At 74.4% G+C, this 57671-nt stretch carries 45 protein-coding genes and 1 pseudogene (2 of these 46 running past the window's edge); 14 read left to right on the top strand and 32 right to left on the bottom strand.

Annotated features, from left to right (window positions below; translation table 11 throughout):
• Positions 1-1412, top strand: partial view of a type VII secretion protein EccCa gene (eccCa, locus tag ACIRBY_RS28245; protein ID WP_403905551.1) — the end only. The gene continues 2536 nt to the left of window position 1, outside the view; the window shows 1412 of its 3948 coding nt (coding positions 2537-3948); the start codon falls outside the window, past its left edge; it ends in the stop codon at positions 1410-1412.
• Between the two features lie 134 nt (positions 1413-1546).
• Positions 1547-1780 (top strand): DUF397 domain-containing protein, encoded by a 234-nt coding sequence (locus ACIRBY_RS28240; RefSeq protein WP_030227593.1) that lies wholly within the window; start codon positions 1547-1549, stop codon positions 1778-1780.
• 84 nt (positions 1781-1864) lie between these two features.
• Here the strand turns inward: ACIRBY_RS28240 and ACIRBY_RS28235 are convergent, their stop codons facing one another.
• From ACIRBY_RS28235 to eccB, 4 genes are all read right to left on the bottom strand, one after another.
• Complete coding sequence (locus ACIRBY_RS28235) at positions 1865-2173, bottom strand: WXG100 family type VII secretion target (RefSeq protein WP_403905549.1); 309 nt, start codon at positions 2171-2173, stop codon at positions 1865-1867.
• Between the two features lie 53 nt (positions 2174-2226).
• Positions 2227-2565, bottom strand: a complete 339-nt coding sequence (locus ACIRBY_RS28230) for a hypothetical protein (RefSeq protein ID WP_403905546.1) — start codon at positions 2563-2565, stop codon at positions 2227-2229.
• Positions 2566-2665: 100 nt separating this feature from the next.
• Positions 2666-3988, bottom strand: coding sequence for a type VII secretion-associated serine protease mycosin (gene mycP, locus ACIRBY_RS28225; protein ID WP_403905543.1), 1323 nt, complete (start codon positions 3986-3988; stop codon positions 2666-2668).
• A gap of 15 nt (positions 3989-4003) precedes the next feature.
• Entirely contained in the window at positions 4004-5593 is a 1590-nt protein-coding gene (eccB, locus tag ACIRBY_RS28220; protein WP_403905541.1) for a type VII secretion protein EccB, read from the bottom strand.
• A gap of 195 nt (positions 5594-5788) precedes the next feature.
• On the opposite strand from eccB, the gene eccE reads away from it, so the two are divergent.
• The 4 genes and pseudogenes from eccE (at position 5789) to ACIRBY_RS28200 (ending at position 12036) form a co-directional block, all read left to right on the top strand.
• Positions 5789-7075 carry a type VII secretion protein EccE gene (gene eccE, locus ACIRBY_RS28215; protein WP_403905538.1) on the top strand — a complete coding sequence of 429 codons (1287 nt, stop codon included), beginning with the start codon at positions 5789-5791 and terminating at the stop codon, positions 7073-7075.
• Complete coding sequence (locus ACIRBY_RS28210) at positions 7072-7788, top strand: hypothetical protein (RefSeq protein ID WP_403905535.1); 717 nt, start codon at positions 7072-7074, stop codon at positions 7786-7788. Before eccE ends, ACIRBY_RS28210 begins: the two co-directional genes overlap by 4 nt.
• A 660-nt stretch (positions 7789-8448) precedes the next feature.
• A pseudogene (locus tag ACIRBY_RS28205) lies at positions 8449-8544 on the top strand (hypothetical protein); the annotation flags it as partial.
• Positions 8545-8550: 6 nt separating this feature from the next.
• Positions 8551-12036: an SCO5717 family growth-regulating ATPase gene (locus ACIRBY_RS28200; RefSeq protein WP_403905589.1), complete on the top strand. Its 3486-nt coding sequence runs from the start codon at positions 8551-8553 to the stop codon at positions 12034-12036.
• Between the two features lie 58 nt (positions 12037-12094).
• Here the strand turns inward: ACIRBY_RS28200 and ACIRBY_RS28195 are convergent, their stop codons facing one another.
• From ACIRBY_RS28195 to rimP, 9 genes are all read right to left on the bottom strand, one after another.
• Complete coding sequence (locus ACIRBY_RS28195) at positions 12095-13054, bottom strand: bifunctional riboflavin kinase/FAD synthetase (RefSeq protein ID WP_403905533.1); 960 nt, start codon at positions 13052-13054, stop codon at positions 12095-12097.
• A 126-nt stretch (positions 13055-13180) separates the two neighbouring features.
• Complete coding sequence (locus tag ACIRBY_RS28190) at positions 13181-16864, bottom strand: trypsin-like peptidase domain-containing protein (RefSeq protein WP_403905530.1); 3684 nt, start codon at positions 16862-16864, stop codon at positions 13181-13183.
• Positions 16865-17185: 321 nt separating this feature from the next.
• Complete coding sequence (gene truB, locus ACIRBY_RS28185) at positions 17186-18094, bottom strand: tRNA pseudouridine(55) synthase TruB (RefSeq protein WP_403905528.1); 909 nt, start codon at positions 18092-18094, stop codon at positions 17186-17188.
• Complete coding sequence (rbfA, locus tag ACIRBY_RS28180) at positions 18091-18549, bottom strand: 30S ribosome-binding factor RbfA (RefSeq protein WP_403905525.1); 459 nt, start codon at positions 18547-18549, stop codon at positions 18091-18093. The genes truB and rbfA overlap by 4 nt, the downstream gene beginning before the upstream one ends.
• Before the next feature lie 33 nt (positions 18550-18582).
• On the bottom strand, positions 18583-18876 hold the full coding sequence (locus tag ACIRBY_RS28175; protein ID WP_030227569.1) for a DUF503 domain-containing protein: 294 nt from the start codon (positions 18874-18876) through the stop codon (positions 18583-18585).
• A gap of 153 nt (positions 18877-19029) precedes the next feature.
• On the bottom strand, positions 19030-22098 hold the full coding sequence (gene infB, locus ACIRBY_RS28170; protein WP_403905521.1) for a translation initiation factor IF-2: 3069 nt from the start codon (positions 22096-22098) through the stop codon (positions 19030-19032).
• A 147-nt stretch (positions 22099-22245) separates the two neighbouring features.
• Positions 22246-22533: a YlxR family protein gene (locus ACIRBY_RS28165; protein ID WP_403905519.1), complete on the bottom strand. Its 288-nt coding sequence runs from the start codon at positions 22531-22533 to the stop codon at positions 22246-22248.
• Between the two features lie 192 nt (positions 22534-22725).
• A complete protein-coding gene (gene nusA, locus ACIRBY_RS28160) occupies positions 22726-23730 on the bottom strand; it encodes a transcription termination factor NusA (protein ID WP_403905516.1) in 1005 nt (334 codons plus the stop codon).
• A 2-nt stretch (positions 23731-23732) separates the two neighbouring features.
• A complete protein-coding gene (gene rimP / locus ACIRBY_RS28155; protein WP_403905514.1) occupies positions 23733-24230 on the bottom strand; it encodes a ribosome maturation factor RimP in 498 nt (165 codons plus the stop codon).
• Between the two features lie 202 nt (positions 24231-24432).
• Between rimP and ACIRBY_RS28150 the strand changes: the two genes are divergently transcribed.
• The 4 genes from ACIRBY_RS28150 to ACIRBY_RS28135 are packed head-to-tail and all read left to right on the top strand — an operon-like array spanning position 24433 to position 27612.
• On the top strand, positions 24433-24951 hold the full coding sequence (locus ACIRBY_RS28150) for a hypothetical protein (protein WP_403905512.1): 519 nt from the start codon (positions 24433-24435) through the stop codon (positions 24949-24951).
• Between the two features lie 20 nt (positions 24952-24971).
• On the top strand, positions 24972-25436 hold the full coding sequence (locus ACIRBY_RS28145; RefSeq protein ID WP_403905587.1) for a ferritin-like domain-containing protein: 465 nt from the start codon (positions 24972-24974) through the stop codon (positions 25434-25436).
• A 16-nt stretch (positions 25437-25452) separates the two neighbouring features.
• Complete coding sequence (locus ACIRBY_RS28140; RefSeq protein WP_403905510.1) at positions 25453-26355, top strand: aminoglycoside phosphotransferase family protein; 903 nt, start codon at positions 25453-25455, stop codon at positions 26353-26355.
• A gap of 42 nt (positions 26356-26397) precedes the next feature.
• A complete protein-coding gene (locus ACIRBY_RS28135) occupies positions 26398-27612 on the top strand; it encodes a slipin family protein (RefSeq protein ID WP_403905508.1) in 1215 nt (404 codons plus the stop codon).
• 42 nt (positions 27613-27654) lie between these two features.
• Here the strand turns inward: ACIRBY_RS28135 and ACIRBY_RS28130 are convergent, their stop codons facing one another.
• From ACIRBY_RS28130 to ACIRBY_RS28080, 11 genes are all read right to left on the bottom strand, one after another.
• Positions 27655-29352 (bottom strand): proline--tRNA ligase, encoded by a 1698-nt coding sequence (locus ACIRBY_RS28130; protein ID WP_403905505.1) that lies wholly within the window; start codon positions 29350-29352, stop codon positions 27655-27657.
• 61 nt (positions 29353-29413) lie between these two features.
• Positions 29414-29986 carry a GNAT family N-acetyltransferase gene (locus ACIRBY_RS28125; protein WP_403905502.1) on the bottom strand — a complete coding sequence of 191 codons (573 nt, stop codon included), beginning with the start codon at positions 29984-29986 and terminating at the stop codon, positions 29414-29416.
• A 132-nt stretch (positions 29987-30118) separates the two neighbouring features.
• A complete protein-coding gene (locus tag ACIRBY_RS28120; protein ID WP_403905500.1) occupies positions 30119-30964 on the bottom strand; it encodes a GNAT family N-acetyltransferase in 846 nt (281 codons plus the stop codon).
• Between the two features lie 155 nt (positions 30965-31119).
• Entirely contained in the window at positions 31120-32277 is a 1158-nt protein-coding gene (gene ispG, locus ACIRBY_RS28115) for a flavodoxin-dependent (E)-4-hydroxy-3-methylbut-2-enyl-diphosphate synthase (RefSeq protein WP_403905498.1), read from the bottom strand.
• Between the two features lie 175 nt (positions 32278-32452).
• Positions 32453-33754 (bottom strand): M50 family metallopeptidase, encoded by a 1302-nt coding sequence (locus ACIRBY_RS28110; RefSeq protein WP_403905495.1) that lies wholly within the window; start codon positions 33752-33754, stop codon positions 32453-32455.
• Positions 33751-35013 carry a 1-deoxy-D-xylulose-5-phosphate reductoisomerase gene (dxr, locus tag ACIRBY_RS28105; protein WP_403905494.1) on the bottom strand — a complete coding sequence of 421 codons (1263 nt, stop codon included), beginning with the start codon at positions 35011-35013 and terminating at the stop codon, positions 33751-33753. The genes ACIRBY_RS28110 and dxr overlap by 4 nt, the downstream gene beginning before the upstream one ends.
• A gap of 12 nt (positions 35014-35025) precedes the next feature.
• The gene (locus ACIRBY_RS28100; protein WP_403905492.1) at positions 35026-36336 is read right to left on the bottom strand and encodes a hypothetical protein; all 1311 of its coding nucleotides are present in this window, start codon (positions 36334-36336) and stop codon (positions 35026-35028) included.
• Positions 36337-36404: 68 nt separating this feature from the next.
• Complete coding sequence (locus ACIRBY_RS28095) at positions 36405-38354, bottom strand: acyl-CoA dehydrogenase family protein (protein WP_403905491.1); 1950 nt, start codon at positions 38352-38354, stop codon at positions 36405-36407.
• A gap of 157 nt (positions 38355-38511) precedes the next feature.
• Positions 38512-39957 (bottom strand): aldehyde dehydrogenase family protein, encoded by a 1446-nt coding sequence (locus ACIRBY_RS28090; RefSeq protein WP_403905488.1) that lies wholly within the window; start codon positions 39955-39957, stop codon positions 38512-38514.
• Between the two features lie 137 nt (positions 39958-40094).
• The gene (locus ACIRBY_RS28085) at positions 40095-41675 is read right to left on the bottom strand and encodes a PucR family transcriptional regulator (RefSeq protein ID WP_403905485.1); all 1581 of its coding nucleotides are present in this window, start codon (positions 41673-41675) and stop codon (positions 40095-40097) included.
• A gap of 134 nt (positions 41676-41809) precedes the next feature.
• The gene (locus tag ACIRBY_RS28080; protein ID WP_403905483.1) at positions 41810-44152 is read right to left on the bottom strand and encodes an ATP/GTP-binding protein; all 2343 of its coding nucleotides are present in this window, start codon (positions 44150-44152) and stop codon (positions 41810-41812) included.
• A gap of 238 nt (positions 44153-44390) precedes the next feature.
• Between ACIRBY_RS28080 and gabT the strand changes: the two genes are divergently transcribed.
• Positions 44391-45737 (top strand): 4-aminobutyrate--2-oxoglutarate transaminase, encoded by a 1347-nt coding sequence (gene gabT / locus ACIRBY_RS28075; protein WP_403905481.1) that lies wholly within the window; start codon positions 44391-44393, stop codon positions 45735-45737.
• Between the two features lie 445 nt (positions 45738-46182).
• Entirely contained in the window at positions 46183-46656 is a 474-nt protein-coding gene (locus ACIRBY_RS28070) for a phosphatase PAP2 family protein (RefSeq protein WP_403905479.1), read from the top strand.
• 41 nt (positions 46657-46697) lie between these two features.
• Here the strand turns inward: ACIRBY_RS28070 and ACIRBY_RS28065 are convergent, their stop codons facing one another.
• From ACIRBY_RS28065 to ACIRBY_RS28035, 7 genes are all read right to left on the bottom strand, one after another.
• Positions 46698-47168, bottom strand: coding sequence for a hypothetical protein (locus tag ACIRBY_RS28065; protein WP_403905476.1), 471 nt, complete (start codon positions 47166-47168; stop codon positions 46698-46700).
• Between the two features lie 143 nt (positions 47169-47311).
• Positions 47312-48730, bottom strand: coding sequence for an NAD(P)/FAD-dependent oxidoreductase (locus ACIRBY_RS28060; RefSeq protein ID WP_403905474.1), 1419 nt, complete (start codon positions 48728-48730; stop codon positions 47312-47314).
• A gap of 21 nt (positions 48731-48751) precedes the next feature.
• The gene (locus ACIRBY_RS28055; protein ID WP_403905472.1) at positions 48752-49546 is read right to left on the bottom strand and encodes an ABC transporter permease; all 795 of its coding nucleotides are present in this window, start codon (positions 49544-49546) and stop codon (positions 48752-48754) included.
• Positions 49546-50475 (bottom strand): ABC transporter permease, encoded by a 930-nt coding sequence (locus ACIRBY_RS28050; protein ID WP_403905469.1) that lies wholly within the window; start codon positions 50473-50475, stop codon positions 49546-49548. The genes ACIRBY_RS28055 and ACIRBY_RS28050 overlap by 1 nt, the downstream gene beginning before the upstream one ends.
• Entirely contained in the window at positions 50472-51638 is a 1167-nt protein-coding gene (locus ACIRBY_RS28045; RefSeq protein WP_403905467.1) for an ABC transporter ATP-binding protein, read from the bottom strand. The genes ACIRBY_RS28050 and ACIRBY_RS28045 overlap by 4 nt, the downstream gene beginning before the upstream one ends.
• 69 nt (positions 51639-51707) lie before the next feature.
• Positions 51708-52958 carry a spermidine/putrescine ABC transporter substrate-binding protein gene (locus tag ACIRBY_RS28040; RefSeq protein ID WP_403905465.1) on the bottom strand — a complete coding sequence of 417 codons (1251 nt, stop codon included), beginning with the start codon at positions 52956-52958 and terminating at the stop codon, positions 51708-51710.
• Between the two features lie 43 nt (positions 52959-53001).
• A complete protein-coding gene (locus ACIRBY_RS28035; RefSeq protein ID WP_403905584.1) occupies positions 53002-54522 on the bottom strand; it encodes a gamma-aminobutyraldehyde dehydrogenase in 1521 nt (506 codons plus the stop codon).
• Positions 54523-54703: 181 nt separating this feature from the next.
• Here ACIRBY_RS28035 and ACIRBY_RS28030 point away from each other — a divergent pair, with 181 nt between their 5' ends.
• The gene (locus ACIRBY_RS28030; RefSeq protein WP_403905463.1) at positions 54704-55261 is read left to right on the top strand and encodes an NADAR family protein; all 558 of its coding nucleotides are present in this window, start codon (positions 54704-54706) and stop codon (positions 55259-55261) included.
• A gap of 489 nt (positions 55262-55750) precedes the next feature.
• The gene (locus ACIRBY_RS28025; RefSeq protein WP_403905461.1) at positions 55751-57337 is read left to right on the top strand and encodes a TROVE domain-containing protein; all 1587 of its coding nucleotides are present in this window, start codon (positions 55751-55753) and stop codon (positions 57335-57337) included.
• A 131-nt stretch (positions 57338-57468) separates the two neighbouring features.
• Here the strand turns inward: ACIRBY_RS28025 and ACIRBY_RS28020 are convergent, their stop codons facing one another.
• Positions 57469-57671 carry the end of a DUF4190 domain-containing protein gene (locus tag ACIRBY_RS28020; RefSeq protein ID WP_403905458.1) on the bottom strand. It continues 388 nt past the right edge of the window, so the window shows 203 of its 591 coding nt (coding positions 389-591); its start codon lies beyond the right edge, outside the window — the gene reads right to left on this strand; it ends in the stop codon at positions 57469-57471.

The following is a 57671-nucleotide window of genomic DNA, read 5'->3' as shown; positions in this document are numbered from 1 at the left end:
CGCTCACCCACACCCCGCACGAGGTGCAGTTCTACGGGCTGGACTTCGGCGGCGGCGGTATGTCGGCGGTGGCGGAGCTGCCGCACGTCGGCGGGATCGCCTCGCGGCTGGATCCGGAGCGGGTGCGGCGCACGGTCGCGGAGGTGGCGGGGGTCCTGGACCGCCGGGAGGGGTTCTTCCGGGCGAACGGGATCGGCTCGATGGCCGACTACCGGCGCGAGCGGGCGGCGGGCGGGCTGCCGGGCGAGGCGTGGGGCGACGTGTTCCTGGTCGTGGACGGCTGGGGCCCGTTCCGCAGCGAGTACGAGGGCCTGGAGCAGGTGGTCACGGACATCGCCGCGCGCGGTCTGGGGTACGGGGTGCACGTGGTGGTGACGGCGGCCCGGTACATGGAGGTGCGGGCCGCGCTGAAGGACCAGCTGGCGGGGCGGCTGGAGCTGCGGCTGGGCGACGTCATGGACTCGGAGTTCGACCGCCGGGTCGCGGCGAACGTGCCCGCGGGGATGCCGGGCCGCGGGCAGGTGCCGGAGGGGCTGCACTTCCTGGGAGCGCTGCCCCGCACCGACGGCGGGCACGACGCGGACGGCCTCTCGCGGGCGACGGCGGAGTTGGTGGCCGGGGTACGGGCGGGGTGGTCCGGTCCCCCTGCTCCTGGCGTACGGCTGCTGCCGCGGCTGCTGCACTGCGACCGGCTGCCCAAGGGCGGGGAGTTCCCGGAGCGCGGGATCGTGATCGGCATCGACGAGACGGCGCTGGAGCCGGTGTTCGTCGACTTCGAGTCGGACCCCTTCTTCCTGGTGTTCGGCGAGGGCGAGTCGGGCAAGACGAACCTGCTGCGGCTGATCGCGCGGCGGATCGCCGAGCGCTACCCCCCGGAGCGGGCGAAGCTGGTGGTCGGGGACTACCGGCGGGGCCTGCTGGGGGCGCTGCCGGAGGAGCACCTGCTGGAGTACGCGCCGACGGCGGGCTCCCTGGGGACGCACATGGAGGCGCTGGCCGGGGTGTTCGCGCGGCGGCAGCCGCCCCCCGACGTCACCCCGCGCCAGCTGCGGGAACGCAGCTGGTGGACGGGCCCCGACGTGTTCGTCGTGATCGACGACTACGACCTGGTGGCCACGAGCCGGGGGAATCCGCTGGCGCCGCTGGTGGAGTTCCTGCCCTTCGCCCGGGACACCGGCGTCCGGTTCGTCGTCGCGCGCAGTACGGCGGGGGCCTCCCGGGCCCTGTACGAGCCGTTCCTCCAGCGGATGAGGGAGCTGGGCGCGCAGGGCGTGGTGCTGTCGGGCGATCCGTCCGAGGGCGACCTGCTCGGCCGGGTCCGCCCCCGCCCGATGCCCCCGGGCCGCGGCCACCACGTCTCCCGCCGGCGCGGCACCGCGCTGGTGCAGTTGGGCCGGATGCCGGGGCCGTAGGCGGCGCCGGGCCGGCGCGGCGGCCGGAGCCGGGGGTTCGTTTACGGCGGAAACGGCCCCGGGCGGCCGGCTTGCGCAGATAATCGGCTGCGAAGACCGAGCAGCACCGCACGACCGACGGGAAGGGCCGCATCATGGGCACCCAGCAGGAGAAGGACGAGCTGTACGCGCTCGACATCAGCGGCGTCGAGTGGCAGGGCCCGCCCGGGACCAGCCCGGACGAGGAGCGCGTCGAGATCGCCAAGCTGCCCGAGGGCGCGGTGGCGATGCGGTCCTCGCTGGACCGGGACACGGTGCTGCGCTACACGGCGGCCGAGTGGGAGGCGTTCGTCCTCGGGGCCCGGGACGGGGAGTTCGACCTCACCTGAGGCCGGTGGCCCACGTACGTCGAAAGGGGGCGCGCCCGGTGCGGGCGCGCCCCCTTCGTGCGTCGTGCGCGGGTGCGGCGCGGCTCAGAAGGCCTCGGTGAACAGCCGGGAGGCCTTGACGTCGGTGGCGCGGTAGTCGCCCTTGCCGCGCTCGATGAGCCGGGCGACGGCCTCCAGCTGCTTCTGCATGTGGTCGGCGCGGGCGTGGTACTTCTTCTGGAGGGCGACGTACTCCCGGTGGGCCTCGCCGTCCCAGGTGTCGGTGACCACCTTCACGGCCGCCTCCATCTCGTCCAGGTCCTTGAGGATGTTCCTGGAGACGACGCGGATGCGGTCCGCCATCTGCTGGACGCTCTCGTACCGGACCCGGGTGTGGCCGTCGTTGCCGGACATGCTGTCTTCTCCTTCGGCGGGGGTGCTGGGGCTGTCGTGCGCGCGAGCGGGTGTCAGAGGCGGTCGAGGCCCGAGCGGCCTCCGCCGTGGCCGGCGCCGACCGAGCCGAACGCCGCCCGTACCTCCTCGTCCTGCGCGTGGGTGAGGCTCCTGGTCCGCGAGACGGCGTGGTGCAGCACGCCGAGCAGGCGGCGGATCTCGTCGTGGTCGAGGTTGAGGTCCGACTGGGCCCGGGTGAACCCGCCGGCGCCGACGCCGGTCCAGCCCGCGCCGGCGGTGGCCAGGATGTCGGCCAGCTCGCGCGCCTGGGCGGTCACGGCGTCGGCCGTCCGGGAGATCCTGTCGGCCGCCTTGACGACCGGATCGTCGGCGAGTCCGAAGGTGTCGGTCATCCGAAGCTCCTCACTTCTCGGTTGGGGGTTCTGGTCCGCGCGTTCCGCGTGTCCTGGATGTGCGGTCCGGTTCCGTGCTCCACGGCGGCGGGCGCGGTCCTCACCGCGGACGCCGCCGGCGGCCGCGGGCCTCGCGGACGACGGCTGCGGTGACGGCGATGACCGCGACGAGCAGCCCCGCGAGGGCCAGGGCGTAGGTGGCGATCCGCTCGTCGCGCTCCCGGGCCGCGCCGGTGGGCCGCAGCGGCACGGCCTCCGGGGCGGCCGCCGGGGGCGGCCCGGGGTCCGCGGCGGGGGGTCCGGGCCTCCCGCGGTCCTCCGTGAGCGCCCGTACGGGGTCCACCACGCCCCATCCCACGTAGTCGTCCCGGCCGTTGACGGAGCGCTCGGCGGTGTTCTGGATCTGCCAGACCACCTCCTGGACGGTCCACTGCGGGTGCGCGGCGCGCAGCAGGGCGGCGACCCCGGCGACGTAGGGGGCGGAGAAGCTGGTGCCGTTGTCGAGGCACTGGCCGAAGCCGGGGACGGTGGAGACCATGTCGACGCCGGGGGCGGCGACGCCGACGAAGTCTCCGGGCTGGGAGAAGGCGGCCCGTTCGTTGTTGCGGTCGGAGGCGGCGACGGCGAGGACGCCGGGAAAGGCGGCGGGGTAGGTCCTGCGTGCGCGGCCGTCCAGTCCGTCGTTGCCGGCGGAGGCGACGACCACGGCCTCTTTCAGGGCCCGCCGGAGGGCCGCGGCGAGGGCGGAGTCGGCGGTCAGGGGGGCGGTCGTGTCCTGGGAGATGTTGATGACCCGGGCGCCCCGGTCGACGGCGTGGTGGATGGCCCGCGCGAGGACGGCCGGGTCGGCCCCGCCGCGCCCGTCGTTCTGCCGGATGGGGATGACGGTGGCCTCGGGGGCCAGGCCGACGAATCCGGTGCCCGGCCGGGGGCGGGCCGCGATCAGTCCGGCGACCTTGGTGCCGTGGCCGACGGTGTCGTGGGTGCCGTCTCCTCCGGGGTCGAGGAAGTCCCGGCCCGCGCCGGTGTCGAGGGCTCCGGTCAGCTGGGGGTTGGCGCGGTCGACTCCGCTGTCGATGACCGCGACCCGTACGCCCTTGCCCCGGGTCCGCGCCCACAGGGCGTCGAAGGTGAGCCGCTGGAGGGCCCAGGGGCGGTCGGCGATCTGCCTCCGCACGGGGAAGGTGCACTCGCCCGTTCCGGCCGGGTCGCGCGGGTGCGCGGGACGGGGCCGCGCCGGCCGGAGGCGGACCGGCGGCGCGTGCTCGGGCCGGGCGGGGAGGGACCGTACGGCTGACCGTTCGGGGGCGGACCGCTCTGGGGCGGACCGGGCGTGTGCGGGGCCGCCGGTCGCAGCGGCGAGGAGCAGGGCGAGGGCGAGGGCGGCCGCCTGCGGGGCGGCGGCGGGTAAGGGCTGGGGCACGGCCGGTCCCCTCCCTCAGGAACCCTGCGGCTGGCGGGCCGCGTTGGTGTCCAGCCGGGGTCCCTTGGAGAGGAACTCCGACCAGGCGACGGGCACCGGGGCCGGGACGATCCCGCCGTAGCCGAGCCGGGCCTGCGCCTGGCTGGGCTCGGGCCGGCCGTCGCCCGTGCCGCCCGCGTCTCGCGGGTCGCGGGCCCCGATCCCCGACCGCTCGGCGTCGCTGTCGCCGTTGGCCTGGACGGCGTACCGCAGGCCGGTGTCGGTGACCAGGAACAGGGCCCCGCCGGCGTCGGCCCGGCGGCCCTGGACCTGGGTGTAGAGCAGGCCCGTGCCGGGGGTGACGTAGGAGCCGGTGCCGCTGGCGGTGATGTCGACGGGGAAGCCCGCCCCGGCCCAGGTGCTCAGCGTCGGGGTGCCCCGGCCGTCGACGGAGCGCAGGACGTTGCAGACGGTGTCGCGCCGCTCCGCCGCCGGCGCGGCGCCGGAAGCGGCCGTGGTGCGGTTGACCTGGGCGACGCGCCTGCGGGGCCAGCGGGCCCCCGGTTCGAAGCCGGGGGTTTCGGGGCCGGTGCGCAGGGCCTGGAGGTCGACCTCGCGGGCCCTGCCGTGCATGCCGAGGGCGCCGGTCGCGGGTGCGGCGATCAGCAGCCGGGCGACGAACTCGGAGATCCAGGCGACGCGGTCGGGCAGCACGACGTAGTACTGGGTGTCCGCGCCGGTCTGGGCGCTCAGCACCATGCCGACCCGGTTCCCGGCGCTGCCGAGCTCCGGGGCGGCGGCGGTGGCGCCCGCGGTGCCGGGCAGGTGCGGGAAGCCGAGGTCGTCCCCCGTGTCGAGGGTGGCCAGCCACTCCTCGGTGACCGGCTGGGGGGTGGCTCCGGGGCCGACGAGGGCGGTGGTCAGGGTCCCGGAGTCGGGCCGCCCCTCGGGGAGCCGGTACTTGGTGCCGGTCGAGTCGACCAGGAAGCGCTCCCCCGCGCCGCCGGGGCCGCGCACGTACAGCACCTGGGTGTCGGTGGTGCGGTGGGCGTCGTCCAGCAGGGCCGCCTCGCGGTCGGCGAGGACGAAGACCGCCGTCTGCACGCCGCGCCCGTCGCCGCCGGGCCGCTGGCAGACGGCCCAGCGCTTGGGCTTGGCGGCGTCCGCCTTCGCGGGGAGGCGGTCGGGGGCGTAGGGGATGCCGATGACGGGGCCGCGCGGGGGCTTGCCCGCGTCCAGCACCTCGTCGTCGATGGGCAACACCTTCCCGGAGCTCTGCGGGTCGAGGAGGAGGCGGGCGGAGGCCAGGTTCAGCACGGGGTGCAGCCGGTTCTGCGCGGTGCCGTTCACCGTCGTGGGCAGGACCACGTACCGGGTCGTCGACTGCTTGCCGACGATGACCACGGCTCCGGCGGTGTCCCAGCCCTTGGGCGCCTGCGGCGAGAGGAGGCCCCAGGCGCCGGAGCCGGAGACCAGGAGGGCCCCGGCGACCAGCCCGGGCAGCAGGGTGCGCAGCGGGCGGGGCGCGCCCTCCTCGGTGCCGTTGGCGGAGGGCTGGAGGAAGGCGGCCACCGTGCGCCGCTTCGCAAAGGTGTACGCATTGAGCTCGTCGCGTCGGGATGCCATGAACCGCCTGCTCCTCCCCGCACGGCCCGGTCGGCGGGGCCTGGTTGTCGGACCGGGGCCCTACTATGCCTCTTGACGGAGGGTCAGCGGACATCGAGCGGGCCGAGGCGGCCGAGCGGTGCCCCGCCGGATCGCTCCGGGCTTGACGTTCAAGGGGAGTTGGGATGGAGGGGGAGGTTCCGGTGTCGGACGGCCATGGCCGGCCCTCGGCCGGACTCCGTACTCCACCCTCGGGTTCGGGGAGGTGGGGCGGTGCCGGACACCACTGCGACGCCGCGGGCGGCCGGGGTCGCGCCGCAGCTGCGGCCGGACCCCGGCCGGGTCGGCCCGTTCCGATTGCAACAGCTCGTCCTGCTCCAGCTCGCCGTCGCCGCGCTGCTCGTGGCCCGGGCGGTGGAACCGCTGCTGCTGGTGCCCGCCGCCGCTGCGGCGCTGGCCCTGGTGCTGCTCGCGCTGGTACGGCGCCGCGGTCGCTCCCTGCCCGAGTGGATCGCCGGCGCGCTCGCGCTGCGCGCCCGGCGGCGCAGGGCGGCGGCGTTCGTCCTGCCCGAGGGCACCGAGCCGGGGCTGGCACCGCTGGTCGAGGCCGAACCGGCGCTGCGGACGGCCGCCTTCGGGGGACGGGGGCGGCGGCCGGTCGGCCTGGTCGGCGACGGGACCTTCCTGACGGCGGTGGTCCGGGTGGACGCGGAGGGCACCGCGCTGCGGCCGGAGCGCACGGAGCGGCCGCTGCCGCTGTCCGAGGTGCGGGACGTCCTGGAGGTGGACGGGATCCGGCTGGAGTCTGCGCAGGTGGTGCAGCACACCCGGCCGGCCCCGGCCCCGCACCTGCCGGCGCGCTCGACGGCGGCGCTCAACTACGCCCCGCTCCAGGCCCGGACGGGGACTCCGGCGGTACGGCTGACGTGGATCGCCCTCAAGCTGGACCCCGAGCTGTGCCCCGAGGCGGTCGCCGCGCGCGGCGGCGGTCTGCCGGGCGCCCAGCGCTGTGTGGTGCGGGCGGCGGATCAGTTGGCCAGCCGGCTGACGGGAGCGGGGTTCCGTGCCGCGGTGCTCACGGAGCAGGAGCTGGCGGGCGCGCTGGCGACCTCCTCGTGCGCCGACCCGTCGGCGGGCGGCGGGCGGCGTACGGAGGAGACCCCGCGGGCCTGGCACTGCGACGACCGGAGGCACACCACGTACTGGCTGGCCCGCTGGCCGCGGCTGGGCGGTTCCGGGGCCGCGCTGCCGCAGTTCGCGGCGCTGCTGTCCTCGTTGCCCGCGCTGGCGACGAACTTCAGCCTGACGATGGCCCCTGCCGGGCGGCGGGGGGTGGCGCTGACAGGACACGTTCGGGTGACGGCGCGCAGTGACGAGGAGCTGACGGGGGCCCGGCGGGAGCTGGAACGGACGGCGCGCGGCGTGCGGGCCGGACTGGTCCGGCTGGACCGGGAGCAGGTGCCGGGCCTGCTGGCCTCGGTGCCGCTGGGAGGGGCGCGATGAGGGGCGCGGGCCCGGTACGGGGCGGGTTCGGGCTGGTCGGGCCGCGCCGGGAACGGCACGTGGTCCCGGCGGCGGACCTGGACGCGCTGGGGCTGCCCGTCAGCGACGACGGGGTCGTCATCGGCGTGGACGCCGGGGGGAGGCCGGCGGTGCTGGGCGTGAACCGGCCCGTCCCGTACGAGGTGACGCTGATCGGCGGCCTGTGGACGGCCCAGGTGCTGGCCCTGCGCACGGCGTCCACGGGCACCCGGATCGCGGTGGAGACGGGGCGCGCGCCGGTGTGGTCCGCGCTGGCCGGGGCCGTCGGCGGGGGGCAGCGGTGCGTGACCCTGCACGACGTGGGCCGGGTGCCGCCGCAGGGCGCGTCGGCGGGGAGCCCGGTGCTGGTGGTCCGGGACTGCGGGATGCGGCCGCCGCGCGGGCGGGTGGCGGCGGGGCCGTGGCAGTCGGTGCTGACCCTGCTGCCGTACCTGAGCCCGGCGGCACCCCGGCTGCTGCGGGACTCGGCGCTGGTGGGGGTGCAGCGGGTGTCCCCGGAGGAGGCGGAGCGGGTGGGCGCGCTGATGCGGCTGCCGGGCCCGGCGGTGGACTCGCTGCCGACGCTGGGGGACGGGGTGACGCTGTGGTGCACGCACCGGGACCGCACGTTCGTCCGAACGGAGGGGACGGAGACGGAGACGGGGCTGCTGGGGGCGGCACGGCGGATCGACTGACGGGGGGCGGGTGGAGTGGGTGGCGACCGGGTTCCGGGGAGGGGCCGGGCTCCGCGCCGACGGCGGCGGACGGCCCGGGTCCCGGGGGCGGCCGGGAAGCAGGCCGGGACGTGAGGCGTTGGGGGCTGTCGTCAAGGCGGCGTCTGGTACGTGCTCTCGGTGCGGCGAAGGGGGCAGCTCCCTGTTTGAGCGGAGCCGAGAGCTCGGGGGCGCGCCAGGTGTAGCGGGCCAGACGGGACGTCGGCGACAGCCCCTGGGGCCGGGGAGCGTTGCCGCTCGGTCGGAGGGCCGGGCCGGGGCTGTTCGGCGGCGGGTTGCCGGGCGCGGCCGCATCGGGAGGCGGCGGCGGTCGGTGCGCGGCAACCAACTGCCGGGCGCGTTCGTCTGGGCAAGGGGAAGGAAGTGGCGCCCTGTTCGGGGCGGTCCCGGCGGACCGTGCCGGTACGCGGGTGCGGGCGCGGCGCGGATGCGCCGTCAACGCGTCGGCGGGGGCGGACGGAGGGGCGGGGAAGCGGTGGCCGCCGGGTCGGCGGTGATGGTTGCCCAGGTCCCCGAGGGGCCTGTAGGCAGGACGTACGGGGGCGCGACCTCCGGGGCCTTCGGGCACGGAGCGCGATTAGGCTGAGCTCGGGCGCGGCGTCTCAAGTGGACGCCTGACCGGTGTTCAACAGACCAGGAGGATCAGTGACCGGCGATCGGAACGAGAGGCGCGGCGGGACGTGGGATGTCCCGACGGACGATCAGTCCGACGCGGAGCACGATGTGACGGGCGAGTTCACCATCGACTACACCCCGCCGGCCTGGTACACGCAGAGCCCGCCGCCCGCACCCGCCGCGGGAGTGCCGGGGCTGCCCGAGGGCAGCGGTTTCGAACCCCACCACCCGGCGGAGGTGGTCGCGCCGCCGACGCCGCAGATCGCTCCGCCGGCCCCGCACGCCGATGCCGGTGCGTCGGCCGGGTCGCGCCCGGGGGCCGAGCCGGACGGCGCCGCCGCGCCGACGGCGTCCCCGGCGCCCGCGCAGCCCGACGCCGCCGCGCCGTTCGCCGTGCCCACGGTGCCGCCGCTGTCTGTGTCGGCCGATGACCTGTTCCCGGCTGCCGCGCCCGCCGGGCCGTTCACGCTCCCCCAGCCGCCCGGGGCTTCCGCGCCGCAGTCGGGTGGGGCCGGGGGCCCGTTCCCGGGGGCGACGCCCGCCGGTGCGCCCGTACCGGCCGCTCCCGCCTTCCCTGCCGCCGAGCCGCCCGCGGTACCCGCGCAGGCAGGCGCACAGGCCCCGTCCGGCGACGGCACACCGGGGATCCCCGCCGACGCCGCCCCGGCCTTCCCCACCTCCCCGCCGGCCGTACCCGCACAGGTCCCGGCCGGAGACGGCGTGACGGAGTTCCCCGCGCCGCCCGCGGCCCCCGCCTTCCCCACCGCCGCCCAGCCGCCCGCGGCCCCGGCGGCGCCCGTACCGGCAGGCACCCAGGCCCCGCTCGGCGACGGCGCACCGGCAATCCCCGCCGCGCCCGCCGACGCCGCTGCTCCGGCCTTCCCCGTCTCCCCGCCACCCTCGGCCCCGGCAGTACCCGCACCGGCAAGCGCCGAGGCCCCGTCCGGCTCCGGCGGAACGGAGTTCCCCGCCACGCCCGCCGACGCCGTCCCCGCTGCCCAGCCGTCGGCGGCGCCGGTCCAGGAGGACGCGGTCTCGCTTGCCGACGCTCCGGTACCGGCAGCACAAGGCCTTCCCCCCGAGCCGGCGGCTCCCGTCCGGGAAGACCTGCCCGCGCTTCCGGAGCCCTTCGCGACGCCGGCCGACGCACCCGGTGCCGCGGCGGCCTACCCGGCCCCGGCCTACGCCCCCGCACCGCCCGCGCAGACCGACGCTCCCGGTGCTCCGGCGGCTGTTCCGGCACCGGCCGACTCCCCCGTGCCGTTCACGGCACCCGTCGGCGTGCCCGCGCAGGCCGACGCTCCCGGCGCCCCGGCGGGCTTCGGTACCCCGGCGCCCTTCGGCGCGCCGGCCGACGCCTCGGCCGCGACCCCGCCGTCGGGCTACGCCGCTGCGCCCGTCCAGGGCGGCGGGACGGCCTTCCCCGCGCCGCCCGGCGCCCCGGGGATGCCCGCGGCGTTCGGGGCACCGGTCGACGCTCCGGGTCAGGGAGCGGGCCCGGGCGGGGCGTCCGTGCAGCCCTCGCCCGCCGGCGGAGCAGGAGGCTTCGCCACCCCGGCCGAAGGCGCGCCGGCCGAAGCCCAGGCCCACGGCGGACCGGTCCCGGGAGCCGTCCAGGCCCCTGCCGCGCCCGCGCCGGTGGCGGACGCGGCGGCCCGGGCCGAGCAGACGGCCACGCCGTCGGAGGGCGTCGCGGTTCCGCCCGCGCCCTCCGCCCCGGGGCCGTACGCCCCCGCGGATACTCCGTTCGGGGGATCCGGTGGTGAACTGCCGCCGCTTCCGCCGGCGTTCGCCGCGGGCCCGCCCCAGGGCTACGGCTTCCCGCCCTCTGCCGCGGAGCAGCCCGCCGCTCCGCAGCAGCCCCAGGCGCCCGGAACCCCGCAGGGCTACGGCTTCCCGCCCGCCGCCGCGGACCAGCCCCCGGCACCCCAGGCACCGCACGGCTACGGCTTCCCGCCCACGGGTACGGAGCAGCCTCCGGCACCCGCCGCACCGCAGCCCGAGGCACCCGGAACCCCGCAGGGCTACGGCTTCCCCCCGCCCGCCGCCGCGCAGCCGCAGCCGCAGCCGCAGCCGCAGCCGCAGGCTCCCCAGGGGTACGGGTTCCCGCCCACGGGTACGGAGCAGCCCCCGGCACCCGCCGCACCGCAGCCCACGGCCGCGCAGCAGCCCGAGGCACCCGGAACCCCGCAGGGCTACGGCTTCCCGCCCGCCGCCGAGCAGCCCCCGGCCCCGCAGGGCTACGGCTTCCCGCCGGCCGGCACGGAGCAGCCCCCGGCACCCGCGGCACCGCAGCCCGCCGCTGCGCAGCAGCCCCAGGCGCCCGGAACCCCGCAGGGCTACGGCTTCCCGCCCGCCGCCGAGCAGCCGCAGGCACAGGCCCCCCAGGCCCACGAGGTTGCGCAGCAGGGGCAGGCCCAGCCGTGGGGCGCCGGGGCTTCGCAGGGGCCGTACCAGCAGCCGCCCGGGCAGGGGGCCGGTGCGCCGCTCGGGTACACCGCCGCCGTCGAGCTGTCCTCCGACCGCCTGATCCGCGCCAAGCAGAAGCCCAAGCCCACCCGCTCCGGCTTCCGCTTCGGCGGCAAGGCGGCCGAGGCCGACCGCCGGCGCAAGTTGGAGCTCATCCGGACGCCGGTGCTGTCCTGCTACCGCATCGCCGTGATCAGCCTCAAGGGCGGCGTCGGCAAGACCACGACGACCACCGCCCTCGGCGCCACCCTCGCCACCGAGCGCCAGGACAAGATCCTCGCGATCGACGCGAACCCCGACGCCGGCACCCTCGGCCGCCGCGTGCGCCGCGAGACCGGTGCGACGATCCGGGACCTGGTCCAGGCGATCCCGTACCTGCACTCGTACATGGACATCCGGCGGTTCACCTCGCAGGCCCCCTCCGGCCTGGAGATCATCGCCAACGACGTGGACCCCGCGGTCTCGACGACCTTCAACGACGAGGACTACCGCCGCGTCATCGAGACGCTCGGCCGCCAGTACCCGATCATCCTCACCGACTCGGGCACCGGGCTCCTCTACTCCGCCATGCGCGGGGTCCTGGACCTGGCGGACCAGCTGATCATCATCTCCACCCCGTCCGTGGACGGCGCGAGCAGTGCGAGCACCACGCTCGACTGGCTCTCCGCCCACGGTTACGCGGATCTCGTCTCGCGCTCCATCACCGTCATCTCGGGGGTCCGCGAGACCGCCAAGATGATCAAGGTCGAGGACATCGTGCAGCACTTCGAGACCCGCTGCCGGGGCGTCGTCGTGGTGCCGTTCGACGAGCACCTCGCGGCCGGGGCCGAGGTGGACCTCGACCTGATGCGGCCCAAGACCCGGGAGGCCTACTTCAACCTCTCCGCCCTGGTCGCGGAGGACTTCGTCCGGGCGCAGCAGCAGGCCGCGCAGGGTCAGTGGGGCGGCCCCCAGCAGCACGCCCAGCCCCAGCAGGCTCCGCAGCCCCAGCAGCCCCAAGGGCCCTACCAGCAGCCGTACGCGCAGCAGCCCCACGCGCAGCCCGGCCCGGCCTGGCAGCAGCCCCCGGCTCCCGCCCCGGCCCCGCAGCCCGGCCAGCCCCCGCGCGATCCGCGCCTCGGCTGAGAACGCCGCAGGGCCCGTACCGTCCCGGGACGGTACGGGCCCTGCGGCCTGTCGGGGTCTAGCGGCGCGCGGCGTCGAAGGCGTCGGTCAGCGCCCGGGCCCGCTTCACGTCGTCGGCGATGGCCTCCAGCAGCCCGTCGAGCGACTCGAACTTCGCCATGCCGCGCACGTACGCGAGGAACTCGACCGACACCTGCTTGCCGTACAGGTCCAGCCCGACGCGGTCGATGGCGTACGCCTCCACGGTCCGCTCGGTGGCGTCGAACTGCACGTTCGTCCCGACCGAGATGGCCGCCGGCATCCGCTCGCCGTCCGCCGTCAGCCATCCCGCGTACACCCCGTCGGCCGGGATCGCGGTGTGCGGCGCCGTCTCGACGTTGGCCGTCGGGTAGCCGAGCTCGCGGCCGCGCTGCGCACCGCGCACCACGACGCCCTCGATCCGGTGCGGGCGGCCCAGGATCTCGGCGGCGCCCTCCATGTCCCCCTCGGCGACCAGCGTCCGCGCCAGGGTGGAGGAGAACGGCACGCCGCCGCCCGCCTCGCCGCGCTCGACCAGGTCCACGACCTCGACCTCGTAGTCGTACGTGGAGCCCAGCTCGCGCAGGAAGTCGACGTTGCCGGCGGCCCGGTGGCCGAAGCGGAAGTTCGGGCCCTCGATGACCGCGCGCGCGTGCAGCTTGTCGACCAGCACCTTCACGATGAAGTCGGCCGGGGACAGCTGCGAGAACTCCGCGGTGAAGGGCAGGATCAGCAGCGCGTCGACGCCGAGGCCGGCCATCAGTTCGGCGCGGCGGTCGTACGGGGCCAGGATCGGCGGGTGGCTGCCCGGGCGCACGACCTCGCTCGGGTGGGGGCTGAAGGTGACGACGACCGAGGGCACGCCCAGCGCGCGGGCCTTCGCCACGGCCCGCCCGATGATCAGCTGGTGTCCCCGGTGGACCCCGTCGTAGGAGCCGATGGTGACGACGCTGCGTCCCCAGTCCTGGGGGATGTCCTCCAAGCCACGCCAGCGCTGCACTGTGACCGCTCCTCGCCCGAACCCGTGTAGTCCCTGTACCGAATTGCCGATTGCAGGTCTAAGACTGCCATGCCGGTGCCCCGGTCCCCGCATCGGTGTCCGGGAGCGCCACCGCCCCGCCCCGGCTCAGGTGACGTCCGGGGCGGACCGGCTGAGGGTCTCCAGCGTCCGGCGGGCACCCGGCCCGAGCAGCGCCGACGCCTCCGCCCCGGCCTCGGCGAGCCAGCGGGCCACGAGCGCCCCGAAGACCGGGTCGGCCCGCACCAGCTCCACCGTGCGCTGCTCGAACACCGCGGGCCCGCCCGGGGTCCGCAGCAGCTGGCGGCCCGTGCGCCGGAGCAGCTCGCGGGTACGGTCCTCGGGGCGCGCGCAGGTCGCGGCGGCGAGGGCCGTCAGGAAGGCGCCCAGCACCTCGGGGTCGGCCTCCTCGCGCAGCAGTGCCTCGGCCAGGTCGGCCCGCAGCGCGGACGCGGGCTCCCCGCCGGGGGCGGCCAGTACGCCGGCCAGGGCGGCCCGCACCCCCCGCGGGGCGGTCCGCAGCAGGCCCAGGACCAGGGGGCGGAGCACGGGTGCGGCGGCCGGGCCCTGCTCCAGGCGCCGGTCGACGAACGCGGCGGCGTGCGGGGCGTCCTCGGGGTGCCGCGCGAGGTGCTCCCGTACGAGCTCGCCGGCGCGGCGGGCCAGCGCCGGGGTGGTCAGCACGGCGAGGGCGCGCAGCACCTCCCCGTCCGCGCGGGCCCGCAGGGCGTCGAACACGGCGTCGGGATCGGGCAGTACGGGCAGGGCCGCGACCAGCGCGGAGGCGGGCAGCCGGGCGCCGCGCTCGGGGTCGCGGAAACAGGCGAGGGCGTCGGGCAGGTGGCGGGCGCGCACCTGCGGGTCGCGCAGCAGCATCCCGAGGGCGCTGCCGTGCAGGGGTACGTCGCCGGGGCGGGCGAGGAGCGCCTCGGCGGCGTGGCGCAGCAGCTCCCGGTCGACGGGGGTGCGGACGTGGGGGGCGGTGGCGAGCCCGTACGCGGCGGCGGCCACGCGTCGGCCTGGCCGGTCGTCGCGGGCCCAGCGGGCGACGGCGCGGGACAGGGCGGAGGGTTCCTCCTCGGCGAGGGCGGCGAGCAGTTCGTCGGCGCGCGGGTGCGCGGCGTCGACGAGGGCCTCGGCGAGGTCGTCGGGGGCCAGGCCCCGTTGGGTGTGGAGGAGGGCCTGGGCGGCGGTGGCGACGGTCGCTCCGGGGCGGCCGCGCAGCCGGCGTTCGTCGGTGAACCAGGCGCAGAGCAGGGGCAGGACGAGCCGCGGGGCGCGGGCGAGGCGGCGGCCGGCGGCTTCGAGGTAGCGGTGGTCGGAGGGCAGCAGGCGGCGCAGCAGGTCGAGCCGGTCGGGCTCGGCCAGCCGGAGCCGGTTCCAGAACCAGCCGCCGAACTCCTCCGGGCCGGCCCGGGCCACGTGCTCGGCGAGGGCGTGCAGGACGGGCAGGTGCGGGGTGGCGTCCGGGGCGCGCAGCAGGGTTCCGCGCAGCAGCCGGGCGGCCCACCAGACGCGGTCGGGGTGGACCTCCCCCGGCGGGGCCTCGGCGAAGGCGTGGAGGGCGCCGACCAGCCGGGCCAGGGTCTCCCCCCGCTCGGCGTCGGGGAGCCGGCCCAGGGCTTCGAGCACGGGGCCGATGCGGTGCCGGGGCACGGGCGGGCCGGGTGCGGAGGGGCCGGTGTGGACCAGGGAGTCGAGGGCGCCGGGGATGTCCAAGTGGCAGGCCTGGAGCCAGTCGGAGAACTCCTCGTGGGCGAAGCGGTAGCCGGGGCCGGCGGGGACGAGCAGGCCCTCGGTGAGGACGGCGGAGGCCCAGCCGGTGCGCCAGGGGAACAGCTCCTCGAAGGCGGCCCGGTCGAGCTGCCCCTGCCCCGGCCCCAGGCACCGCCGGGCGGCCTCGTGCACCCGCCCGGCCACCCGGGCGGCCAGCCGCCGCACCCCGGGCCCGTACGCCGCGGCGCCCGGGCGTCCGGCGCCCGGTCCGGCACCCCCCGCCCCACCCGCGCCGGCCGGAGTACCGGACGGCCGGCCCTCGCCCGGCCAGGCACCGGACACCCCACCCGGACCGGACCAGGCGCCGGACGCCCCACCCGGGCCGGGTCGGTCACCGCCGTCCCCCGCCCACGGCGTCGCCCCCGCCGCTGCGGACGCGACGCCGGACGGGCTCCCGCCCGGCCCGCCCTCCGGCGCCCGGGCGGCCGGGGCGGGCTCGGGGGTCCGGCGGCAGGGCGTCCGGCCCCCGGTGGCCGGGCCGGGGAAGCCGGCTGCGGCGCCCCGGCCGCGGCCGGCGGTCGGGTGGGGGGACGTGGCGATGCGCAGGGCCGTGCGGAGGGACAGGTGGTCCAGGTGGGCGGCGAAGACCTCGTCGCGGCCCGGGCGGCCCTCCGTGACCCCGGCGGCGCGGAGGCCCGCGAGCAGGGTCAAGGTGAGGGGGTGGCGCGCGTCGGGCTCCCGTACCGCGTCCGCCGGGATGCCCAGGCGGGCCCGGGCCGTCTCCGCCTCCGCGGGGCCGAGGTCCCCGACGGGCAGGGCGGGCGGCAGCCGCCGGGCGGGGCGGCCGGGGGTGTGCAGCAGCTCCGGCGGGTAGAGGGCGCCGGCCCGCTCCCAGTACTCGGGCCGGGCGGCGACGACCAGCCGGGCGCCGGTGCCGCACAGCCACGCGGCGGTGGACACGGTCCACGCCGCGAGGCGGTGCGCCAGGGCGGGCGGCATCTCCTCGGGGGTGTCCAGCACCACGAGCAGCGCCCGTCCGGCGGCACCCGCCAGCCGGGCCACCCGCTCCGCCGTCCCCTCCGCGGTCCCCCGCTCCGTCCCGGCGGCTGCCGCCCGGGCCGTGTCCGCGGGCCGGCCCGCGGTGACGATGCGGACCGCCTCCGCCAGCGCCCGCGCCACGGCGTCGGCCAACGAGGCGTCGTCGGCCCGCAGGTCCGCCCCGCGCAGCCAGAGCGTCGGCGCGGGGCGGGGGCCGCGCGCGCGGTCGGCGGCCAGCGCGGCGAGAGCGGTGGTGCGGCCGGTGCCGGGATCGCCGACGAGGCCGAGGACGAGGTCCTGACCGGCGGTGAAGGCGGCCAGCCCGGCGGCGATCGCGGGCCGCGCCACGGGGTCGGCGGCGCCGGCGGCCGGAGGGAGGGCCGGGCCCAGGGTGGTCGCGGTCAGCTCCAGCGCGCCCGCCAGGTTCAGCTCGGCCCCGTATCCGGGGACGGTGGCGCCGTTGCGCTCCAGCAGGGCCGCGAGGGGGCCGCCCGGTACGGTGGCGGCGGCCGCGCGCAGGGGGACGGCGAAGCTTCCGGAGCGCCGCCGCGCCGTGAGGGCGGTGCCCACGACCGCGAGCACCGCTCCGGTCGCCTCGTCGAGGACCGGCCCCCCGCAGGCCTCGCCGCCCAGCCGCAGCGCGTCCCGGCCGTCCGTGCCGATCGCCAGCTCGACGGTGGCGGGCAGCAGCAGCCGGCGGCCGGCGGCGGTGTAGGCGACCTCCGCGCCCGCCCCGAGGACCCGCGCCTGGCGCCAGCCCCGCGCGGGGACGCGTACGTACGTTCCCGGAGCAATGGTCCCGCGCGCGGCCACCGGCAGCGGCCGCATCCCGAGCCCGTCGCTCGGCACCAGTGCCAGCCCGAGCTCCGGCAGGGCGGTCACCTCGGCGGCCTCGGCCCGCCAGGTCCGCTCCCCCGGCGCGTGCAGCACGACCCGCTCCAGGCCTTCCACGGCCTCGTGGCTGGTCACCACCGTCCCGCGGTCGTCGGCCACGAAGCCGCTGCCGCGGGTCCGTCCGGCCGGATCGCGGATCGTCACGAGTCCCGCGGGTTCGGCGGCTCCCCAGGAAACCGCGCCGGCGCACCCCGCACCACCTGTGACCTCGTCCGACAACGCCGCACCACTCCCCCGCCACGGGACCCGTGGTCATGACGGTAGGCAAGTGAAGATCGGGACGGAAAGCACGCGGGCCGAAAGCGCCCCCTCGCGCTCCCTCCGTTCACTCCGAGCGCCCGCTCGGTCGGGTGAACCAGGGGCTCCGGGTGGACAGGGACCTACCCGAGGGGGTTGTGGAGCGGTGGGCGCCGGTCATGGCGCGCCCACCGCTCCACGTCGGGACGAGGAGCCCCGGACGGGGGATCAGACGAAGACCGCGAGGGACTTCGCCTTGCCGCCCTTGCTCTCGACGAGTCCGAGCAGCTGGCCCTGGGGGCCGTAGACGGCCACGGTCCGGCCGTCCTGGTACTCGTCCGGCATCTCGATCCGCACGCCGTTGGCGAGCAGCGAGGCCCTCCGGGCGTCCAGGTCCCAGCGCGCGAACGCGGCCGCGGCCGCCTCGCCGATCGGCATGACGGTCAGCTCCTCCTGGAGCTGGTCCAGCGTGCGCGCCTTGTCGAGCTTGTACGGGCCCACCCGCGTGCGCCGCAGCGCCGTGAGGTGGCCGCCGACGCCCAGGTCGGCGCCCAGGTCGCGGGCGAGGGCGCGGATGTACGTGCCGCTGGAGCAGACGACGGAGACGACCAGGTCGACGACCTTGGTGCCGTCCTCGGCCTCCGCCTCCCGCATGTCGTACACCTGGAACGACGAGATCGTCACCGGGCGGGCCGGGATCTCGAAGTCCTCGCCGTCGCGGGCGCGCTTGTAGGAGCGGACGCCCTTGATCTTGATGGCGCTGACCTTGGACGGGACCTGCATGATGTCGCCGGTCAGTTTGGCGATGCCCGCGTCCACGGCCTCCCGGGTGACCCCGGAGGCGTCGGTGGACTCCGTGATCTCGCCCTCGGCGTCGTCCGTCAGGGTGTACTGCCCGAGGCGGATCGTCCCGAGGTACTCCTTCTCGGTCAGCGCGAGGTGGCCGAGGAGCTTGGTGGCCTTCTCGACGCCGAGGACGAGCACGCCCGTCGCCATGGGGTCGAGGGTGCCGGCGTGGCCGACGCGGCGGGTCTTGGCGATCCCGCGCATCTTGGCGACCACGTCGTGCGAAGTGAAGCCGGACGGCTTGTCGACGATGACAAGGCCGTCCGGAGTCTTCCCTGCGTTGGTGCTCATTCCGCGGCTGCGTCCTCGGAGTCGTCGGAGTCCTCATCGGGCTTCTTGTACGGGTCGGCCTCGCCGGCGTACTGGGCGCCGGAGGAGACCTCGCGCACCTGGGCGTCGGAGGCGCGCGCCTTGTCGAGGAGGTCCTCGATGGTCTTGGCGTTCTCCGGGAGGGCGTCCGCGACGAAGGTCAGGGTGGGCGTGAACTTGGTTCCCGCCGCCCGGCCGACCGCGGAGCGCAGTACGCCCTTGGCGCTCTCCAGGCCCGCTGCCGCGCTGGCCCGGTCCTCGTCGTCGCCGTAGACCGTGTAGAAGACCGTGGCCTCCCGCAGGTCGCCGGTGACCCGGGTGTCCGTGATGGTCACGTGCGTACCGAGGCGGGGGTCCTTGACTCCACGCTGCAGCTTCTGCGCCACCACCTCCCGGATCAGGTCCGCCAGCTTCTTCGCCCGCGCATTGTCGGCCACTGGTCCGTCTCCTTCTTCCTTGCAGACAAGCAATCAGTCTTCATCACCGTGGAACCGCCGCCTCACCGACAGCAGCTCCACTTCCGGACGCGCCGCGACCAGCCGCTCACAGCGGTCGAGCACGTCCGACACGAACCCCGCGTCCCCGCTCACCAGGGCGACCCCTATACGGGCCCTGCGGTGCAGGTCCTGGTCGCCCACCTCGGCCGCGCTCACGGAGAACTTGCGCTGGAGCTCGGCGACGATGGGCCGGACGACGGAGCGTTTCTCCTTCAACGAATGGACGTCGCCGAGGAGCAGATCGAAGGACAGAGTCCCCACGTACATGCAGTTCCGGATATCCCGCCGGTGCGGGTTCGGTGGCCTGCCGGCCGTCGCTCGGCAGGGTCACCAGAACCGTACACGCAACGGCCGGGGCCGATCGACGGATATTCCGCCGACCGGCCCCGGTGTTACGACACGGTACGAACCGCCTCGCGCTTACGCGCGGGGCTTCTCGCGCATCTCGTACGTCGCGATGACGTCGTCGATCTTGATGTCGTTGAAGGAGCCGAGGTTGATACCGCCCTCGAAGCCTTCGCGGATCTCGGTGACGTCGTCCTTGAAGCGGCGCAGACCGGAGATGGTGAGGTTCTCGGCGATGACCTTGCCATCGCGCAGGAGCCGCGCCTTGGTGTTGCGCTTGACCTCGCCCGAGCGGACCAGGACACCGGCGATGTTGCCCAGCTTGGACGAGCGGAAGATCTCGCGGATCTCCGCCGTGCCGAGCTCGACCTCTTCGTACTCCGGCTTGAGCAGACCCTTGAGGGCCGCCTCGATCTCCTCGATGGCCTGGTAGATCACCGAGTAGTACCGGACGTCGACGCCCTCGCGGTCCGCCATCTGCGCGGCACGGCCGACAGCGCGGACGTTGTAACCGATGACGATGGCGTCGGAGCCCATCGCCAGCGAGATGTCGGACTCGGTGACCGCACCCACACCGCGGTGCAGGACGCGGATGTCGACCTCTTCGCCGACGTCGAGCTGGAGCAGCGAGGACTCCAGGGCCTCGACCGCACCGGACGAGTCGCCCTTGATGATGAGGTTGAGTTCCTGGACCAGACCGGCCTTGAGCACGGAGTCGAGGTCCTCGAGGGACACGCGACGGACGCGCTTGGCGAAGTTGGCGTTGCGCTCGCGCGCAGCACGCTTCTCGGCGATCTGACGGGCGGTGCGGTCCTCGTCGACGACGAGGAAGTTGTCGCCGGCGCCGGGGACGTTGGTGAGACCCAGGACCAGGACGGGGGTCGACGGACCCGCTTCCTCGATGTTGTTGCCCTTGTCGTCGAGCATGGCGCGCACACGGCCGTAGGCGTCGCCCACGACCATCGTGTCGCCGACGCGGAGGGTACCGCGCTGGACGAGGACGGTGGCGACGGCACCGCGGCCGCGGTCGAGGTGGGACTCGATCGCAATACCCTGGGCGTCCTGCTCGGGGTTGGCGCGCAGGTCGAGCGAGGCGTCGGCGGTGAGGACGACGGCCTCCAGCAGGGAGTCGATGTGCAGACCCTGCTTGGCGGAGATGTCGACGAACATCGTGTCGCCGCCGTACTCCTCGGCCACCAGACCGAACTCGGTGAGCTGACCGCGCACCTTGACCGGGTCGGCACCCTCGACGTCGATCTTGTTGACCGCGACGACGATCGGGACGCCGGCGGCCTTGGCGTGGTTCAGCGCCTCGATCGTCTGCGGCATGACGCCGTCGTTGGCCGCGACCACGAGGATCGCGATGTCGGTCGACTTCGCACCGCGGGCACGCATGGCGGTGAACGCCTCGTGACCCGGGGTGTCGATGAAGGTGATCTTGCGGTCTTCACCGTTGACCTCGGTGCCCACCTGGTAGGCGCCGATGCCCTGGGTGATGCCGCCGGCCTCGCCCGCGACGACGTTCGTCTTGCGGATGGCGTCGAGGAGGCGGGTCTTACCGTGGTCGACGTGACCCATGACGGTGACGACCGGCGGACGCGGCATGAGGAATTCCTCGCCGCCCTCGTCCTCGCCGAACTCGATGTCGAAGCCCTCGAGCAGCTCGCGGTCCTCCTCCTCCGGGCTGACGATCTGAACGGTGTAGTTCATCTCGTCGGCGAGGAGCTGGAGGGTCTCGTCGGAGACGGACTGCGTGGCAGTGACCATCTCGCCGAGGTTCATCATGACCGCGACCAGCGACGCCGGGTTGGCGTTGATCTTCTCCGCGAAGTCGGTGAGGGACGCACCGCGCGACAGGCGAACGGTCTCGCCGTTGCCGCGGGGCAGCATCACGCCGCCCACGGACGGGGCCTGCATGGCCTCGTACTCCTGGCGCCTCTGACGCTTCGACTTGCGACCGCGACGGGCGGGCCCGCCGGGACGGCCGAACGCACCCTGCGTGCCACCACGGGCACCGGGGCCGCCGGGACGGCCGCCGAAGCCGGGACGACCGCCGCCACCGGCGCCGGCCGGGCCGCCGCCGAAGCCGCCGCCACCCGGACGCGGGCCGCCGAAGCCGCCACCGGCCGGACGCGAGCCCGGACCGGCCGGACGGCCGGCGAAGCCGCCGCCGGGACGACCCGGACCGCCGGGACGGCCTGCGCCGCCCGGACCGGGACGGGGACCGCCGCCGGGACGGGGGCCGGGACCGCCGGCAGCGGGACGCTGCGGCATCATGCCGGGGTTCGGACGGTTGCCGCCCGGGGCCGGACGCGGAGCGCCGCCCTGCGGACGGGGCATGCCGCCCGGGGTCGGACGGGCGCCGCCGGGACCCTGCGGACGCGGGGCGCCGCCGGGGCCGGCCTGCGGACGCGGGGCACCCTGGCCGCCGGCGCCGGGGGCACCGGGACGCGGGGCGCCGGCCGGACGGGGCGCCTGCGGGCGCGCCATGCCGGTGGAGCCGCCGGACGTGAACGGGTTGTTGCCCGGACGGGGACCGGCCGGACGGGCGCCCTGCGGACGCGGGGCCGGAGCACCGGGGCGCGGGGCCTGGGCACCGGGGGTGGCACCGGCCGGACGCGGGGCGCCGGGACGGGCACCGCCCTGGGCCGGGCCGGCCGGACGCTGCTGCGTCGGACGGGGGCCGGGGGTGGCACCGGCCGGACGCGCGGGGGCGGCCGGGGGTGCGGAGAACTCGGTCGCCACGGGAGCCGCCGGAGCGGGCTTCGGGGCGGCCGGAGCCTTCGGGCCGGGACGCGGGCCGGGAGCGGCCGGAGTCACCGGGGCGGGGGCCGCCGGGGCCTCGGCAGCGGCCGGCTTGGGGGCCGGTGCGCCGGGCTTCGGGGCAGGACGTGCCGCGGTCGCCGGGGAGGGCGCCGCGGGCTTGGCGGGCGCGGCCTTGCGGGGCGCGCCGGGCTTCGCAGCGGACTTGCCGGCGTTGCCGCCGGGCCCCTGCAGTGCGTCAGTCAACTTGCGTACAACCGGCGCCTCGATCGTCGAGGACGCCGAACGGACGAATTCACCGAGTTCTTGGAGCTTGGCCATGACGACCTTGCTCTCAACCCCGAACTCCTTGGCGAGTTCGTATACCCGGACCTTAGCCACTTCGCTCCTTTTAGGTCCGGGTTACGCCGGACCGTCGCTACTTCATGGGCGTACTCATCGCGTACTCATCGAGTGCTCATCGCAATCTCGACCTACTTCCAACTCGCGAGGTACCTGACCGCACGGGGATCCGTGCCGTACTTCTTCTTACGGTGTCGCCACGGCCCGGTCTGCCAGGGCCGTGCGCAGTCCCTCCGTGTCGAGCGGTCCAGCGGACCGGAGGGCCCGGGGGAACGCCCGGCGGCGGACCGCCTGGTCGAGGCAGACCACGGCAGGGTGCACGTACGCACCCCGGCCGGGCAGCGTACCGCGAGGATCCGGGACGCATTCGTCCCCGATCGCCACGATGCGCAGCAGATCGTTCTTGGCCGCTCGCTCCCGGCACCCCACACAGGTGCGTTCGGGGCATGCGCGGGCTTGCGTCCGGCCAGACACGCCTAAGTCTACCTCCCCGTACCGACCTCACCCCTTCAGGTGAAAAATCGAACGGATGTCGTTGTGATCCACGAGGGGCCCTCCAGGCGGAGGACTCCCTGTCTACCGGCCGGAAACCACCGACCGGTAGTGATTTATTCCCGCCGGGGCCGCCGTTTCCAGTCGGCCCCGGTCGGTTCCGGTCGTTCCCGGTCAGCCCCGGTCGGCGTCCGCGTCGGGCGCCTGCTCGGTGTCCGGGCGGATGTCGATGCGCCAGCCGGTGAGCCGCGCGGCGAGGCGGGCGTTCTGGCCCTCCTTGCCGATGGCCAGCGAGAGCTGGTAGTCGGGGACGGTCACCCGAGCGGAGCGCGAGTCCCAGTCGACGACCTCGACCTTGCTCACCCGGGCGGGTGACAGGGCGTTCGCGACCATCTCCGCCGGGTCGTCCGACCAGTCGACGATGTCGATCTTCTCGCCGTGCAGCTCGGCCATCACGTTGCGCACGCGGCTGCCCATCGGGCCGATGCAGGCGCCCTTCGGGTTCAGGCCCGAACGGGTGGACCGGACCGCGATCTTGGTGCGGTGGCCGGCCTCGCGGGCGATCGCGGAGATCTCGACGCTGCCGTCGGCGATCTCCGGGACCTCCAGGGCGAAGAGCTTCTTCACCAGGTTCGGGTGGGTGCGCGACAGGGTCACGGACGGACCGCGGACGCCCTTCGCCACGCGCACGACGTACGCCTTCAGGCGGAGCCCGTGCGGGTACTCCTCACCGGGGACCTGCTCCTGCACCGGCAGGATGGCCTCCAGCTTGCCGATGTCGACCAGGACGTTCTTCGGGTCCTTGCCCTGCTGGACGACGCCGGTGATGACGTCGCCCTCGCGGCCGGCGAACTCGCCGAAGGTCAGGTCGTCCTCGGCGTCGCGCAGACGCTGGAGGATCACCTGCTTGGCGGTCGTCGCCGCGATCCGCCCGAAGTCCGACGGGGTGTCGTCGAACTCCTTGGGCTCCTGGCCCTCTTCGAGGTCCCTCGGGTCCTCCGTCGCCCACACGACCACATGACCGTTGGTGCGGTCGAGCACGACGCGGGCGCGCCGGAAGCTGCCCTCGGTGCGGTGGTACGCGATGAGGAGGGCCGACTCGATCGCCTCGACGAGCAGGTCGAAGGAGATCTCCTTCTCCCGGACCAGACCCCGCAGGGCACTCATGTCGATGTCCACGGCTACGCCTCCTCTTCCTTCTTGTCCTTGCGGTTGAACTCGATCTCGACACGCGCCTTGGCGATGTCGGTGAACGCGATGCGGCGGGCGGTCGCCTTGCGGCCCTTCACGCCCGGGACCTCCAGGTCCATGCCCTCGTCGTCGACGCCGAGGATGCGGGCGACCAGTTCCCCGCCCTCGACGAGCTGGAACTTCACGAGACGGCCGGTCGCCCGGACGTAGTGACGGTGCTCGCCGAGGGGGCGGTCCGCGCCCGGGGAGCTGACTTCGAGGACGTACTCGTCCTCGCCCATGACGTCGGACGCGTCGAGCGCGTCGGAGACCTCACGGCTCAGCTCGGCGCACGCGTCCAGCTCCACGCCTTCGTCGGAATCCACGACGATCCTCAGCATCCGGCGCCTGCCCGCCTTGGAAAGCTCGATCTCCTCGAGGTCCAGGCCCTTGGCGGCGACGAGCGGCTCCAGCAGTCCGCGCAGCCTGTCGCTCTGGGTGGTGCTCATCCGGGTGACTCCTCGGCCGCGTGTGCTGTTGTGGTTTTCCGTCGCGTGTCAGGTGAAAGGGTATCCGGTCGCGGAGGGTGTTGCCGTCCGCGCCGCCGGGCGGACCCCCGGGTACGGTGATCACACCTTGTCCCGTCATCACCCCGAGGACGTCACCGTGCCCTGGACCTTGCCTTCGAGGCCCTCGCCCTCACGCAGGAGCGTGCTCGCCGGAGCCGCCGCCGCAGCGGCGGGGGCCGCACTGGCCACCGGGTGTTCCGGCGGGGGCGCCCCGTCCGGCGCGGACAGCGCGAATTCACTCGAACGGCGGATGCGCGAGGGCGCCGTACGTGACACCAGGCGACTGCTGGAACGTTACGACGCCACCGCGGCCGTCCATCCGGACCTGGCCGGGCGGCTCGCTCCGCTGCGGGAGGCGGTCGCCGCGCACACCGGGGCCCTGGCGCCCCCGTCCCCGAAGACCGCGCCGACGCCCACCCGGACGCCCTCCCCGTCCGCCCCTCCCGCGACCGGCGCGCCGGCGGCCGGGAAGGCGGAGGTCCCGGCGAAGCCCGCAGAGGCCCTGAGCGCGCTCGCGGACGCCGAGCGGAGCCTGTCCGAGGCCCGGACCATCGCCCTGGCCGGCGCCCCCGGGGAGCTGGCCCGGCTGCTGGCCTCGGTGGCGGCCTGCGGGGCCGTCCACGCCTACCTGCTGACCGCGAACCCGGGAGCCGCCTCGTGACCACCGGAGCGAAGCCCGCCCTGAAGCCCGCCGTGAAGCCCTCCCCCGGGGGGCGCGCCCTGGAGGCGGCCCAGGCGGCGCTGGCCGCCGAGCACGCGGCGGCGTACGGGTACGGGGTCATCGGCGCCCGGATCGACCCCGCCCGGGCAACCGAGGCGCGCGAGGCGTACGGCCACCACCTCTCCCGCCGCGACCGGCTGACCCGTACCGTCCGGGAGCTGGGCGGCGCGCCCCGGCCCTCGGAGGCGGCGTACGCCCTGCCGTTCGAGGTGCGCTCCCCGGACGACGCCGAGCGGCTGGCCGCCGACATCGAGGACCGGGTGGCGGGCGCCTACTCGGACCTCGTCCGGGCGGCGGACGGCCAGTTGCGCCGCGACGCGGCCGACGCGCTGAGCGCGGCGGCCGTGCGCGCGGCGCGGTGGCGCGGCAGCGGCGTAGCCTTCCCTGGGCTCACCGAACGCTCTCAGGGGGCCCGCACCAGCTGAAAGGGACCACGCACGCATGGCTTTCGAACCGCCCCAGCGGCTCGTACGGGCGCTCGGCGAGCTGCCGCGGACCGCTCAGGACACGGAGTGGCTGGAGCGGCTGCCCGAGCTCGCCAAGGAGGCGCTGGAGCGGCGGGAGGTCTCGGCCCAGCGGGCGCTGGCGCCGGGCGGCCGCAGCAGCCTGGTGATCCTGGTCCGCTACGCCGACGGCACCCCGGCCGCCCTGAAGCTGGCGCCGCCGGGGGCCCGGCCGGGGCTGGAGCTGGCCGCGCTCGCCCACTGGGGCGGTTTCGGGGCGGTCCGGGTCCTGGACTCGCGCCACCACGAGGAGGACGGGGCGCTGCTGCTGGAGCGCCTGCACGCGGAGGTCTCGCTGCGCTCGCTGCCGGAGGCCAAGGCGCTGCTGGAGGCGTGCGGCACGCTGCGGCGGCTGTGGGTGCGCCCGCCGGCCGGGCACCCCTTCGAGACGGTGGCCGAGCGCACGGCCGCGCAGGCCGGGGCCCTGCGGTCGGCGCCCGCGGAGGCGCGGGCGCTCGCCGGGGCGGCCCTGGCGGTGCGGGAGGAGCTGACGGCCGGGCCGCCCGAGGAACTGCTGCTGCACGGGAACTTCCGGCAGGGCAAGGTGCTGGCGGGCGAGCGCGCGCCGTGGCTGACGGTGGGCCCGGAGCCGCTGGTCGGCGAGCGGGCGTACGACCTGGCCCGGCTGGTACGGGACCGGCTGGAGGACCAGGTGGCCTCGTCGACGGGGGCGGCCGGGGCGCGGCGGCGGGTGAACAAGCTCGCCGACTCGCTGGAGGTGGACCGGGAGCGGCTGCGGGGCTGGACGCTGTTCCGGGCGGTGGAGTCGGGGGTGCGCGCGCTGGCCGCCGGCCGGCGAAGGGACGCGGAGCTGCTGCTGGAGTTCGCCGCCTGGTTGTAGGGCATACCTTGATAAAGGGGGTATGTCCGGCAGGGGGCCGTCATGGTCGAGGAACTGCTGACAGCGGGGATCGCCGCCGCCGCTGGCGTCGCGGTCTACATGGCCGCTGCCGCGCGGGTCGTGAAGCAGTACGAGCGGGGGATCGTCTTCCGCTTCGGCCGGCTGCGGCAGGGCGTGCGCCCGCCGGGGCTCACCATGATCCTCCCGGTGGCGGACCGGCTGCACAAGGTGAACCTGCAGATCGTGACGCTGCCGGTGCCGGCGCAGGAGGGCATCACCCGGGACAACGTCACGGTGCGGGTGGACGCCGTCGTGTACTTCAAGGTGGTCGACCCGGCCAGCGCGCTCATCGCGGTGGAGGACTACCGCTTCGCGGTCTCGCAGATGGCCCAGACCTCGCTGCGGTCGATCATCGGCAAGAGCGACCTGGACGACCTGCTGTCGAACCGCGAGAAGCTGAACCAGGGGCTGGAGCTGATGATCGACAGCCCGGCCATGGGGTGGGGCGTGCAGATCGACCGGGTGGAGATCAAGGACGTGTCGCTGCCGGAGACGATGAAGCGGTCGATGGCGCGGCAGGCGGAGGCGGACCGGGAGCGGCGGGCGCGGGTGATCAACGCGGACGCGGAGCTCCAGGCCTCGCACAAGCTGGCCGATGCGGCGGCCGTCATGTCGGACCAGCCGGCGGCGCTCCAGCTCCGGCTCCTCCAGACGGTGATCGCCGTGGCGGCGGAGAAGAACTCCACTCTGGTCCTCCCCTTCCCGGTGGAGCTCCTCCGCTTCCTGGAGCGGGCGGCCCCGACCCCGCCGCAGGAGGCCCACCAGGGCCCCGCGCGGCCCGCCCCGGCGGCTCCGGCCCCGCAGGACGCCGGCGCCCCCGCCGCTCCGCCGCCGCAGGACGCGCCGGGCCTCACCGGCCCGTCCCCGCAGGACGCCCCCGGCCTCACCGCTCCGTCCCCGCAGGAGGACGCCCCCGGCCTCACCGGTCCGCCGGCCGCGGCTGTCCCCGGCCTCGCCGCTCTACCGGCCGATGACGTCCTCGGCGTCGCCGCTCCGCCGGTCCAAGACGCCCCCGGCCCCGCCGGTCCGTCCCCGGAGTCCCAGGAGTCCCAGGAGTCCCCGGAGGACGTCCTCGGGATCTCCGCTGCGGCCTTCGAAGACCTCCCGGGCCCCCCCGGTCAGCCGCCGCTGGAGGCTCCGGCGGCGGACGGCCCGCCCGGGCCCGGGCCCGCCGCCGGGGAGCCCCCGGCGGCGTAGGGGCCGTCGCGGGGTCCCCGCGACGGCCGGCCCCGGGGCCCTCTACGACAGCCGGGCCAGCGCCTCGTCCAGCGGGAGCTCCTCGCGGGTGCCCGTGCGGCGGTCCTGGAGCTCGACCACCCCGTCCCCCGCCCGGCGCCCCGCCACCAGGATCCACGGCACGCCGATCAGCTCCGCGTCGGTGAGCTTGACGCCCGGCGAGACCCCGGCGCGGTCGTCCAGCAGGACCCGCTTGCCGGCCCCGGCCAGCGCCTGCGCCGCCTGTTCGGCCAGCGCCAGCGGGACGGCCTTGCCCGCCGCCACCACGTGGACGTCCGCCGGGGCCACCTCCGCCGGCCAGCACAGCCCGCGCTCGTCGGCCGTCTGCTCGGCGAGCGCGGCCACCGCCCGGGAGACGCCGATGCCGTAGGAGCCCATGGTGACCCGCACCGGCTTGCCCTGCGGGCCCAGCACGTCCAGGCCGAAGGCGTCCGCGTACTTCCGCCCCAGCTGGAAGATGTGCCCGATCTCGATCGCCCGGTCCAGCCGCAGCCCCGCGCCGCAGGAGGGGCAGGGGTCGCCCGGCTGGACGACGACCACGTCCAGGTACCGGTCGACCTCGAAGTCGCGCCCGCAGACGACGCTGCGGGCGTGCGTGTCGACCTTGTTGGCACCCGTGACCCACGCCGTGCCCGGCGCCACCCGCGGGTCGGCCAGGTAGGGGACCTTGTCCAGCCCCTGCGGGCCCACGTAGCCGCGCACCAGGTCGGGCCGGCCCGCGAAGTCCTCCGCCGTCACCAGTTCCACCACCGCCGGGGCCAGGTGCTCCCCGAGCTTGCCGAGGTCCACCTCCCGGTCCCCGGGCACGCCGACGGCCGTGATCTCGCCGTCCACCTTGACCAGGAGGTTCTTCAGCGTGGCGGACGCGGGGACGCCCAGGTGCGCGGCGAGGGTCTCGATGGTGGGCGTGTCCGGGGTGGGGATCTCCTCCATCGGCCCGTGGGGGGCGTCGGCGACGGGCGCCGGGACGAAGGTGACCGCCTCGGTGTTCGCCGCGTAGTCGCAGGAGGGGCAGTCCACGAACGTGTCCTCGCCCGCCCCGGCCGGTGCCAGGAACTCCTCCGACGCCGAGCCGCCCATCGCGCCCGACACCGCGGACACGATCCGGTGGTCGAGGCCGAGCCGCCGGAAGATGCGCACGTACGCCTCGCGGTGGAGCCGGTAGGACTCCGCCAGCCCCTCGTCCGTCACGTCGAAGGAGTACGAGTCCTTCATCTGGAACTCGCGCCCGCGCAGCACGCCCGAGCGGGGCCGGGCCTCGTCGCGGTACTTGGTCTGGATCTGGTAGAGCATCACGGGCAGGTCCTTGTAGGACGTGCACTGGTCCTTCACCACCAGGGTGAAGATCTCCTCGTGGGTGGGGCCGAGCAGGTAGTCCGCGCCCTTGCGGTCCCGGAGCCGGAACAGCAGGTCCCCGTACTCCGTCCAGCGGCCGCTGACCTCGTACGGCTCCTTGGGCAGCAGCGCCGGCAGCAGCACCTCCTGCGCTCCGATGGCGTCCATCTCCTCGCGGACGACGCGGGAGACGGCGTCGAGGACCTTCTTGCCGAGCGGCAGCCAGGTCCACACGCCGGCGGAGCTGCGCCGGACGTAGCCGGCTCGGACGAGGAGCCGGTGGCTGAGGGTCTCGGCGTCGGCCGGGTCCTCGCGGAGGGTCTTGGCCATGAGGCGGGACATGCGCTGCACGTGTTGCGTCGACATGCGGCGAGGCTATCGGGGCCCGCCCCGCCCCCGACAGCGTTTTCGGGGCCGCTGGGGGGGCTCAGCCGCGCAGCAGCGGCAGCGGGGCGCCCATGACGGCGTACGGGAGGCCGGCGCTCGGGAAGTGGACCTTGCGGGCCAGGTCCCGGTAGCCGAGGGCGCCGTAGAGGCCGCGGGCCGGGCTGTCGGTGTCGATGGCGGAGAGGATCGAGCGCGGCTCGGCGGCGCTGTCGGTGATCCGGGTGATCAGGGCGCGGCCGACGCCCCGGCCCTGGAAGCCGGGGTGGACGTGCAGCTCGGTGATCACGAAGGAGTCGTCGAGCCAGTGGTCGGAGCCGGCGGCCCGCAGGTAGGGCTCGACGATCGTGGACCACCAGTGGGCCCGGTCGTTGGGCATCCCGTAGACGAACCCGGCGAGGGCCCCGTCGTCGGTGAAGGCGCCGAGTGCCCGGGCGCCGCGGCAGGTCATGTGGCGCTGGACGATGTAGCGCCGGATGCCGACCTCCTCCTCGCTGAGCCCGAAGGCCACGGCCTGCACGCGCAGGGCATCGTCCACGCGTCCGGCGAGGTCGAGGTGCCCGATGCGCAGTCCAGCGGGCCGTGCGGGGTCGTCGCCCCCGGGGGTAGGCAGCATGCGGCCGACCTTACTGCGGGGTAGGGGCGCTCCGGTACGGCTTCCCGGACGAAACCGGCCGCTCGCCGCCGTGCGTTGGCACAGCGGTCGCCCGGCGCGGGGCGCGCGTGCGCCGGGGGACGCGGCGCACGGTCAGAACAGGACGCTCATGAACGCGCCGACCTCGCGGAAGCCGACGCGCCGGTAGGCGGCGCGCGCGGCGGTGTTGAAGTCGTTGACGTAGAGGCTGACCACGGGGGCCACGTCGCGCAGCGCGAACTCGACGACGGCCGCCATGCCGGTCTCGGAGTGCCCGCGGCCGCGGAACTCGGGGGCCACCCAGACGCCCTGGATCTGGCAGGCCCGGGCGGTGGCGGCGCCGATCTCGGCCTTGAAGACGACCTTGCCGTTCTCGACGCGGGCGAAGGAGCGGCCGCTGCCGACCAGCTCGGCGACGCGTGCCTGGTAGAGCAGCCCGCCGTCCCCGGCGAGGGGGGAGATGCCGACCTCCTCGGTGAACATGGCCACGCAGGCGGGCATGATCAGGTCCATCTCGTCCTTGCGGATCCGGCGGACGAGCGGGTCGGGCGCGATGTCGGCGGACGGCTGTTCGGTGGCCATGAGGGGCTGGTGGCGGCGGACGTCGCGGGCGGGGCCCCAGCTGGGTTCGAGGAGCTGCCACAGCAGCCTGGTGGCCTCGGCGGGGCCGACGATGGAGGAGCAGCGGCGGCCGGTGCGGCGGGCCCGGTCGGCGAAGGCGCGGACGGCGTCGGGGCCGGCGCAGACGGGGACCAGGTTGGCGCCGGCGTAGCACAGCGCGCGGAGCTCGCCGCCGGAGTACCAGCCCCACATCTCGCCGCCCAGGCGCCAGGGGTCGAGTCCGGCGACCTGGACCCGGGAGGTGACGAAGGCGTTCTCGACCGGCTCGCGTCCGAGGATGGCGAGCGCGGCGTCCAGATCACTGGGGTCAAGGACCCGGGTGGTGGTCTGCGTCAACACTGGGGCCTCACCGTGCAAGTCTGCTGATCTCCGCACTGTACCCGCCGGGGCGCGGGGATGCCGCGTCCCCCAGGTCACGAAAAGGGCCCGGCCCCGGCCCCTCGACGGGGTCCGGGGCCGGGGCCCTGCTCACGGCTCGCGCCGGGCGCGGAGGGTCAGACGCCGATGGCGACGCTGGGCTCGCCGGAGGCGACGCCGTCCTTCTCCATCTGCTCGGCGATCTTCAGGGCCTCTTCGATGAGGGTTTCCACGATCTTGGACTCGGGGACGGTCTTGATGACCTCGCCCTTGACGAAGATCTGGCCCTTGCCGTTGCCGGAGGCGACGCCGAGGTCGGCCTCGCGGGCCTCGCCGGGGCCGTTGACGACGCAGCCCATGACGGCGACGCGCAGCGGCACGGTCATGCCGTCCAGGCCCGCCGTGACCTCCTCGGCCAGCTTGTAGACGTCCACCTGGGCGCGGCCGCAGGACGGGCAGGAGACGATCTCCAGGCGGCGCTGGCGGAGGTTGAGCGACTCCAGGATCTGGATGCCGACCTTGATCTCCTCGGCCGGGGGCGCGGAGAGCGAGACGCGGATGGTGTCGCCGATGCCCTGGGAGAGCAGGGCGCCGAAGGCCACGGCGGACTTGATGGTGCCCTGGAAGGCGGGGCCGGCCTCGGTGACGCCGAGGTGCAGCGGGTAGTCGCACTGGGCGGCGAGCTGGCGGTAGGCCTCGACCATGACGACCGGGTCGTTGTGCTTGACCGAGATCTTGATGTCGCGGAAGTCGTGCTCCTCGAAGAGGGAGGCCTCCCACAGCGCGGACTCGACCAGCGCCTCGGGGGTGGCCTTGCCGTACTTCTTGAGCAGCCGGGCGTCCAGGGAGCCCGCGTTGACGCCGATGCGGATCGGGGTGCCCGCGTCGCCGGCGGCCTTCGCGATCTCCTTGACCTTGTCGTCGAACTGCTTGATGTTGCCCGGGTTGACGCGGACGGCGGCGCAGCCGGCGTCGATCGCGGCGAACACGTACTTGGGCTGGAAGTGGATGTCGGCGATGACCGGGATCTGCGACTTCCTGGCGATCACGGAGAGCGCGTCGGCGTCGTCCTGCGTGGGGCAGGCCACGCGGACGATCTGGCAGCCGGAGGCGGTCAGCTCGGCGATCTGCTGGAGGGTGGCGCCGATGTCGGACGTCCGGGTGGTGGTCATCGACTGCACCGAGACGGGTGCGTCGCCTCCGACGGCCACGGAACCGACCTGGATCTTGCGGCTGACCCGGCGGTCGGCAAGCTTCGTCGGCACGGACGGCATTCCGAGAGAGATGGCAGTCATCTGCTGTGCAACCCCAAGGTGTGGATCGAGGTCCCGAGATCGGCGGGCTCCGGCCTTTGAGGTTACGCCAATGCGCGGGTGCCCCACGCATCCGAGGGGGCGGCGCCACCCGAACGTAGGGAGCCGGGCACGGTGCGTGCCCGGCTCCGGTGGCGCGGCGGTCCTGCCCGTACCGCTAGTTGATCTTGATCGGGTTGACCACGTCGGCGACGAGGACCAGCAGGGTGAAGCAGACGAAGACGCCGGCGACCACGTACGCGGCGGGCATCAGCTTCGCCACGTCGAAGGGGCCGGGGTCGGCGCGCCGGAAGACCTTCGCCACGGTGCGGCGCAGGGACTCCCACAGGGCGCCGGCGATGTGGCCGCCGTCGAGCGGGAGCAGCGGGAGCATGTTGAACAGGAACAGCGACAGGTTGAACCCGGCCAGCAGGTTGAGGAAGAAGACCAGCTGGTACTGGGCGGGGATGTCGAGGTTGAAGATCTGGCTGCTCACGCGGGCCGCGCCGACGACGCCCATGGGGCTGTCCTGCTTGCGCTCGGCCCCGTTGAAGGCGGCGTTCCACAGGTCCGGGACCTTGCCGGGGAGGTCGAGGAGGGACTGGGCGCCGGCCTCCATCATCTCGCCCATGCGGCTGACGGACTGGCCGAAGGTCTGCGGGACGTAGCCGACGGCGGGGGCGAAGCCGAGGAAGCCGGCGGTGACGTACTGGTCCTTGACGTACCGGCCGTCGGCGTCGGTCTTGGCGACCTTGTTCTCGATCAGGTTCGCGTGCAGGTCGAGGCGCCGTCCGGCCCGCTCGACCGTGATGGTCGCGGGGCCGGTCGTGGCGCGGATGTCCTTCTGGAGGACGGCCCAGTCGCTGACCGGGCGGCCGTTGAAGGCGACGATCTTGTCCTGGGCCAGCAGGCCGGCGGCCTTGGCCGGGGCGGCCGGGTCGCCGGGGGCGCACTTGTCGCGCTTCTCGCTCTGCTGGATGACGCAGTCGGAGACCGAGCTGACGACGGTGGTCTGGGTGTTCAGCCCGAAGGTCATCAGGGTGGTGAGGAAGATCGCCACGGCGAGGACCAGGTTCATGAACGGGCCCGCGAACATCACGATGACGCGCTTCCACGGCCTGCGCGTGTAGAAGAGCCGGCTCTCGTCGCCGGGCTGGAGCTCCTCGTACGCGGCCGAGCGGGCGTCCTCGATCATCGACCGGAACGGCGAGGTCGAGCGGGCGGTGACCTTGCCGTCGTCGCCGGGCGGGAACATCCCGATCATGCGGATGTAGCCGCCCATCGGGATGGCCTTGATGCCGTACTCGGTCTCGCCCTTCCTCCGCGACCAGACGGTCGGCCCGAAGCCGACCATGTACTGCGGCACCCGGATGCCGAAGAGCTTGGCCGTGGAGAGGTGGCCGAGCTCGTGCCAGGCGATGGAGACCAGCAGGCCGAACGCGAAGAGCACGACCCCGAGTACCGTCATCAAAGCCGTCATGCGCCCGCCTCCACGGCGGCCCGCGCCGCCATCTCCCGTGCCCGGGCCCTGGCCCAGGTCTCCGCTTCGAGGACGTCCTGGACGGTGAGGGAAGTTCCCGTCCGCGGCGTCCCGTGCTCATCGACCACTGCGGAGACCGTATCCATGATTGCTGTGAACGGCAGCCGCCCGGCCAGGAAGGCCTCGACGCACTCCTCGTTCGCGGCGTTGAAGACGGCGGGCGCGGTCCCGCCCAGGGTGCCCACGTGCCGGGCCAGGCCCACGGAGGGGAAGGCCTCGGTGTCCAGGGGGAAGAACTCCCAGGTGGAGGCCTTGGTCCAGTCGAACGCGGGGGCCGCGTCGGGGACCCGCTGGGGCCAGCCGAGGCCGATCGCGATGGGTCCGCGCATGTCCGGCGGTGTGGCCTGGGCGAGGGTGGAGCCGTCCGAGAACTCGACCATGGAGTGCACGTACGACTGGGGGTGGACGACGACCTCGATGCGGTCGAAGGGGATGTCGTAGAGCAGGTGCGCCTCGATGACCTCCAGCCCCTTGTTCACCAGGGTCGCCGAGTTGATCGTGATGACCGGGCCCATGGCCCAGGTGGGGTGCGCGAGGGCGTCCCGCACGGTGACGGAGGCCAGCTCCGCGCGGGTGCGGCCGCGGAAGGGGCCGCCGGAGGCGGTGACGACCAGCTTGCGGACGTCGGCGCGGGTGCCGGCGGCCAGGGCCTGGAAGAGGGCCGCGTGCTCGGAGTCCACGGGGATGATCTGGCCGGGCGCGGCGAGGGCCTTGACCAGCGGGCCGCCCACGATCAGCGACTCCTTGTTGGCCAGGGCGAGGGTCCGCCCGGCGCGCAGCGCGGCGAGGGTGGGCGCGAGGCCGATGGAGCCGGTGATGCCGTTGAGGACGGTGTGGCAGGGAGAGGCCGCGAGCTCGGTCGCCGCGTCGGGGCCGGCGAGGATCTCGGGCAGCGGCTCCGAGGGCCCGTACGCGGCGCCCAGCGCCTCCTTCAGGGCCGGTACGGCGTCCTCGCGGGCGACGGCCACGGTCCGCACCCGCAGCTTGCGGGCCTGCTCCGCCAGGAGGGCGGTGCGGCCGCCCGCGGCGGACAGCGCGGTGACCCGGAAGCGGTCCGGGTTGCGCAGGGCCAGGTCGATGGCCTGGGTGCCGATGGACCCGGTGGACCCGAGGATGACGATGTCCCGGCGGCCGGCCGCGGCGTCGAAGAGGAGGTGCGGGTCGGCGAGGGGGGCTGGACTGTCGCTCATGCCCCCCATTGTTGCCGCTCCTCAGGGGCGCTTGGACACGGAGTCCCCGTCCGTGACCCGCGCGAGGAGTTCGGGGAGGGTACCGGCGAAGTCGGGCAGGGCGCGGGCCGCGCGCCACCAGGCCTCCGGGTCGTCGCCGAGGGCCGCGTGGAAGAGCCGGTCGGCCTCGGCGCGGGCGGCGAGCACCGCGGCCGGGCGGTCGTGGCGGTCGGGGTGGCCGATGTCGCCGAGCCACTGGTCCTCGTCGAGCGCCCAGCAGGCGGGGACCTTGTGCCGGATGACGTCGGCGCCGGTGAGCAGGGAGCGGTCCAGGCAGTCGCGGACCCAGCGGACGTCCTCGGAGGCGGTGTCCATCGGCACGGCCAGGCTCACCAGGGCCAGCTCGCGCTCCCACGCCCCGACGGGCTCGGCGGGGGCCGCCTCCGGCGCGAGGTGGCGTACGGCGCGGGCCAGCGCCGGGTCGTGCCGTACGGCGCCGGGCGCGGCCGGGGTGCCCGCGGCCAGGGCGGCCGCCAGCTCGGGCAGGGTGCCGCGGAAGCCGGCGCCGCGGCGGGCCAGTTCGGCCCACGGCCCGGGGTCCTCGCCGAGCAGGGGGCGCAGGGCGCGGTGCACGGCCGACTGCATCTCGGCCTGTTCGGGCAGGCTCCAGCGCAGGCCGCGGGTGACGGGGAGGTGCCCGAGCAGCAGGGTGTGGGCGGCGGGGGCGACGTGGGCGACGAGCTCGTCGCAGGTCAGCAGGCCCATCCGGACGGCGCGGACGGCGGGCCGGTACCAGTGGCGCCCGTACGGCCGTCCGGCGCGCGCGTCGAGCAGCGCGAGGCACTCCCACCGGGACAGCCCGCCCGCCAGCAGCAGCGCCTCGACGGCGCCGGGCGGCAGCGGGGCGCGGGCGTGCTCGCGGAGCAGCTGCCCGGGGTCGAGGTCGTGCGGCATGCGCAGCAGGGTGAGCGGGATCCGCGGGCGGCGGCCGTGGCGGCGCAGCAGGGCGGTCAGCGCGTCGGTGGTGAAGGGGCCCGGGCCCACCTCGGCCAGCAGCTCGGGCGAGGGGCCGGGCCGGGCGGCGTACCGGGCGGCGCCGGGCAGGCCGGGCAGGGGGCGGCCGACGACGTGCGGGTTGCGGGCGATGTAGTGCCGGTCGGCCGCGGTGCCCTGGCGCAGCAGCAGGGTGACTGCGGCGGCGGGCAGCCACTCGTCGCGGCACAGGTACTTGCGCACGGGCTCGTCGAGCCGGTCGAGGAGGGCGGCGACGACGTGGTGCGGTGCGTGGCGCAGCAGGTGCGCCACGCACCGGGCCAGCCTTCTGCTGGCCCGGTCCTCCTCGGCCGTCGGCATCGTCCTCGTCCGCCTCGCACTCGTAGCCGTGCTCGCACATCCGTCCGAACACTGCCGATGATGGCAGGTCAGCGCAGGGGACGGTGAACGTTTTTCCTCGCGGACGGGCCGGGGGCGGCGTCCGCGATCCACGGGCCGTCGCCGGAGGGGTCGAGGACGCCCTCCTCCAGCCAGGCGTAGGTGCCGGACAGGACGCCCCGGACGACCTTGCCGTCGAGGTCGTCGGTGTTGGCCCAGAGGCGGCCGAAGAGCTCCTCGACGCGCAGCCTGGACTGCCGGCAGAAGGCGTCGGCCAGCTGGTAGGCCTCGCGGCCGTGGTCGCCGGTGGCGCGCAGGTGCTCGGCGCGCACGCAGGCCGCGCTCATCGCGAAGAGCTCGGCGCCGATGTCCACGATCCGCCCGAGGAAGCCCTGTTTGGTCTCCATGCGGCCCTGCCAGCGGGACATCGCGTAGAAGGTCGAGCGGGCGAGTTTGCGGGAGCCGCGCTCCACGTAGCGCAGGTGGGTGGCGAGGTCGGGGTGTCCGGCCGGGTGGAACTCGCGGTAGGCGCCGGGGACCTGGCCCGGGCCGGCGGCGAGCCGGGGCAGCCAGCGGGCGTAGAAGCCGGCCGCGCGGGCGCCCGCCCTCGCCTTGTCTCCGAGGTCCTTGTCGGGGTCGATGAGGTCGCCGGCGACCGACAGGTGGGCGTCGACGGCCTCGCGGGCGATCAGCAGGTGCATGATCTCGGTGGAGCCCTCGAAGATCCGGTTGATGCGCAGGTCGCGCAGCAGCTGCTCGGCGGGCACGGCCCGCTCCCCGCGCGCCGCGAGCGACTCGGCGGTCTCGAAGCCGCGGCCGCCGCGGATCTGCACCAGCTCGTCGGCCATCAGGCAGGCCATCTCGGAGCCGTAGAGCTTGGCGAGGGCCGCTTCGATGCGGATGTCGTTGCGGTCCTCGTCGGCCATCTGGGAGGCGAGGTCCACCACGGCCTCCAGGGCGAAGGTGGTGGCGGCGATGAAGGAGATCTTGGCGCCGACGGCCTCGTGCCGGGCGACCGGGCGGCCCCACTGCTCGCGGACGGCGGACCACTCGCGGGCGATCTTCAGACACCACTTGCCGGCGCCCACGCACATCGCGGGCAGCGACAGCCGGCCGGTGTTGAGGGTGGTCAGGGCGATCTTGAGTCCGGCCCCCTCGGGGCCGATCCGCTGGGAGGCGGGCACCCGGACGCGGTGGAAGCGGGTGACGCCGTTCTCCAGGCCGCGCAGGCCCATGAAGGCGTTGCGGTGCTCGACGGTGATCCCCGGCGAGTCGGCCTCGACGACGAAGGCGGTGATCCCGCCCCGGTGGCCCTCCGACTTCGGCACCCGGGCCATCACCACGAGCAGGTCGGCGACCACCCCGTTGGTGGTCCACAGCTTCACCCCGTCGAGGAGGTAGGCGTCCTCGTCCGCGGGGTCCGGGACGGCGGTGGTGGCCAGGCGCGCCGGGTCGGAGCCGACGTCGGGCTCGGTCAGCAGGAAGGCGCTGATGGCGCTGGTGGCGCAGCGCGGCAGGTAGGCGTCCTTCTGCTCCTTGGTGCCGAACATCTTCAGCGGCTGGGGCACGCCGATGGACTGGTGGGCGGAGAGCAGGGCGCCGATGGCCGGGCTGACGGAGCCGACGAGGGCGAGCGCCTTGTTGTAGTACACCTGGGTGAGGCCCAGGCCCCCGTACTCGGGGCTGATCTTCATGCCGAGGGCGCCGAGCTCCTTGAGCCCGCGCACCGTCTCGTCGGGGATCCGCGCCTCGCGCTCGATGCGCTGTCCGTCGATCTGGTTCTCGCAGAAGTCCCGCAGCCGGGCGAGGAAGGCCTCGCCGCGCCGGACGTCCTCGTCGGCGGGGAGCGGGTGGGGGTGGATCAGGTCGAGCCGGAAGCGGCCGAGGAAGAGCTCCTTGGCGAAGCTGGGTTTGCGCCAGTCCTGCTCCCGGGCCGCTTCCGCGACCTGCCGTGCCTCGCGCTCGGTCACCTTGGGCTGTACGGGCTGTGTTGCCGACATCCGGGTCCTCACCTCGCCGCATCGGGGGCTGCCGATCGGTTGCGTGTGAGTCGTACCCGTTTCGGGCGCCGGGGATTCGGGGGGTGTGGCAAAAGGGGGACGGCCGGAGCCCCCGCACAGTAGGCTCCGGCCGTCGGTCCGTGACCGTACGAGTCGGTCAGATGTCGAGGCCCGTGAGGACCAGGACGCGCTCGTACGTGTAGTCGTCCATCGCGTAGCGCACGCCCTCGCGGCCCACGCCGGACTGCTTGACGCCGCCGTACGGCATCTGGTCGGCGCGGTACGACGGGGCGTCGCCGATGATCACACCGCCGACCTCGAGCTCGCGGTGGGCGCGGAAGGCGACCTGGACGTCGCGGGTGAAGACGCCGGTCTGCAGGCCGAACTTCGAGTCGTTGACGGCGGCGAAGGCCTCGTCGGTGTTCTCGACCCGGGTGAGGGTCAGGACCGGGCCGAAGACCTCCTCGGTCGCCAGCTTGACGCCGGCCGGGACGTCCGCGAGGACGGTCGGCTCGACCGTGGCGCCGTCGCGCTTGCCGCCGGTGAGCAGCTTGGCGCCGGCGGAGACGGCCTCGTCCACCCAGGACTCGACGCGCTTGGCGGCGTCCTCGGAGACCAGCGGGCCGACGTCGGTGGCGTCGTCCGCCGGGTCCCCGGTGACCTGGGCCTGGACCTTCGCGACGACCCTCTCGACGAGGCGGTCGTAGACGGAGGCGTCGGCGATCACGCGCTGCACGGAGATGCAGGACTGGCCGGCCTGGTAGTTCGAGAAGGTCGCGATGCGGGTCGCGGCCCAGTCGAGGTCGGCGTCGGAGGACCAGTCGGCGAGGACCACGGCCGCGGCGTTGCCGCCGAGCTCCAGGGTGCAGTGCTTGTGGGGCACCGACTGCTGGATGGCGTAGCCGACGGTGTCGGAGCCGGTGAAGGAGATGACCGGGAGGCGGTCGTCCTTGACCAGGGCCGGCATCTTGTCGTTGGCGACCGGCAGGACGGACCAGGAACCGGCCGGCAGGTCGGTCTCGGCGAGCAGCTCGCCCAGGATCAGACCGGAGAGCGGGGTGGCCGGGGCCGGCTTCAGGATGATCGGCGCGCCGACGGCGATGGCGGGAGCCACCTTGTGGGCGCACAGGTTCAGCGGGAAGTTGAACGGCGCGATGCCGAGGACCGGGCCCTTGACGAAGCGGCGGGTCAGGGCGAGACGGCCGACGCCGCCGGCGTCGGTGTCCAGGCGCTGGGCCTCTCCGCCGTTGAAGCGGCGGGCCTCTTCGGCGGCGAAGCGGAAGACGGACACCGCACGGCCGACCTCACCGCGCGCCCACTTGATCGGCTTGCCGTTCTCGGCGGAGATCAGCTGGGCGATCTCCTCGGTGCGCTCGGTGAGCCGCTTGGACACGTGGTCCAGGGCGGCGGCCCGTACGTGGGCGGGCGTCGCGGAGAACTCCGCCGTCACGGCGTACGCCGCGGCCACGGCCTCTTCCACCTGGGCGTCGGTGGGCACGCTGACGGTGCCGACGAGCCGGCCGTCCCACGGGTTGTGGACGTCGAAGCTGTCCTCGCCGGTGGCCTGGCGGCCGGCGAGCCAGAAGGCGTGGGTGGAAGTCATGCGAATCCCGGCCCTTCGGTGTGTGCGGTGGTCCTTGTCCCCACCACGGTAGGTCGCCGCGGCCGATTCGCGGTTTATCCGCGTTGGAGAACCTCCGCGCGCACCTGCGCCGCTTTGTCAGTGTCGCGGTGCGCCGCTCAGCGCTGGGCCGGGCTGGCCTTCAGGGCGAGCCACAGCTCCATGCGGACGTCCGGGTCGTCCAGGGAGCGCCCGAGGATCTCCTCGACGCGCTTCATCCGGTAGCGCAGGGTGTGCCGGTGGACGCCGAGGTCGGCGGCGGCCGCGTCCCACTGCCCGTGCCGCGCCAGCCAGGCCTGGAGCGAGGCGACCAGATCGCCCCGGCCGGTCGCGTCGTGCTCCCGCAGGGCCCGCAGGGTGCCCTCGGCGAACGCCCGCACCGCGTCGTCGGCCAGCAACGGCAGCACCGACCCCGCAGCGAGGTCCTCGTGCTCGACCAGGGGCCGCCCCCGGCGCCGGGCCACGGCGAGCGCCTGGTCGGCCTGCTTGAACGCGGCGGCCACCCCCTCGGGCCCGGCCGCCGCCGAGAGGCCCACGACCAGCTCGTCCGGCTCCGGCCCCGCCGTCTCCCGCCCGCGCCGGGACTCCAGCGCCTCGGCGTGGTCCGCGCACGCCTGCACCGCGGCGCCCCCGTCGGCGGCGAGCACCACCAGCCGTCCGGGCTCGGGCACCACCAGCAGCGCCTCCCCGGTCCGCGACGCGGCCGACTCCACCGCGTCGGCCAGCTGCGCCAGCCCCTCCGGCTGGGCCGTCCCCGCCAGGGCCGGCTCCGCGACGACGATCCGGAACGGCGCCTCCAGCAGGGGCCCGTACAGGTCCCCGGCCACCGCCCGGGCGTGCTCCGCCTCCCCCTCCAGCAGCATCCGCAGCACCGCCGCCCCCAGCCGGGACTCCGCGTCGTGCAGGGACCGCGAGCGCTCGGTGGTCAGGGTCAGCAGGGCGACGGCGGAGTGCACCGCGTACCGCTCGGCGGTGCCCAGCGGGGCCGCCGTGCCCACGGCCAGGGCCCCCCGCGCCCGCCGTCCGGTGCCGAGGGACTGGAGCTCGACCCGGTCCTCCGCACCGCCGACCACCGCACTGGCGGGCGCCGGCCGCTCCCGCAGCCGCTCCACGTCCGGGGTCAGCCGGGCGGCCCGCCGCGCGGCCCAGTCGGGGGCGGCGGCGACGACGGCGCCGGAGGTGTCGTACAGCGCGGCCCAGCCGTGCACGTGGGCCGCGAGCTTCGCCAGGAGGTCGGCCGGGCCGTCGGAGGACAGCGCGGCCCGGGTCAGCTCGCGCTGCGCCTCGAAGCCGGCGGTGACGGCCCGGTACTGGTCGGCCGCGAGGGCCGCCGAGACGGCCTTGCTGATGGCGAGGAACGGGGTCCGCCGGGGGACCTCCAGCAGCGGCAGGTCCTCCTCGCGGGCGGCCTGGACCAGCGCGTCGGGGACGGCGTCGTAGTTGACGCCGACGGCGAAGCCGATGCCGACGACGCCGGCGGCCGCGAGGCGCCGTACGTAGCGCCGCATCTCCTCGGGGTCGTCGGCGTCCAGCTTCATGGCGGTGACGAGCAGCAGCTCGCCGCCCTCCATATAGGGGACGGGGTCGGCGAGCTCGCTGACGTGGGCCCAGCGCACCGGCGTGTCGAGGCGGCCCTCCCCCGCCCGGACGCTGAGCTTGAGCGCCGAGTGCTGGACGAGCGAGGCGAGGGTGAGCGGCATCGGTACCAGGAGCCTTCGGGGGAGGGCGGGGAGCAGCGGGCGGGACGTCCTCGATCCTGGGCTCCCCCGGTCCGGGGACTTCTCCACGTCGTACGAACGACCCCTCTCGATTCTGCCACCCCGTACGGGTCCGCTCAGCCCGTCCCGGCCAGCCGGAGCAGAAGCGGAGCTGCGCGTTCCCCTCGAATGGAGGTCAGGGAGAGCACCGCGCACCCGGGCGGTACGGCGTGCGCCAGCTCGGAGGCGGACCAGCGCTCGCGTTCCACCTGGCGCACGGTGACCGCGTCGGTGGTCACCGCCTTGCCGGTGACCATCTTGCGGAAGGCGTGGATGGCGCGGGTCAGCGGCTGGTCGGCGAAGACGGTGCGGTGGGTGACGTCGCGGGTCTCGACCCATTCGGTGCCCCAGGCCTCGGCGAAGCGCTGCCCGTCCCAGGTGGTCACCCCGGAGAAGGCCATCCGGCAGCCGACCGCCCCGAGCAGCGGCGTCCGCAGGGCCTCCGGTACGTCGTCCAGCGAGCGCAGCGCGAGCAGGACCCCGGCGTTCGCCGAGCGCAGCCGCTGGAGTCCGCGGACGGTCTCCGGGGTCAGGGTGTGGGAGGCGTCGTCGAGGGCGAGGAAGGCGAACAGCGACCGGTCGGCGCGGGCGGCGGCGGAGGCGTTGAACTGGGCGAGCAGCAGCCGGGCGAGCATCCGCGAGGCGTCGGCGTGCCCGCGCTCGGGCAGGTCCACGCGGACCCGGACGGGGTGTTCGAGGGCGCGCAGCGAGAAGGGCCGCCCGCGTCCGGTGGTGTCGAAGAAGCCGGCGAAGGCGGGCCGGTCGAGCAGGGCGATCCGGTCGGCGAGGGCCGGGCCCGGGTCGCCGTGGGCCCCGTACTGGCGCTCGCGCGCGTCGAGCTCGCGGAGCATCGCCTGCTGGCCGGCGCCCTCCAGGGCCTGGCGCAGGGAGGTGACGGCGGTGGGCACCCCGTCGAGCAGCTCGCGCAGCTCGGGCACGGCGGGGAAGCGGCCGTGCGCGGCGCGGAACGGGCCGAGCAGCTGTGCGAGGGCGGTCGCGGCGCGGCGCACGTCGGCGCCGGGGACGTCGGCGACCAGGGCCTCGGCGAGGAGGGCGGCGGCCTCGTCGCAGTCGCCGGTGCCGCCGTAGAGGTCGAGGTCGTGGACGGAGTCGGGGTCGCCGACGCGGACCACGATGTCGTAGGCCTCGTCGGGCCCGAGCCGGGAGCCGGCGGCGCCGACGGCGATGACGGCGGCCTGGCCGGCCAGCGCCTGGAGCGCGAGCGACTCGACGACGGGCCGCACGAGGCGGGCGGTCTTGCCGCTGCCGGAGGGGCCGACGGCCAGCAGGGAGGTCCCGAGGACGTCGGGGCCGAGGGCGAGGCCGGTGCCGCGGCGGGCGTAGGGGTTGCGCTCCCCGTCCTCGACGGTGCCGAGCAGCACCTGGCGGGCGAGGAGGTCGTGCCGGGCGGCCCGGACCGGGAGGTCGCGGTCGCCGGAGGGGTGGACGCAGGCGGCGGCGCCCTTGTCGCGGACGGCGTCGGCGAAGGCCGACAGCCGGGTGGGGTCGGCGCGCACGGTCTCCCACGCCCGCCGGATCCGCGCGTAGTCCACGTCGTTCATCCCCCCGCCCCGCACCTCCCCCCCGAGCCTCTCGGCCACCTCGCCAAGCCCGGCGTCCCGCAACTCGGGCCAGAGGGCGGGGTCGGCGGCGGGCGCCTGCGCCGGTACCGGAGCGGCTTTGACGCCCGGCTCCGCCACCTGCCCGGAGCCTGCCGCTCCCCACCACCCGCCAAGGCGCCCGAAGTACAAGGCGACGGGGGCATAGAGCAGGAAATTCAGCAGCAGGCTGACCACGAGCCCCAGCACCGGCGGCATGTCCTTGTACGGAAGGTGCTCGAAGAACAGGGCATCTGCAGGAACGGTATTGGTCCAGATGAGCAGGGCCACCAGCAGGGCGCCGGCCGCGGCCCCCGCCTTTCGCGCCTGCGGCCCCCGGGCGACGACGAGTCGGTCGAACGCGGCCCTCCAGGCGCCGAGGCGGCTGAACCAGGCCACCAGCCCGCCCGTCAAGAGCAGCTCGTACACCTGCAGGGCGGCCTGGCCCCGGTGGTCGACGGCCGCGCCGCCCAGTTCCCACCAGTCGCGAGGGGTGAAGAGCTTGAGCGGTACCTCGATGTAGGGGATGTAGCCATTGGTCAGCAGGGACCACACCAGCACACAGGCAAGCAAGGAGATGACCACCCCGCTCAGCAGCGACCGGTTGGCGACGGGATCGCTCGCGCCCCCCTCGCGCGGTACGTACCCGAACCGCCACACCCCCGGCTCGGCCTCCGGGCGCGGCGTGCGGAGCCAGCCCTCCAGCGGGGTGCCGACCGCCGGTGCGTGTCGGGGTTTCGGCGGGGCCTTGGCGGGGGGCGCCGGGCGGGGGACGTGCCCCGTTCGGGTCGCCTGTCCGTCGTTGGTGCCCTCGCTGTCCATGAACCCCTGCCCCCTGCCGTTCCTGTAACGCCGCGGCGCTCAATCTAGTGCCCGGCCCCCCACTTGGGCCCGTACCCGGCATGATCCACGGACCACGCGCCGCACCCTTCCTATGGCCGTCACGGACAAGGACACGCGGACACCACTCCCTAACGGAGCATGCCTTACCCCCTCCCCCGGGCCTAGCCTGCGGACAAAGACACAAGTGCGTCCGAAAACACCCCCCAGGGAGCCCTCTATGACCGCTGTCCCGCAGGAGCGCCGCATCGTCACCGCGATCCCCGGCCCCAAGTCGCAGGAGCTTCAGGCCCGCCGCCTTTCGACGGTGGCCGGCGGCGTGGGCTCCGTGCTCCCCGTCTTCACGGCGCGCGCGGGCGGCGGCATCATCGAGGACGTCGACGGCAACCGCCTGATCGACTTCGGCTCCGGCATCGCCGTGACCTCCGTCGGCGCCTCCGCCGAGGCCGTCGTGCGCCGCGCCTCCGCGCAGCTCGCCGACTTCACCCACACCTGCTTCATGGTCACCCCCTACGAGGGCTACGTCGAGGTCTGCGAGGCCCTCGCCGAGCTGACCCCCGGCACCCACGCCAAGAAGTCGGCCCTGTTCAACTCCGGCGCCGAGGCCGTCGAGAACGCCGTCAAGATCGCCCGCGCGCACACCAAGCGCCAGGCCGTCGTCGTCTTCGACCACGGCTACCACGGCCGCACGAACCTGACGATGGCGCTGACGGCGAAGAACATGCCGTACAAGCACGGCTTCGGTCCGTTCGCCCCCGAGGTCTACCGCGTCCCGGTCGCCTACGGCTACCGCTGGCCCACCGGTGCCGAGAACTGCGGCCCCGAGGCCGCCGCCCAGGCGATCGACCAGATCACCAAGCAGATCGGCGCCGAGAACGTCGCCGCGATCATCATCGAGCCGGTCCTCGGCGAGGGCGGCTTCATCGAGCCGGCCAAGGGCTTCCTCCCGGCGATCGTGAAGTTCGCCAACGAGAACGGCATCGTCTTCGTCGCCGACGAGATCCAGTCCGGCTTCTGCCGCACCGGCCAGTGGTTCGCGTGCGAGGACGAGGGCATCGTCCCGGACCTGATCACCACCGCCAAGGGCATCGCGGGCGGTCTGCCGCTCGCCGCCGTGACGGGCCGCGCCGAGATCATGGACGCCGCGCACGCGGGCGGCCTGGGCGGCACCTACGGCGGCAACCCGGTGGCCTGCGCCGGCGCGCTCGGCTCCATCGAGACCATGAAGGAGCTCGACCTCAATGCCAAGGCGAAGAACATCGAGTCCCTCATGAAGTCCCGCCTCTCCGCGATGCAGGAGAAGTACGACATCATCGGCGACATCCGCGGCCGCGGCGCCATGATCGCGATCGAGCTCGTGAAGGACCCGGCGTCCAAGACCCCGTTCCCGGAGGCGGCCGGCGCCCTCGCCAAGGCCTGCCACGCCGAGGGCCTGCTCGTCCTCACCTGCGGCACCTACGGCAACGTGCTCCGCTTCCTGCCGCCGCTGGTCATCAGCGACGAGCTGCTGAACGAGGGCCTGGACCTCATCGAGGCGGCCTTCGCGGCCATCGGCACGGACGCCTGAGCGACCGGCCGAACACAGGAGCCCGCCGGTACCGTCGGTAACGGTCGGGCCCTGTGAAGAAGCTGTGGGGGGCCGATGACAAGAGGCCGTTCCTGCTGTCGGTCCCCCCTCGGCTGCCGTACGGTTTCTGCAGATGAGTGAGACAGACCGCTCCCGGGCGACCGGGGGCGACACCGGTACCGGGCTTCCCCAGCGCCGTACTGGGCATGCGTTCGCGCACACTCCTCTCCGATCGGACGGCCGTCCGCCCCAAACCCCCCGGGGCGCGCGGCAACCCGGTCCGGCCGGCCGTCCCGGAACCATCCCCCCTGTTCCGGGACGGCCGGCCTCTTTCCTCCCCCTGTTTCCGACGGCCGCGTGCGCCGTCCTCTTCGCCCTGATCACCTGGCAGGTCCTGGTCCGCGGACCGCTGCTGGCGCCGGACCGGGCACTGAGCCGCGCGCTGGTGCGCACCGTCCCCGACGCGGTCACCGAGCGCCTCGCGGACCTCGGGAACGTCCCGGTGGCCGTCCCGGTCCTCGCCCTGGCCATCGCGTACGCCGTCCGGCGCGGCCACCGGCTCGCCGCCCTCGCGGCCGGCCTGGCGATGGCCCTGGTGCCCGCGCTGATCGTGCCCCTCAAGGAGTGGACCGCCCGCCCGGGCCCGCTGGAGCCCTGGGCCGCCGGCTACTACCCCTCGGGCCACACGGCCACGGCCTTCACCGCCTACACGGCCGCGGCCCTCCTCCTCGCCCCGCACACCCGCCGCCGCTGGCCCCTGCCCGCCGCGGCCGCCCTGACGGCCCTGACCGCGGCGGGGCTGGTCCTGCGCGGCTTCCACTGGCCCCTGGACGTCCTGGCCAGCCTGCTGATGTGCACCCCGCTGCTGCTGGGCGTGCGCTGGGCGGCCGGCCGGAGCACGCGTCGGCGTTCCGGCTGAACTCCCGGCCGCCGCCGGGGGCCCGGTCCGCGCCGGCGGCCTCACGCACGGCCGCCCGGGCGCTCCCGCGCCAGGGTTCTGCCCGCCGCCTCGTGCAGGGCGAGTTCCAGCAGTGCCGGGTCGGTGAGGGTGCCCCGGCCGTCGGGGAGGTGCAGCCAGTGCGGGCCGCCCGTCGTCCGGCCGGGGTACGGGACCGCGATCCAGCTGCCGCGCCCCGCGCCCCGTACGCCCGTGCCGATCCAGCGGGAGGCGGTGCCCGCGGGTACGAAGAAGCCCAGGCGGCCGGTGTGGCGGGCGGCGAGCACCGGGCCGGGCGGGGCCGGCAGCCGGCGCAGGACGCCGAGGGCGGCCCGGCCCAGCTCCCCCGGGGCGACCAGGAGGTCCCAGAGCCGGCCGGCCGGCAGGAGGGCGACCCCGAGGGGGCCGCGCTCCCATTCCCACCGACAGGCGTCGGGGTCCGGCGCCGCCGCCACCAGCCACTCCACTGCCGTCCTGGTCCCCGGGAACGCCATCGCCCGGCCTCCGTTCGTCTCGCGGTGAGGGTTTCTCACCGGGAGAGAGCGGGGCCGGGCGGCGTTATGACGCGGGTCGGGCCACTCCGTGGAGGTGAAGCGGGTCACGGCCCCGGCGCGTGCGCGCGCCGGGGCCGTGACCGTCAGCTGTCGAAGCCGAGGCCGAGGCGGTCGAGCGCCTTCAGCCACAGGTTGCGGTGGCCGCCCCGGGCGTCGGCCCGGGCCAGCGACCACTTGGTGAGGGCGATCCCGGTCCAGGCCAGGGGCTCGGGCGGGAAGGGCATCGGCTTGGACTTCACCATCTCCAGCCGGGTGCGCTCGGTGGAGAGCCCGTCCAGCAGGTCCAGCATCACGTCCGCGCCGAATCGGGTGGCGCCCACCCCGAGCCCGGTGTAGCCGGCGGCGTAGGCGACCCGGCCGGAGTGCGCGGTGCCGAAGAAGGCCGAGAAGCGGGAGCAGGTGTCGATGGCCCCGCCCCAGGCGTGGCTGAAGCGCAGGCCCTCCAGCTGCGGGAAGGCGGTGAAGAAGTGCTCCGCCAGCTTGAGGTAGGTCTCCGGGCGGTGGTCGTACTCCGAGTCGAGCTTCCCCCGGTAGGGGTAGATCGCGTCGTAGCCGCCCCACAGGATCCGGTTGTCCCGGGTGATGCGGAAGTAGTGGAACTGGTTCGCGCTGTCGCCCAGCCCCGGCCGGTTCTTCCAGCCGACGGAGGCCAGCTGCTCCTCGGTCAGGGGCTCGGTCATCAGCGCGTAGTCGTACACCGGGACGGTGAACGGGCGCACGCGCTTGACCAGCGACGGGAAGATGTTGGTGCCCAGGGCGACCCGGCGGGCCAGGATCGTCCCGTAGGGGGTCTCCACCGTCATCCCGCGCCCGGCCCGCGCCATGCTGAGGCCGCGCGTGTTCTCGTAGATCCGCACGCCCTGCTCCAGGCAGGCCCGCTTCAGGCCCCAGGCCAGCTTGGCGGGGTTGAGCATGGCGACGCCGTCGCGGTCCCACAGGCCCGCGAGGAAGGTCGGCGAGTTGACCTCCGCGCGCAGGGCCTCGCCCTCCAGCCATTCGGAGCCGTCGGCGAGGCCCAGCTTGCGGGCCTCCTCGTGGAGTTCGCGCAGTTCCTCGACCTGGTGCGGCTCGGTGGCCACGTCGATCTCGCCGGTGCGCTCGAAGTCGCAGTCGATGCCGTAGCGGGCGACCGCCTCCTCGATGGCGTCGAGGTTGCGGGCGCCGAGCTCCTCCAGCTTGGCCAGCTCGCCGGGCCAGCGGGCCAGTCCGTTGGCGAAGCCGTGGGTGAGGGACGCGGCGCAGAAGCCTCCGTTGCGGCCGGAGGCGGCCCAGCCCGCCTCCTTGCTCTCGATCAGTACGACGTCCCGGCCGGGGTCGCGCTCCTTGGCGAGGAGCGCGGTCCACAGCCCGCTGTAGCCGCCTCCGACGACCAGCAGGTCGCAGCGCTCGTCGGAGGTGAGGGCCGGCTGCGGGTCGGGGCGGCCGGGGTCGTCCAGCCAGTACGAGACCGGCTTCGCTTCGGAAAGGGATTTCGCAACACTACGCATGGCGACTGGGGCCATGGCTTCCAACTCCCTACGGGGTTACTTCGGTTGTGCCTTCTTGCGGCGGTTGCCGGCCCACTGGCCGGCGAGGACCACCAGCACCGCGATGACGAACATCGCCGTGCCGATGACGTTGATCTGGACGGGCGTACCGCGCTGGGCCGATCCCCACACGAACATGGGGAAGGTGACGGTGTTGCCCGAGTTGAAGTTGGTGATGATGAAGTCGTCGAACGAGAGCGCGAAGGAGAGCAGCGCGCCCGCCGCGATACCGGGTGCCGCGATCGGCAGGGTGACGCGCAGGAAGGTCTGCACGGGCCCGGCGTAGAGGTCGCGGGCGGCCTCCTCCAGCCTCGGGTCCATCGACAGGACGCGCGCCTTGACGGCGGCGACGACGAAGCTGAGGCAGAACATCACGTGGGCGATCAGGATGGTCCAGAAGCCCAGCTGGATGCCCATGTTGAGGAACAGGGCGAGCAGCGAGGCGGCCATCACGATCTCGGGCATGGCCATCGGCAGGAAGATCAGCGAGTTGACCGCCCCGCGCGCCCGGAAGCGGTAGCGCACCAGCGCGAAGGCGATGGCGGTGCCGAGGACGGTGGCGCCTATGGTGGCCCAGAGGGCGATCTGGAGGGACAGTGCGAGGGAGCCGCACATGTCGGCGACCCCGCAGGGGTCCTTCCAGGCGTCGAGGGAGAACTCCTGCCAGGCGTAGTTGAAGCGGCCCGTGGGGTTGTTGAAGGAGAACACCGTCACGACGACGTTCGGCAGGATCATGTACGCGAGCGTGCCGAGGCCCGCGATGACGACGAGATTGCGGCGGAGCCAACGCATCAGACCAGGTCCTCCGTTCCCGCTCGGCGGATGTAGACGGTGACCATGATCAGCACGATGGCCATGAGGATGAACGACAGCGCGGCCGCCGTCGGGTAATCGAGGATCCGCAGGTACTGCGACTGGATGACGTTGCCGATCATCCGGGTGTCCGTGGAGCCGAGGAGCTCGGCGTTGACGTAGTCGCCGCTCGCGGGGATGAAGGTCAGCAGGGTCCCGGAGACCACGCCCGGCATCGAGAGCGGGAAGGTCACCTTGCGGAAGACCGTGGCCGGGGTGGCGTACAGGTCGCCCGCGGCCTCGTGGAGGCGGGTGTCGATGCGCTCCAGCGAGGTGTAGAGCGGCAGGATCATGAAGGGCAGGAAGTTGTACGTCAGGCCGCAGACCACGGCGAGCGGCGTGGCCAGCACCCGGCTCCCCTCGGTCATGCCGAGCCAGGAGGTGACGTCCAGGAATCCGACGGCGTTGAGGACGCCGACCACCGGGCCGCCGTCGGCCAGGATCGTCTTCCAGGCCAGGGTGCGGATCAGGAAGCTGGTGAAGAACGGGGCGATGACGAGGACCAGCAGGAGGTTGCGCCAGCGGCCCGCCCGGAAGGCGATCAGGTAGGCCAGCGGGTAGCCCAGCAGCAGGCACAGGACCGTCGCGGTGCCGGCGTAGACCAGGGAGCGCAGGAACTGCGGGAGGTACTCGGTGAAGGCGTCCCAGTAGGTCTGGAAGTGCCAGGTGACCTTGAAGCCCTCTTCGAGGGAGCCGGTCTGCACCGAGGTGGAGGCCTGGTAGATCATCGGCAGCACGAAGAAGACGAGCAGCCAGACGATGCCGGGCAGCAGCAGCCAGTACGGGATCAGGCGCTTGCGCAGCGAGGCGCGGTGGACCGGAGGCTCGGTCGGGGCGGCGGCCTGCGGGGGCGCGGCGGTGGCGGTCACGCGCTCTCCTCGACGGTCTCGATGCCCGCGTCGCCCGTCGTCCCCGCGAAGATGGACTGGTCCGCGTCCAGGCCGAAGGTGTGGTCCGGGTTCCAGTGCAGGACGACGTCGGCGCCGGGGACCAGGCGGGCGTCGCGCTCGATGTTCTGGACGTAGACCTCCAGCTCCGGGCAGACCGGGCTGTCGATCACGAACTGGGTGGAGACGCCGATGAAGGAGGAGTCGGCGATCTTGCCGGTGATCTTGTTGCGGCCGGCCGCGACGGTGTGCTCCTCCTCGGCCGGGACCAGGGAGATCTTCTCGGGACGCACGCCGACCAGCAGCTTTCCGCCGGTGCGGGGCGTGGTCGAACATCGGGCGGCGGGCAGCCGGAGCGTGGCGCCGGAGGCCGAGACGGTCACGTCGGAGCCGGTGGACTCCACGGAGGCCTCGATCAGGTTGGAGGTGCCGAGGAAGTTCGCGACGAAGGTGGTGCGCGGGTTCTCGTAGAGCTCGGCGGGGGCGCCCAGCTGCTCCACGCGGCCGCCGTTCATGACCGCGACCGTGTCGGCCATCGTCATGGCCTCCTCCTGGTCGTGGGTGACGTGCACGAAGGTGATGCCGACCTCGGTCTGGATCCGCTTGAGCTCCAGCTGCATCTGGCGGCGGAGCTTGAGGTCGAGGGCGCCGAGGGGCTCGTCGAGCAGGAGGACCTGGGGGTGGTTGATCAGGGCGCGGGCGACGGCCACGCGCTGCTGCTGTCCGCCGGAGAGCTGGTGGGGCTTCTTGCGGGCGTGCTCGCCGAGCTGGACGAGGTCGATCATCTCGTCGACCTGCTTCTTGACCGACTTGATGCCGCGGCGGCGCAGGCCGAAGGCTATGTTCTCGAAGATGTCCATGTGCGGGAACAGCGCGTAGCTCTGGAAGACGGTGTTCACCGGGCGCTTGTACGGCGGCAGGTGGGTCACCTCGCGCTCGCCCAGGCTGATGGTGCCGGTGGAGGGCTCCTCCAGGCCGGCGATCATGCGCAGGGTGGTGGTCTTCCCGCAGCCCGAGGCGCCGAGCAGGGCGAAGAAGGAGCCCTGGGGGATGGTGAGGTCCAGCGGGTGCACGGCGGTGAAGGAGCCGTAGTGCTTGCTGATCCCGGCGAGGCGGACGTCGCCGCTCGCGGTGGTGTCGGTCATGGGCCTGGGCCTTCGGTGGTGTGTCGTGGGAGGGGGGCGGGGCGCGGTGGAGGGCCGGCGGGGGGCCGGTCAGGCGCCGATGAGCTTGGCGAACTTCTGCTCGTACGCCGTCTCTTCCTCGCTGCTGAGGGAGCGGAAGGCGCGGGCCTTGGCGGCCATCTCCTTGTCCGGGACGATCAGCGGGTTGTCCGCGAGCTCCGGCTTGATCTTCGCCAGTTCGTCCTTGACCCCGTCGACCGGGCAGACGTAGCTGATGAACGCCGCCAGCTGCGCAGCCACCGCGGGCTCGTAGTAGTAGTCGATGAGCTTCTCGGCGTTGGCCTTGTGCCGGGCCTTGGCGGGGACCAGCAGGTTGTCGCTGGAGGTGATGTAGCCGGCGGCCGGGATCGCGTACTTGATGTCGGGGTTGCCGGCCTGGAGCTGGATGACGTCGCCCGCCCAGGCGAGGCAGGCCGCCAGGTCGCCCTTGTCGAGGTCGGCGGTGTAGTCGTTGCCGGTGAAGCGGCGTATCTGCTGGGTGTCGACGCCCTTCTGGAGGCGGCCGATGGCGGCGTCGTAGTCCGCGGTGGTGAACTTCGCCGGGTCCTTGCCCTGGTCGAGGAGGGTCATGCCGACGGTGTCGCGCATCTCGGTGAGGAAGCCGACGCGGCCCTTGAGGGTGGGGTCGTCGAGCAGCTGGGTGACGGAGTCGACCTTCCTGCCGCCGGTGGCCTTGGCGTTGTAGGCGATGACGGTGTCGATGCCGGTCCAGGGGTAGCTGTGGGCGCGGCCCGGGTCCCAGTCGGGGTTGCGGAACTGCGGGATCAGGTTGGCGTAGGCGTTCGGGAGGTGGGAGGCGTCGAGCTTCTGCGCCCAGCCGAGGCGGATGATGCGGGCGGCGAGCCAGTCGGTGACGACGATCAGGTCGCGGCCGGTGTCCTGGCCGGCCGCGAGCTGCGGGCGGATCTTGCCGAAGAACTCGACGTTGTCGTTGATGTCCTCGGTGTACTTGACCTCGATGCCGGTGCGCTGGGTGAACGCCTCGAGCGTCGGCCGGGACTTCTCGTCGTCGCCGGTGTCCATGTACTCGGTCCAGTTGGAGAAGTTGATCTCCTTCTCCTGGTCCGAGTGGTCGTCGGAGGGGGCCGCCTGGCCGCCCTCGCGCTTGGCGGGCGGGATTCCGCAGCCGGTCAGGGCGGCGAGGCCGCCCAGGGTGAGCGCCCCGGCTCCGGAGGCGCGCAGCAGCGAGCGGCGGGTGAGGGCGCCGCGGCCACTGGTGAGACTGCGCCGCATCGCGGCGAGTTGCGCCGCCGAGAGGCGGTCGGGCTCGAACTGCTCCATGCGCGTTGCCCTTTCGGGAGGGAGGGCCGCTGGTCGGGCGGCGCTATGACTGTCGGTCCCCGAAGATCGTGCGGTGCCAGTCCTTGGCGGCCACCGCGGTGTTGTCGTACATCACGTGCTTGACCTGCGTGTATTCCTCGAAAGAGTACGAGCTCATGTCCTTTCCGAAGCCACTCGCCTTGTAGCCCCCGTGCGGCATCTCGCTGATGATCGGGATGTGGTCGTTGACCCAGACGCAGCCGGCCTTGAGCTCGCGGGTGGCCCGGCCCGCCCGGTAGAGGTCCCGGGTCCAGGCGGAGGCGGCGAGGCCGTAGGGGGTGTCGTTGGCCAGCGCCAGGCCCTCGTCGTCGGTGTCGAAGGGCAGGGCGACGAGGACCGGGCCGAAGATCTCGGACTGGACGACCTCGCTGTCCTGGGCGGCGCCGGTGATCAGGGTGGGCCGGTAGTAGGCGCCCTCGGCGAGGTCGCCGCCGGGGATCTCGCCGCCGGTGACGACGGTGGCGTACCCGCGGGCGCGCTCGACGAAGGCGGCGACCCGGTCGCGCTGGGCGTGCGAGACCAGCGGGCCGAGGTCGGTGGCGGGGGCGAAGGGGTCGCCCAGGCGGACGGTCTCCATCAGCTCGGCGACACGGGCGGCGAAGGCCTCGAACAGGGGGCGCTGGACGTAGGCGCGGGTGGCCGCGGTGCAGTCCTGGCCGGTGTTGATGAGGGAGGCGGCGACGGCTCCGTGGGCGGCGGCCTCCACGTCGGCGTCGTCGAACACCACGAAGGGGGCCTTGCCGCCGAGCTCCAGGTGGAGCCGCTTGACGGTGGCGGTGGCGATCTCGGCGACGCGCTTGCCGACGGCGGTGGAGCCGGTGAAGGAGGTCATGACCACGTCGGGGTGGCCGACCAGGTGCTCGCCCGCGTCGCGGCCGGCGCCGGTGACGATGTTGACCACCCCGTCGGGGATGCCCGCCTCCTTGGCCGCCTCGGCGAACATCAGGGAGGTCAGCGGGGTGAGCTCGGCGGGCTTGAGGACGATCGTGTTGCCCGCGGCCACGGCCGGGAGGATCTTCCAGGCGGCCATCTGGAGGGGGTAGTTCCAGGGGGCGATGGAGCCGACCACCCCGATGGCCTCGCGGCGTACGTACGAGGTGTGGTCGCCGGAGTACTCGCCGGCCGCCTGCCCCTGGAGGTGGCGGGCCGCACCGGCGAAGAAGGCCGTGTTGTCGATGGTGCCCGGGACGTCGAACTCCGTGGTCAGCTTGAGCGGCTTGCCGCACTGGAGGGACTCGGCGTACGCGAAGTCCTCCGCCTGCTCCACGAGGACGGCGGCCAGCCGGTGCAGGGCGTCCGAGCGCTCTCCCGGGGTGGCGGCCGACCAGGCCGGGAAGGCCCGCTTGGCGGCGGCTACGGCCTCGTCCACGTCGGCCGGGCCGGCCAGCTCGTAGGTGAGCACCTCCCGGCCGGTGGCGGGGTCGACGACGGTGTGCGACCGCCCCGAGGTGCCGGCCCGGAGCCGCCCGTCGATGTACTGCGCGCCGTCTGCGAAGCGGTCCTTGACCTGGAAGCGGTTACCCATCACGCTCTCACGCTCTCGTAGCTACAGCTCGAATTGAGTGCCGATCCTGACAGAGGCCTCTGCCTCCGCCAAGTGATTCCGTTGTTGCCTTTTGATTACGCGACGGAATCGGTCGACCATATGTCGAGGTGCGCCGCAAATCCCGTACGAAGTGTCCGTGGTGGCTGGCAGACTCGCGTGCATGGAGAAGATCGACACTCTGATCGGGCAGGTCAGCCGTGGTGAGCGGGTCAAGTTCCTGCCCTTCTGGGGACACCGGCCGCGCACGGACGGAAGCCTGGGGCCGAGCTGCCTGAGCCAGTGGTGGCCCTCCCCTTTCACTGTGGGTCACGTCCGGTACGCGACGGCCGAGCACTGGATGATGGCCGGTAAGGCACGCCTCTTCGAGGACCCCGCGGCGGAGCGCGCCGCGCTGGAGGCGCGCAGCCCGGCGGAGGCGAAGAAGGCCGGCCGGCTGGTGCGCGGCTTCGACGAGGCGGTGTGGCAGCGGGAGCGGTTCGCGCTGGTCGTGGAGGGCAGCGTGCACAAGTTCGACTCCGATCCGGCGCTGCGCGCCTACCTGCTGGGCACGGGGTCGCGGGTGCTGGTGGAGGCCAGCCCGGTGGACCGGATCTGGGGCGTCGGACTGCCCCCGGACGACGACCGCGTCCTGGACCCGGCGCGCTGGCGCGGCCTGAACCTGCTGGGGTTCGCCCTGATGGAGGCGCGGGCCCGGCTGGGCGGCGGGGAGGCGGGCTGAGGCCCCGTTAAATACGTGGCGGCCCTCCCGGGCGGGCCCTAACGTGAACGTCGTCCAGGTGCGAAGGCGAGACCTACTTCGACTACTCATCGGGAGGTCGCGGGTTCGAGTCCCGCCACCGGTACTCGTGCCGGTGTAGCTCAGTTGGCAGAGCACCATGTGGTTTCGCCGGCCTTGTTCTCTGGACACCTACTCGTCACGCACCTCCCGGTGCGCCCGGCGGCGGCTCCTTCTCGCAGAAACCACGCCGCCGCCCCGTTCGATCTCGGGAGGCCCGCGTGGGGGATGCCCGGTGCGCAGGCGACGGTTACTTCCGGGACCCGGAGGTCGTGGGTTCGAATCCCACCCGGCCCGACACCCGCGAGGGCGACGGCCGGTGGAGCAGCTTGGTGGCTCGCCGGGCACAAGCACCGTCTCCGACTCCGATCTCGGGCATCCCCCACCCGGCACGCCTCCCCCGCTCTTCGTCCTGAATTCGGGGGGATTCACATGGCCCGCTTCAACCTGCGCACGTCCGGGACCACGGCCGCGCCCGCCTCGCCCGTGCGCTCCACGGGCCGGCGCGCCGCCAACCACCACGGCAGCCCCGGCTTCGTCCGCGACGACCGCTCCGAGCTGTTCCTGCTGGCCGTGGCCAACTTCGTCACGCAGGACACCGCCTACGAGTCCGGCGGGGAACGCGACGACCGCTTCGCCGCACTGGTGCGCCGACTCGCCGTCGAGGACCCGGAGTGGACCGCCGGCCTGCTGCGCTGGCTGCGCCGCGACGGCGGCATGCGGACGGCCTCCCTCGTCGGCGCCGCCGAGTACGTCAGGGCGCGCCTCGACGCCGGCGCCGCGGACGGGCCGTCCAACCGGCAGGTCGTGGACTCCGTACTGCTGCGCGCCGACGAGCCCGGCGAACTGCTGGCCTACTGGACGGCGGCGTACGGGCGGAACGTGCCCAAGCCCGTGAAGCGCGGCATCGCCGACGCCGTGCGCCGGCTCTACTCCGGTACCTCGCTCCTGAAGTACGACACCGCGTCCAAGGGCTACCGCTTCGGCGACGTCCTGAACCTGGTGCACGCCTCGCCCGACCCGGCGAAGCCCTGGCAGGGCGAGCTGTTCCGGTACGCCCTCGACCGGCGCCACCACCCGGAGACCGCCGAGGTCCCGGCCGGCAACCGCACCCTGACCGCCCACCGGGAGCTGATGGAGCTCCCGGTCGAGCGGCGCCGGGCCGTGGTCACCGCGAAGGACGGCGCCGAGCGGCTCGCCGGGGCGGGCATGACCTGGGAGGCACTGGCCGGCTGGCTCCAGGGGCCGATGGACGCGGCGGCGTGGGAGGCGGTCATCCCGTCCATGGGCGCGATGGCCCTGGTGCGGAACCTGCGCAACTTCGACCAGGCCGGGGTGTCGGACGCGGTCGCGGAGCAGGTCGCGGCGAAGGTCTCCGATCCCGAGTCGGTCGCCCGGTCGCGGCAGTTCCCCTTCCGCTACCTGGCCGCGTACCAGCACGCGCCCTCGCTGCGCTGGTCGTACCCGCTGGAGAAGGCCCTCGGGCACTCGCTGGGCAACGTGCCGCAGCTGTCCGGGCGGACGCTGATCCTGGTCGACCGCTCCGGGTCGATGTGGTCGCCGCTGTCGGCCCGCTCGCAGCTCAACCGGGCCGACGCGGCGGCCGTCTTCGGCGCGGCGCTGGCGCTGCGGGCCGAGCGGGCGGACCTGGTGCAGTTCGGCACCGGCAGCAAGGAGGTCGCGTACCGGCGGGGCGAGTCGGTGCTCAAGGTGCTGGAGCGGTTCGAGAGCCTCGGCGGGACCAACACCGCGGAGGCGGTGCGCCGGCACTACCGGGGCCACGACCGGGTCCTGATCGTCACGGACGAGCAGGCGACCTACCACTACGGCGGCGACCCGACGGCGCTGGTGCCCGAGCGGGTCCCCGTCTACACCTGGAACCTGGCCGGGTACCGGGTGGGCCACGCACCGTCCGGGGCGGGGAACCGTCACACCTTCGGCGGGCTCACGGACGCGGCGTTCCGGATGGTCTCCCTGCTGGAGGGCGGCCGGGACGCCGACTGGCCGTGGGCGCGGTAGGGCGGCGGAGACGCCGACTGGCCGTGGGCGCGGTAGGGCGGTGGACGGCGGAGGGCCGGCCGCGGGCGTCGGATGCCCGCGGCCGGCCCTCCGCCGTGTCCGCGGTCCGGCGGGTCGGCGGTTCCGAGGGCTCAGACCCGCTCGCGGACCTGCGTGTTCGAGTGCGAGTCGCCGCCCGGGGTCTCGTTCAGGGTGTCCGCCATGAACCCGGCGAAGATGACCGCCACGAGCAGGGCGCCCAGCACGATGCCGATCGCGCCCAGGATGATGCCGGCGAGGGCGACGCCGCCGTTGGTGGCCTCGCCCCGGTTCGCCTTGCCGCGGCCGAGGACGC

It is taken from the genome of Streptomyces sp. NPDC096136 (assembly GCF_044763325.1).
Lineage (GTDB): Bacteria > Actinomycetota > Actinomycetes > Streptomycetales > Streptomycetaceae > Streptomyces.
The sequence above is the reverse complement of the archived record's forward strand: the minus strand, read 5'-3'. Positions and strand labels throughout refer to the sequence as shown.

Excerpts from the sequence above, each read along its gene's own strand:
- ACIRBY_RS28135 (WP_403905508.1), top strand. The coding sequence starts at position 26,398 with ATGGTCGAGGAACTGCTGACAGCGGGGATCGCCGCCGCCGCTGGCGTC.
- ACIRBY_RS28110 (WP_403905495.1), bottom strand. The coding sequence starts at position 33,754 with ATGACGGCTTTGATGACGGTACTCGGGGTCGTGCTCTTCGCGTTCGGC.
- ACIRBY_RS28230 (WP_403905546.1), bottom strand. The coding sequence starts at position 2,565 with ATGACCGACACCTTCGGACTCGCCGACGATCCGGTCGTCAAGGCGGCC.
- ACIRBY_RS28065 (WP_403905476.1), bottom strand. The coding sequence starts at position 47,168 with ATGGCGTTCCCGGGGACCAGGACGGCAGTGGAGTGGCTGGTGGCGGCG.
- ACIRBY_RS28125 (WP_403905502.1), bottom strand. The coding sequence starts at position 29,986 with ATGCTGCCTACCCCCGGGGGCGACGACCCCGCACGGCCCGCTGGACTG.
- ACIRBY_RS28100 (WP_403905492.1), bottom strand. The coding sequence starts at position 36,336 with ATGCCGACGGCCGAGGAGGACCGGGCCAGCAGAAGGCTGGCCCGGTGC.
- ACIRBY_RS28240 (WP_030227593.1), top strand. The coding sequence starts at position 1,547 with ATGGGCACCCAGCAGGAGAAGGACGAGCTGTACGCGCTCGACATCAGC.
- ACIRBY_RS28060 (WP_403905474.1), bottom strand. The coding sequence starts at position 48,730 with ATGGCCCCAGTCGCCATGCGTAGTGTTGCGAAATCCCTTTCCGAAGCG.
- ACIRBY_RS28175 (WP_030227569.1), bottom strand. The coding sequence starts at position 18,876 with ATGTACGTGGGGACTCTGTCCTTCGATCTGCTCCTCGGCGACGTCCAT.
- ispG (WP_403905498.1), bottom strand. The coding sequence starts at position 32,277 with ATGACTGCCATCTCTCTCGGAATGCCGTCCGTGCCGACGAAGCTTGCC.
- ACIRBY_RS28080 (WP_403905483.1), bottom strand. The coding sequence starts at position 44,152 with ATGGACAGCGAGGGCACCAACGACGGACAGGCGACCCGAACGGGGCAC.
- ACIRBY_RS28025 (WP_403905461.1), top strand. The coding sequence starts at position 55,751 with ATGGCCCGCTTCAACCTGCGCACGTCCGGGACCACGGCCGCGCCCGCC.
- eccE (WP_403905538.1), top strand. The coding sequence starts at position 5,789 with ATGGCCGGCCCTCGGCCGGACTCCGTACTCCACCCTCGGGTTCGGGGA.
- dxr (WP_403905494.1), bottom strand. The coding sequence starts at position 35,013 with ATGGGGGGCATGAGCGACAGTCCAGCCCCCCTCGCCGACCCGCACCTC.
- ACIRBY_RS28130 (WP_403905505.1), bottom strand. The coding sequence starts at position 29,352 with ATGTCGACGCAACACGTGCAGCGCATGTCCCGCCTCATGGCCAAGACC.
- ACIRBY_RS28235 (WP_403905549.1), bottom strand. The coding sequence starts at position 2,173 with ATGTCCGGCAACGACGGCCACACCCGGGTCCGGTACGAGAGCGTCCAG.
- rimP (WP_403905514.1), bottom strand. The coding sequence starts at position 24,230 with ATGAGCACCACCCAGAGCGACAGGCTGCGCGGACTGCTGGAGCCGCTC.
- ACIRBY_RS28090 (WP_403905488.1), bottom strand. The coding sequence starts at position 39,957 with ATGACTTCCACCCACGCCTTCTGGCTCGCCGGCCGCCAGGCCACCGGC.
- ACIRBY_RS28030 (WP_403905463.1), top strand. The coding sequence starts at position 54,704 with ATGGAGAAGATCGACACTCTGATCGGGCAGGTCAGCCGTGGTGAGCGG.
- gabT (WP_403905481.1), top strand. The coding sequence starts at position 44,391 with ATGACCGCTGTCCCGCAGGAGCGCCGCATCGTCACCGCGATCCCCGGC.
- ACIRBY_RS28040 (WP_403905465.1), bottom strand. The coding sequence starts at position 52,958 with ATGGAGCAGTTCGAGCCCGACCGCCTCTCGGCGGCGCAACTCGCCGCG.
- ACIRBY_RS28210 (WP_403905535.1), top strand. The coding sequence starts at position 7,072 with ATGAGGGGCGCGGGCCCGGTACGGGGCGGGTTCGGGCTGGTCGGGCCG.
- ACIRBY_RS28055 (WP_403905472.1), bottom strand. The coding sequence starts at position 49,546 with ATGCGTTGGCTCCGCCGCAATCTCGTCGTCATCGCGGGCCTCGGCACG.
- truB (WP_403905528.1), bottom strand. The coding sequence starts at position 18,094 with ATGAGCACCAACGCAGGGAAGACTCCGGACGGCCTTGTCATCGTCGAC.
- ACIRBY_RS28140 (WP_403905510.1), top strand. The coding sequence starts at position 25,453 with ATGGCTTTCGAACCGCCCCAGCGGCTCGTACGGGCGCTCGGCGAGCTG.
- ACIRBY_RS28045 (WP_403905467.1), bottom strand. The coding sequence starts at position 51,638 with ATGACCGACACCACCGCGAGCGGCGACGTCCGCCTCGCCGGGATCAGC.
- ACIRBY_RS28035 (WP_403905584.1), bottom strand. The coding sequence starts at position 54,522 with ATGGGTAACCGCTTCCAGGTCAAGGACCGCTTCGCAGACGGCGCGCAG.
- ACIRBY_RS28095 (WP_403905491.1), bottom strand. The coding sequence starts at position 38,354 with ATGTCGGCAACACAGCCCGTACAGCCCAAGGTGACCGAGCGCGAGGCA.
- ACIRBY_RS28085 (WP_403905485.1), bottom strand. The coding sequence starts at position 41,675 with ATGCCGCTCACCCTCGCCTCGCTCGTCCAGCACTCGGCGCTCAAGCTC.
- eccB (WP_403905541.1), bottom strand. The coding sequence starts at position 5,593 with ATGGCATCCCGACGCGACGAGCTCAATGCGTACACCTTTGCGAAGCGG.